This is a genomic window from Ruegeria sp. AG1 (genome assembly GCF_056541705.1).
Genome location: NZ_JBQFYU010000005.1, coordinates 1 through 56,454 on the forward strand (window position 1 = coordinate 1; position 56,454 = coordinate 56,454).

A 56,454-nucleotide genomic window follows, 5' to 3' on the forward strand; every position below is an offset into this window, starting at 1 on the left:
GGCCATCCCGCGTCAGATCGACTTTGCCCGCATGCGCGAGATCGCCGACATGGTCGGGGCCTACTTGCACGTGGACATGGCGCATTTCGCCGGTCTGGTGGCCGCAGGCGAACATCCCTCGCCTTTCCCGCACGCGCATGTGGCGACCACGACAACCCACAAGACCCTGCGTGGGCCTCGTGGGGGTATGATCCTGACCAATGATGAAGATATCGCTAAGAAAGTGAATTCGGCGATCTTCCCCGGCATTCAGGGTGGTCCGCTGATGCATGTCATCGCAGGCAAGGCGGTTGCCTTCGGCGAGGCTCTGCGCCCCGAGTTCAAGACCTATATCCAGCAGGTCATCACCAACGCGCAGGCGCTGTCGGATCAGCTGATCAAGGGCGGTCTGGACACGGTGACCCACGGCACCGACACCCATGTGGTGCTGGTTGACCTGCGCCCCAAAGGTGTGAAGGGCAACGCGACCGAGAAGGCCTTGGGCCGCGCGCATATCACCTGCAACAAGAACGGCGTGCCGTTTGATCCAGAGAAGCCGACCATCACTTCGGGCATCCGTCTCGGCAGCCCCGCCGGCACTACGCGCGGCTTCGGCGAGGTTGAGTTCCGCCAGATCGCGGATTGGATCATCGAAGTGGTCGACGGCCTCGCCGCCAATGGCGAAGACGGCAATGCCGAGGTCGAGGCCAAGGTCAAAGCCGAAGTCGCCGACCTCTGTGCCCGCTTCCCTATCTACCCGAACCTCTGATTCTTCTCGGATACAAAATAAGAAAACGGCGCCACACACGGTGCCGTTTTTCGTTGCAACAACGTTTGGGTCAGATGAACCCGCGCCAGCGCAGCACAATCATCGTCACTGCCGCCAAAGCGATAAGGCCCAACGCGACTGAGCCAAGAAAGCTCAGAAACCATCCCAATCGACGATCCGCCAAATTGATAGCATTCAGATGGTTCTGTACTTCATCCGAGGCTTTCTCAAGCTTCGGCCCGTCCAGAACCAGACGCAGTTTCGGATGTTCTGCCATCGGTTCGGCTTGCGCCAACACCATTGCCTGCTTGTAGACTTTGCGCGGCAAACGTCGCTTGGCGCGGCGAACCGAGGCGATCAGCGTCTTGTCCTTGACCCCCAGTTTCTTGCGCAGCAACTGAATGGTCTGTGCGATCTGGGTCTGGATGTCTGTTTCCTGCGTCATCTGCGCCTCCTGACGGGGCAACTTAACCGCACTGCGAAGGGGCGACAATGGGGCTGGTTGTTCGGTGCCGTCGCGCGTATCACAAGACTATGCTGAATAAGATCATCCATGGCGACCCGACGGACACCCCACCCCTGTTGATTGCGCACGGGCTCTATGGCTCGGCCCGCAACTGGGGCGTCATCGCGCGGCGTCTTTCCGACGAGCGGCAGGTGATTGCCGTCGACATGCGCAACCACTCGCAGAGCCTTTGGAGCGACCGGCACGACTATCCCGATCTCGCGTCCGATCTTGCGGAAGTGATCGAGAGCCTTGGCGGATCAGCCGATGTGGTGGGGCATTCGATGGGGGGCAAGGCCGCCATGATGCTGGCTTTGCAGCATGGAGGTCTGGTCCGCAAACTGGTTGTCGCCGATATTGCGCCGGTGACCTACGGCCATAGCCAGATCCAGTTCATCGAAGCGATGCGCGCGGTCGATTTCTCGCGGGTCACGCGCCGGTCGGACGCGGCGGAACAGCTGGCAGAACAAGGGGTTGATCAAGCTTTACAGAGCTTCTTTACCCAATCACTGGATATCGAGGGGAAACGCTGGCTTTTGAACCTTGATGCTCTGGCGTCCGAGATGCCCAAGATCATGGGGTTCCCCAAAGTAGACGGACATTGGGATGGCCCGGCGCTGTTTCTGGCCGGGGCCAATTCCGACTATGTTCTGCCCGAACACCGCGACAAGATCAAAGCCCTGTTTCCCGCCGCGCGTTTTGCCAAAATCCCCGGGGCCGGGCATTGGCTGCATGCCGAAAAGCCCCGTGAATTTGAGGCCGCCGTCAGGGCTTTCCTGAACGCATAACCTGCGCCTTTAGGCGGACACAGTCTCGCCGCCGCCATTGACCCAATCTGCCAGGCCGCCAAGGTTGTAGACCTCGTCATAGCCCATATCCTTGAGGAGCTTCCCTGCCAGCGCCGCACGCCCTCCGGCGGCGCAATAGAGGATAGTGGCCCGGTCCTTTTGCAGCTCGGGATCATGGGATTTCAGCGTGTCATCGGCGCGGAACTCAAGCATGCCGCGCGGGATGTGATGCGCGCCGGTTGCACGACCCGACTGCTGAAGCTCGACCACGTCACGGACATCAAGCAGCAACGCGCCGTCCCCGATCAGCGCGTTGGCCTGATCCACACCGATACGCGGGACTACGGCATTAGCCGCTTCCATCATATCCTTGACTGTTAGTGGCATTTGCACCGCCCCCTAATTGCCTACACATGCAAGGGTTAGCATGCGACGACGGGTTGGTGTAGCCAAATCGCCCTATTGCTCGCGAAATGCCCGAGACATGCTGTCTGAGACAGGTTTGGCGATATAGGCGGCAAAAGTGCGTTCTTCGGTCTGGATCATGATCTCGGCCGGCATACCCGGAGTGGGCACGAACCCCCGGACGCGTTTCAATTCCTCGGGTGTCAGTGAGATGCGCGCCAGATAGACCTCTTGCGGGACGCCTTGAGAATCCTCGACCAGCGCGTCGGCTGAGACATAGAAGACCTGACCGCTCAGAACCGGGGTTGTGCGCTGATTGAGCGCGATCAGGCGCACCGTCGCGTCCTGGCCGGTAACGACGCTGTCAATCTCGGTGCGGGGTATCTGCGCCTCGATAATCAGCGGGGCGTCGGCGGGCAGGATCTCGGCGATGGGCTCGCCGGTTTCGATCACGCCGCCGGGTGTGTGGTAGTGAAGGCGCACAACGGTTCCGGTGACGGGCGCGCGCACGACCGCGCGGGCCAGAACGCTGCGGGCTTGTCGGGATTTCTCGCGCACACTTTCAAGGTCGGCTTCGATCACACCCAACTCATCCAGCGCGGCCTCGCGATAGGCGGAACGGGTGCGTGAGATCTGTTCCTCGTATTTCAACAGCATCTGGTTGATCTCGGCGGCTTCGGCCTGCAGGCGGGCCTGCTGGCCATCGGCTTCGGCCTGAACGCGGCGGATCGTGTTGAGATCGCCTTTGCGCACCAATCCTTTTTCGAACAAGGCTTCCTTTGTTTCGAACTCTTCTTGCAGGATCTCCGAGCGTCTCTGCATGCTTTTCAACTGAGCCTCAAACCCGCTGGCGCGGATCCTTAAAGCCTCCATGTTGCGCGCCAGAAGCGCGACATCGTTCAGCAGCGTTTTACGCGAGACATCAAAGCTAAGCCTTTGGCCATCGAGGATCGTCATCACCTCGACATCATTTGATGCCTCAATCAGGTCGGGGGAGAAGTTGAGCTTTTCGCGCTCGCCATATTCTGCCAGCAACCGCTCGGTCATGGCTTGCAGGCGGATCTTGCGAATGAACAGCTCTCTCTCATTGGCCTCAGCTGAGGTCTGATCCAGCGTCATAAGTACCTGACCGGCCTGCACGGCCTCACCTTCCGAGACTTTGATATCCTCGATAATCCCACCCTCAAGGTGCTGGACGATCTTGTTCCGACCGGTGGCAACAAAGCTGCCTTGCGCGATGACGGCGGCCGCCAGTGGCGCGCTGAATGCCCAGACACCGAAGCCGCCGAAACACACGACCAGCATCACGAACCCCACCACGATCAGACGGTTGATCGAGCGCGGAACCTCGGCATACCAAACGGTCGGCTCGGACGGAGACGTGTTGACGGGTACGATATCGTTCATGATCAGCCCCCCTTCTGGCCTTCAATGCCGGGTTGTTTTCGTGGCGCATTCAGTTGCTGCAGCACCTGTTCACGCTGGCCGAACAAGGCGACGCGCCCGTCGGTCAGCAGCATGATCTTGTCCACCACATTCAGAAGCGTTGGCTTTTGCGTAATCACAACGACTGTAATCTTGCTGTCCTTGGCCTGCGCAATCGCCCGTGCCAGCGCCTGATCTCCCGCCACATCGAGGTTCGAGTTCGGCTCATCCAACACCACCAGACGCGGGTTGCCAAAGAAGGCGCGCGCCAGAGCAATGCGTTGTTTCTGCCCCCCCGACAGGGGCGATCCATCAGCGGCGACAGCGGTTTCATACCCTTGCGGTAGGGTTGCGATCATGTTGTGGACATCGGCCAGAACGGCCGCATCGTGGATTTGTTCGTCCGTTGCATCCTCTCGCATCCGGCCGATATTGTCCTTGATGGTGCCGGGGAACAGCTGCACGTCCTGCGGCAGGTAGCCGATGCTTTCACCAAACTGGCGCGGGTCCCAGTTGCGGATGTCCATCAGGTCCAGCCGCACACTGCCCGAGGTCGGCAGGATCGAGCCCACAAGCGTCTTGCCCAGCGTCGTCTTGCCCGCGCCGGAATTGCCGATGATCGCCAGCGTCTCACCGGGGTTGAGCGCGAAGGTGATCCCGTTCAGCACCACGCGTTTGGTCCCGCCCGGCACATAGAGCAGACGTTCGACATCCAACCGCCCTTCGGGACGCGGCAGGCGCAGTTTTTCGAACTGAAGCGCGGAATTGGACAGGAGCGCATTGATCCGCCCATAGGCTCCGCGAGTCAGCAGGAAGCCGTTCCAACCCTCAATCGAGCCTTCAATAGGAGCAAAGGCACGCCCAGCGATGATCGAGGCTGCGATGACCATGCCGCCGGTGATCTCACCCTGCAGGGCCAGAAATGCCCCCCACCCAAGGATCGCGATCTGGGTCAGCAGACGCACGGCCCGTGAAATGGCGGCGAAGATCACGTTGCGATCCTGCGCGCGCACCTGCCATGTCAGAGATTGCGCGGTATCACGGCCCCAGATCCGAACGGCCTCGGGGATCATCGCAAGCGCATTGATGATCTGGCTATTGCGCGACATCGAATCCAGATGTTGGTTCGCCATGGACTGGGCTTTGTTCGCCTCGGCAAACGGTTTCGCGGTCGTTTTCTGGTTGATCAGAGCAATCGTCATCAGCAACAGGGCCGTCACGACCACGATCATGCCAAGCTGCGGATGCACCAGGAAGATCATCAGGATGAAAAGCGGTGCAAAGGGCACATCCAGAAACGAGATCAACGTGCCTGAGACCAAAAACCCACGCACCTGCTGCAGATCCCCAAGGGTCTGATATTCGCGCCCGTTGCCGTGCAATGAGGCATGGGCCGCAGCACTCAGCACAGGGGCACCCAACCGCGCGGCCACTTCGACCGCCGTGCGCATCAGCATGAACCGACGGACCGCGTCAAAGGCCGCCTGAAAAATCACCGCACCGGCAACGATCGTGGTCAGCATGATCAGCGTATCCAGGGACCGGCTGGTCAGGACCCGGTCGCTGATCTGAAAAAGGTAGATCGGAATGGCGAGGATCAGAATATTGGTGGCGCAGGTCAGCACAAGAACGAACACCAGATTGCGGTAAATCGCGCGCATCGAGACCCGCAACGTGCGCCGGAAATCCTCGGGCGGGGTTCGCTTGTGAAAGGTGTGGGGTGGCCCATTGCCGTCACCACCGCCGGATTTGGTCGGCGGCAACGGCTCGTTTGCCTTGGCCTCAATCGTAGTGCCTATGCGATCCCCACCATCTGTGCGCGCAGAGGGGGTCTTGCGCGCTTTGGGTGTGTTGGTGTCAACAGGATCAGAGGCCTCGGCTTCGGCCACCCCAGCGCCGCCACCTTCATGGGTCGTATCTTGCGAAGGGTGCGGCTGTTCGCGCCGAAGGGGAGGATCGGCGCGGTGAGTGTTCTTCGGTTCTGCAGGAACAGGCTTAGCTGCCATTTGCTCTTTGCCCCGCGACGCGTCAGGCGTATCCACGCGCAGCGCTTCATGCAGCAGAAGCAGGGCTGACTCTTTGGGTTCTTGCGGCGCATTTGATCGCTTTTCGGTACGCGGCGCCTCGGACACGGCAACGCCGCCATTTCGATCCAAAGGGCTGGAACAGATGGTGCGGCGCGACGAAAACACAATCGACATAAACTAACCTTCCGGTCACTCGCTATAATTGCAGGAAATCAGGCCAGCATGGTCTGCAGGCCGTCGTCAGCGCCCGCCATCTCGGTCGGGGCTGTTTGTTTGGCGACGGTTTCGTGGATCTTGGCCAGCTCGCTGTTGGCCTCTTCCATCAACACCGCAATGGCGTCATTCGTCAGCTCAGAGATGCCCTCAGGATCCGGTACATCATACAGGCTGGCCTGATGCAGAAGCAGATCTGAATAGGTCTCCTCAGCCGCCATCACCACCGAGTCAATCCCGGCCTTGGCAACATTTGCCGCATTCAGCAGAGCATTGCTGCCAGCGATGATCTCTGTTTCGGCAGCCTTGGGTCCGGACACATGCACATCGTCCTGATCCAGCAGCATGGTGACCTGTTCCATGATGTTGACCTGCAGCAGATCGCCCTCGATTTTCAGGGCACGGATCTGCTCCATCCCAGCGAACATGGGATCGTTGAGCAGTGCGTCTTCAAGCGCGTCCATATCCGCTTCACCCAGCGCCATGGCGTTGGCCATATCCTGGTGCAGTTCCTGGTGGCTGTCCTCGCCCGTTTTCGACACGGAGGCCTCGTTCATGACAAGGTTTTCATCACCCTGCGCCGAGGTCGAGCCGCCGGTTACGATATCGTCATCCATCAACACGTTGGTCTGGAACAACATATCGACGGATATCATGTTGCCGCCGATCATGATTACATCATAGTAGCTGCCCAGCTGGATAATCTCGGTGACATTGACCATCTGGTTGTCACCCATCGCATAAAGCGTCGTGCTGGCCGAAATCTCAGTCTGGATGTGGTCGATATCCGTGGCGTCGATCTCTTGCTTGATGAAATTCGCAACGACCAGATCGCCACTGATCCAATCGACCGAGGCAAAGGCGGGTTGCCCTTCGGCTCCCTCGGCCTGGTTCAGCCAATAGGCGGCTTTCGCCTCAACGCCGACCGAGGCTGACTGCACCACTTTGGTTCCGCTGCTCCCGCCTTGTTCGATCTGGTCCCAGTCGGAAACTACGGCGACCTGGCTGATCACAGTCAGATCCATCGCCTTGCCGCCCACGGCTATATAGGGCGCATCAATCCAGGCAATCGTTGCCGCCACTTCGTTGACCGCAAGGTTGCCGCCCGCGATGACCATATGGCCGTCGGCAAAGTCTTCATCATCCGAACGGTCCCATTCTACGGGCAGCATATCCGGCGTTTCGGTTTCCTCATCTGGTTGGTGATAGGCCGGAAGCAGGTCGTCCCACTCCAGAGCCTCTTCAACCTTTTCGCCGTTTATGATCACACCAACGGCGTCTTCGCCGTGGAACTGGTGAACCGTGACACCTTCGATATTGGAGTTCATCGGGTTCACGATCTGCTCGGCAATCTCAGAGAGCAGTTCAAGCGACGCATAATCGGCCAACGCAAATGAGGGCGCTGCGACCGCATGGAAAGTCAGCGCGGCCTCAAGCATGTCCTGCCCTGCACTGATCAGGGCGTCGACATCGCGGAACTCCCCTTCTCCGACGACGTCATTGTCGCGCAGGAACAGAGTTTGGAACGTGTAGGTAACTGCTGACCCAATCAGTTCGTTCTGAACCTGGAACAGCATCAAAGGCGGTGCTTCCGACGGACCCAATGCCGCCTCGCGTACCGCCTCAGAAGGACCCTCTGGTGGATCGAGGAAAATGTTTGTCTCATAGTTTGGGCCGTTTGCCGGGGGTGGTGGCGGCAGCTCGGCCGGAGGTGTGTTGAATTTGAAAGGGATCGGGGCATAGTCGCCCGGATCGGCCTTCAACGTGGCCTTGACCTCAATTCTTGTGGGGTCTGACAGATCTTCAAGTTCGACTTTCCGCCGTAGCGCGGTGAACTCTTCATACTGGTCTCTCAAACGTCCTTGTTCGATTGTCAGCTCAAAAGTTCCAACAAAATGTGCAATCGTTTCAGTAATACTGTCGAGGGACATATTAAGGTTCCTTGTCACCCGCTACGGCCGAAAATTTCCGCTTTGGGTTTGCTAAGCCGGGGCCACGTGGCGCGCCCCCGGCGGTTTTGAAAAAAGCTCGGGCTCTGAAAATGGCAGAGCCCGAAACGGGTCTTAGACCTCGGTATCGTCGCTGGCGTAGGACGACGTCATCGAGCCGCCCACCATGGTCGTATCGACCGAGTTACCAAGGACGTTTGCGCCCATGACGATCGACTGGTTGAACGCCGCCGTATCGACAACGGCCGCAGCCGAAGCATAGGATTCGCCGTTCACGATGCCATCGCCACCGTTGTCGGAGCCCCAGGTACCGGCGTTTCCGCCTGCACCACCTGCGCCAGAATTGGCGCCCGAGGCTTCGCCACCGGTATTGGTTGCACCGTTTGTCATGCCGCCGGTCGAGCTTCCCATGACCGCGCCGCTGGTGCCGCCAGCCGCTGTGGCCGCTCCACCATAGCCGCCGTCACCGGACATTGCCGATCCCGTCGCGCTGCCGGTTCCAGTCGAGGTCGCATCGTTGTCAGCAGACCCCGCGCCGCCATACCCGGCAATCGCTTCGGCCAGACTGTCAGCGGTTCCATCGGTGTCAGCTTCTGCAAACACCTCATTGTCACCACCATCGCCAGCGGTATTGGTCGCATCCGCAGATCCAGCACCACTACCGGCCGAGCTCGACGTCGGCGAGGTCATCCCACCTGCACCGCCAGTACCTTCGGCGGTCGATTCACCGGTTCCGGTTGCTTCGGCCGTGCCATCGGTCGCATTGCTGCCGCCGCCGCCGCCCGATCCGTCCGGGGTTTGCAGGTTGTTGGTTGCACCTGTCACGTCACCCGGGCTTTGCGAGATGTCAGGACCTGTCGCAGACTGATCACCAACGCCTTGCGCGTCCGAACTTGTGTCAACGCGGCCACCGCCTGCACCACCAGCACCTGCACCGCCGGGACCATTCCCGCCCATGCCCATGCCACCGGTGCCTGCACCGCCCGGACCATTGCCGCCCGAACCCGCACCGCCAGGACCATTTCCGCCGGCACCTGTGCCGCCCGGACCGTTACCGCCAGAGCCTGCGCCACCGGGGCCATTGCCGCCAGAGCCTGCTCCGCCAGATCCGGCGCCACCGGTTCCAGTTGCATCTCCGGCTGTGCCGCCACCGCCCGTTGTCGGATCAGGATCGGCCAGATTCAGACCAAGACCAAGATTCTGCTGGTTCAGTGCAGAAAGTGCGCCCTCGGCTGTTCCAGAGGCTCCGCCAGAGCCTGTGCCACCTGGGCCAGCACCACCCGGACCATTACCACCGGAACCTGTGCCGCCCGGTCCGTTACCACCGGTGCCCGAACCGCCCGGTCCGTCGCCACCAGTGCCAGATCCGCCCGGCCCGTTACCGCCAGTCCCGTCACCGCCCGGACCGTTACCACCGGTCCCAGTACCACCGGAGCCGCTACCGCCCGGACCATTGCCGCCATCAGCGTCATTGGCCCCCATAGCGCCAGCACCCGCGATACCCGCAGCATTGTTGCTGCCTGCGGTCGCGCCGTTGGCCTGGTTGCTGCCAGAGCTTGTGTTGTCGGCACTACCGCTGGATTGTGCATTGCCGTCGCCAGCGTTCGAGCCTTGTGCAGACGCATCAGTGCCCGCCAGACCAAGGCCAGTTCCCATCGAATCGGAGGTATTGTCGCCGCCATCCGCATTGCCGCTCGCGTTCGAGCCGGACAGACCAAGACCAACACCAAGACCCAGAGATCCAGCCGCGCCGCCTTCTCCACCATCGCCAGAGCTGCTTGCACTGGACGTTCCGGAGTTCGTCGCGTTCGAGGTGCTGTTGGCGTTGCCGCCAGCGGCGCCAGTACCGTCACCATCCGACTGCGCCCCTGACAGGCCTAGACCGATGCTGCCGTTATTCGCTTCGCCCGAGCTTGCGCCCGCACCACCGGTTGCCGCGCCGTTTGCATCTCCGGAGTGGCCACCGAGGGCCATCGAAGTGCTGCCATGAGTATCACCCCACGCATCACCGCCATGGCTGGTGCCACCGCTGCCAGACGCTCCACCATCGGACGATGTGTCGATACCCTCTTCTGCAGTCGCGGTGCCGCCATTGGCATCACCACTCTGTTCGAACGTACCGGAGTTGGACACGGTCGCACCGTTCAGCGTGTCATTGTCTGTCAGGCTGGCATACTGGTTGTTGAACGAGGCCATATCATTGCCTTCGCCGTTCAACGAAATATCCAGATTCAGATCGTCACCGGGATCATAGTTCACGTCGTCTCCGGCCGTGATCACGTCACCGGTCGAGGCATCGTCGCCGATGTCCACGTCGACCTTGTCATCGTCGCGCGGAATCCACTCGCCTTCACCAAAGTCGATATCGACCCGGTTCACATTGTCATTGGTGCTGTTGCCATTGTCGCGAACGGTATTGCTGTCGTTACCACCATTGGTGTTACTGTCATTACCACCGTTCGTGTTGCTGTCGTTTCCGCCATTGGTGTTACTGTCGTTGCCACCATTGGTGTTGCTGTCGTCACCGCCGTTTGTGTTGTCGACAGACTGTTGTTGTTGCTGTTGCTGCTGTTGGGCGTTTTCAGCCATCTCCAATTCAGGATCTTCAGCACCCGGGTCTTCAACGACCGGGTCCATGTCTTCAACATCAATTTCTTCGACGGTTGTGACTGGGGATAGAATTCTACGGTCAGACATATTGCTTTCCACTCTATTGGCGCACCTGACCACCATTCATCTCAAAGGTGGTTACTCGTGCGGTTGAAACAAAAATCCGCACGGTATGCCTGAACGCATAGCCCTGCGGTCTGTTGGTTCCGAGCTTTCTGCACCTCCTTTCCCGGCTAAGCCGACGTCCCCGCTGAAAAGAGATTCGCGAAAATGCACGAAAAGCGGGCGTTAAAGGAAAAACCTTCGCAATCTGAAGTAGAGGAAGCGTCGCAGCCTTTGACAAAGCTGCCAAGCTATCGAAAAGCTCTAGAACGGCTAGCGTGTTGAAATTCGGGGATATTGCGGGAGCGGTCGGAGTTTTCGCTAAAAATTCCGACCTAAAACCCTACCGATTGGGCTTAGACGAAAGAAGCCGTTGAATTCCCTCTACTTACCCGAAATCACCGGAACACAACCCTAATCAATGGTTCTAGGACCAAGTATCAAATCCGAATATCCGGTTGCTGACCCCCTACATTTCATCTACAATAAGTCTATATTTTTAAGACTATTTCGGCTTTCGAACTGCCCGAATTACTTGTGTGAAAAACTGCGAATTGCAGTTCGGTTTTTTAGTGGGGGGGACAGTAATGATTGACTCGTCTGAGCGTGACTACGCCTACCAGAATACCAAGACCGAAGACCTTTCAATTCACTTTATTGGTCGAGAGCTTTTTCTCTCCAATCAAACCCTCAGAAGCGTCCAGAACGAGTTTGACGTTCGTGCATCTCGTTTCGATTCACTGGACGACCTAACATCTGCCAAAGCAAAGGCTAGCCGCGTTCTGGTCGTAGATCAGGTCATGCTGGAGGATCTGCTGGAAAGGCCAAGTAAATACGCGGCACAGGTTCCGGTTGGATGTCTTGCGTTTTCCTACCGCAAGGACGCTGCAGCCCGGCATCTGTTTGAACGCTGGGATCGCAGTCGGTACGGCGAGATCGGCTTTCTGCCTATGAACGTCGCCCCTGATGTGTGGCGGTCGATCCTGAGGCTGCTTATGCATGAGCAGCTGCACCTGCCCAGCTTCCTCGCGGATTGTGTCGCTGGCCCCCAAGCGAACCCCTGCAAGGCCCCAGCATCATCTGTAACGCCCAAGCCCGCCGACTCACAGCAGGTTGAACTCTTCGACAGGCTGACAAAACGGGAAAAGGAGGTCCTCAGGTTGGTGTCTCAAGGGCAGAGCAACAAAGTCATCGCCGCCGGGTTGGGGATCACGGAACATACCGTCAAGTTGCATATGCATAACGTGGTCGGCAAGATCGGGGTCAGCAACCGCACTGCGGCTGCTCATTTCTATTTCGAGGTTGCGCCGTTTGATGCGCAAAGCCCCCGTGTTGGCTGATCTCGTGGAAGAACGGTTTGACCGGCTTATCCTGTTGGTGGGGCGGTTAAACTATATGTGGACCAACACCGAAAGCCTGTTGATCCACCTGATTGCCGGTCTGGCTGGAACCAGCAAAGACTCTGCCGTTATCATCTTTCTGACCCTGAACACGACCCGCGCCCGGATTGATCTGGTTGAGCGGCTCGCGAAAATGGATGGCCGCCCCGAGGGTATTCGGGACCCGATCTTGGAGCACACCAAACGGCTTGGAAAACTGTCCGGCATCCGCAACCGGTTCAATCACTGCATCTATTCCTTTGATCCCGAAAGCGGCAACCCTAAGACCATTCTGATGCGCATTGCGGACCGGAAAACAGACATCAAAATGGGTCGCACGGATACTTTGGACGGTGAGGCCTTGCTCGAGATCGAACAGGTTGTCGAAGATTTGTCCACCCTGAACCGAGATATCTGGCAGCTGATTACAAGGCTCGACTATCCGGTCTAAGGAGCTGTGTGTGGTACCCGCGGCCGGACTCGAACCGGCACGGCCTTCCGGCCCAGAGATTTTAAGTCTCTTGTGTCTACCATTCCACCACGCGGGCAACCTGTGTCGACCCGTGGTCGGCACGCGTTGAGAACTACGCCCATAGCTTTGCGAATTCAATGCGCTTCGCACTGAAAAACGGTTGAAAAATTGCACAAGTATCGCTGTGCTATCGGAGTCAATTCGGCAAGCATGGCCACTCCGCGATCACCTGCCCCTCGCGCACCGCCAAAACCGGTCCTAACAGGTTCAGAACAGCCTCGCTCTGGCTCGGACGGATCAACGCGATGTCACCGGGTTTGACAGCATGGCCAGCGCGGCCGGTCCAAACCTCCTGATTGCTCGACCGCCCGAAGACCGAGGAATAGGTGAATCCGACGGGGTGAATGGGTTGGCCGGGGAAATACCCTCCGAAGATCGCGATATGGGTTTTGCGCTGGGGCAGGAATTCCAATCCGGGCAAAGGGTTTGAAGGCATGGTCTTGAGAACAGGGGTGGCCAGAAACGCAGCCGGTTGAAAGCAAGTGGTGGTCGCGTGGTCGAAATCGGATGGCTTCACGAGGATCGAGCCAAACGCAACCTCGGTGGCTGGGCCGAGTGTGTGATAGCTCTGAAAGGTCAGGCTGCCGCCGGTGTTCAGGCAATAACCCGCGCCTTCAGGCAGTGCAGCCACGGCATGTTCAAACGCTTTGGCGCTGGCCTTCGTTGCTCGCGACTTCAGGAGACCGGGCAGCTTCGCCAGATGCGCCTCATACCCCACAAGCCCGCTTAAACGAGCGTTTGGATGCGCAGAGATCACCCGTGCGAGTTCGGCAACCTGATCCACTTTCAACCCGCCACGGTGCAGACCAATATCCACCTCAAGCGAAAAACGCAGGGACGTTCGGCTTGTCTCCGCCAAAGCCAGATACTCGCGCAGGCGTTCGGGGGTGTCGATCAGCCATTGCACCCGATCTGTGGCGTCCGGGCTGGTCTGCAACACACGCGTCGCAGAAGTAACGGGCAGCGGTTTTCCGATCAGATGGTCCGTATCTTTTTCCGCTTGCAGTAGCTCCATTAGCATCGGTTCGGAGAAGCTCATCAAGCCTGAGTTGGGGATTAGCCCGCGGATATGATCCAGCAACGGCAGGCAAGGCATAGATTTTGCGACCAAGCGCCGGTCCAGTCCGGGGTCAGCTGCGGCCTGTGCTGCCCGGCAATTTGCCTCGACCCGATCCAGGTCTATTGCGACGACAGGCTGATCGACCCCGTGGGTGCGCAAAGCCTCGGACAACCGGGTGAGGTAGGGATCGCTCATGGCCGGAACAACCGAGCCAAGGCGGGCGTCATGAATTTGCCCTGTGGGTCCAATTCCTCACGCAGGGCGCAGAACCGGTCGAAATCCGGGTACAGTCCGGACAAGTCTTTGTAGGAAAGACTGTGCATCTTGCCCCAATGCGGGCGCCCTCCGGCCTCAAGAAACAGTGGTTCCAGCGCGTTGAAATAGCGGCTGTGATCTTCACCCGCATCCGTGTGCAGCGCGATCGAGATCCGTGGGCCACCCTGAAACGGTGACAGGCAGGCCGTGTCACCTGCCGTCTGGCGCACTTCGATCGGGAAATAGATGTCCTTGTGGTCACGCTCCAGACGGCGAAAGACCTCGGTCAGGACATCACCAGCGATATCGGCGGGCAGATGATACTCCATCTCCTTGAACCGGATATGTCTGTCGCTGCACAGCACCCGCCAGCTTTCGCCTACGTAGTCCTCGTCCGATTGGGCCAGCGTGAGCAAGTTTAGCAACAGCTTGCGCAGACCGGGGCTGAAGCGCCCCGCGTTTCGGGCGAGCTTCAGCACCTTGACCGCCAACATATCCAGATCCCGTGGTGCTTTACTTTCGAGGCCTTCGGTGACGGCGTGGCGTAGTTCGACCGCCTTGCCGGTGAAGGGGATGTAGAAGAACTCAAAATTTCGGTTCTCGGCCCAATTCTGATGCATGTTGGCCAAGACATCCGGCAGATCCGTCAACGTGACTTGACGGCGCAGATTGTATTTCGGCACGACATTAATCCGAGCCTCGGTCACAATGCCCAGCAAGCCCAGCGTCACCTGCGCCATCTCCAACGGGATTTGCGAGGTGGTCAGCATGTCACCGGTCGCCCCTATGAACTTGGCATCAGTGATCTCGGCCGCAAGGCAGGGCAGAGTGCGTCCGGTGCCGTGGGTAGCCGTGGACGCAGCCCCGGCCAGAGACTGCGTGTTGATGTCGCCCAGATTGCGAAATGCCACGCCCTGCTCGGCCAAAGCGGGCGAAAGATCACGCAAACGCGCATTGGCATTGACCCAGACCTGCCCATCTTCGACCGGTCCAACTGTAGGCAAATGCAACTCCGACAGATCCAATATCCGCTCGGCGCCGCCTACGATTGGGGTAAAGGAATGCCCTGCCCCGACGACCCGCAGGTTTTTAGGTTCCGCCACCGTCGCCCGCAACTGTTCCAATCCCACAGGACGCGCAATCGGAGCGGTGGCGGTTTCGTTCCCGGCCCAGTTTGACCACATGCTTATTGTCCTCCCAGAGAGAGGATTGCAGCCAAGGCACAACCAAACAAGTCAGGATATCAGCGCATTACGCTACGTGAGGCTGCCCTTATGCGGCATCCGCCCGCTGTGCTGAGACCTTTTCGAACCAGCTGACAATCGCTTCAATATCCGGCGTCAGCTGTTCTGCCGCCCCGCCCGTGAAGGCCTGAAACTTCTCATCATTCAACCCGTTGACGCCCAGCAAAACGGGGATGTCCTGTGCCAGAGCCTCGGCGATGACGGGGCGGAAACCGCGCCCGTCGGCCTCATGCTTGCCGAACTTGTTGATGATCATCAGCTGCGGGTCATTGGCAAGCGTTGCCATGACCTGTCCTACAGCCTGCTCGAGCGCTGCAGGGTCCAGACGGCAGCCGCGCGCATGCTCGCCCAGGGATTGCGAGATACGGATGGTCTCGCCATCGGGCAGAACCTGCACATCCATATCGCATTTGCTGCTATCGGTGCATTCCGTGTTGGTCTGCACGACCCCCGCCAGTTTGGCACCACGCGCCAGCAGGTGTGCGGCCACGGCGCTTAACAAGCGGTCAGTCGCGCCGCGATCAGTGGTGGTAACATAGGCCAGATGCATTTTTGGACCTCACAAGTCAGACTTCGGCATATCAGATAGCACGAGATATGCGGGTCGACCACTCCTTGCGTCAGGGAAGTGGCGAGACGCCGATCACAGCACCGTGCAAGGCGATCAGAACGGTAAAGACGGCAAGCGAAGCAAGCCAAACGCGCATGGGCGGCCAAGGTAAGGGCGCGCGTAGCGAAAACCGTGCGGTATTGCGCGACAGGCGAGGCCAGTCCTTGCCTAATGACCGGGCCGTCCGGCGGTCGATCAACGTCATGCCCAGCGCGGCAAAACCGGCGAACAGGCCAAACAGGATCACATGAGACAAACTGCCATTCGCCAGAAGATGCGCCCCGGCCCACAGCATCAGCGCCGCCAGAAGCGGATGACGGGTGGTGCGCAGAATACCGGGGCGGTCCGGATCAAAACCCGCCTTTCCCAGCCCACCAAAGGAAAACGGGTTACTGATGGTCAGTCCGGCCACCGCGAGCCAGCACACCACCGGCATCACGACCAATGGCACCCAGCGCAGCACCGGCCACGGAGGGATCACCTCGACATAGGGCGCGTTCGCTGCGGCCACGATCAGCCATGCAAGGACGATGACGGACAATAGGGAATACGCCAGCAGATACCCCTTGTGCCCCAGAACCGTCATCAATCTGGCCCGCACCGGAGCCCGCGCGGGAATGGCGTGGCTTAAGAAAAACGCAGTCAAAGCTGATATGAATGGCACCCAACTGGACATGGACTCTCCGATAGATCTTTCGACCCGTGTAAAGGTATCGTGCAGATTTGGTCTTGTGCTGGATCAAGTACCGGCGGCGGCCCGGCCACGTCTACGTGAAATCGTCTTGCGCAACGCAAGTGACGCACTAGGGTTGAATTCATGGCCTTGCGCATTCTGTTTATGCTCCTTTTGCTTCTGTCTTCCTGCGGGCGTCCTCTGACCGAGCAGGAACGCGGTTTTGCAAGCGCGGTGCAAGGCACGACCTTGGATCTGGATAGCGTCCGGCTGGTAAAAGGGGCCCCCGTCGTGCCAGTCACCTATTTCCGCGAAGCGCGCCCGCGTGAGGCCTGCCGGGAACGCATCCTGCCCCCTGTCGAGGCTGGGGTAGTCACCGGAAAACCGGCCGCCGTTGCCCTGTTCAACAAAGTCTATTTCGCGCGCGATTGGTATCTTGAGGACTATATGTCCGACTACCCCGAAGAGATGAACCTGATCGCCGCCATGCTGCTGGCGCACGAACTGACCCATATCTGGCAATGGCAGAATCGCGAGACCACAGGCTATCACCCGCTGCGGGCCGCAGCAGAACATGGCGGGCGCAAGGATCCGTATCTGTTCGATCTGGAAACCTCGCCCGATTTCCTGTCCTACGGGTTTGAACAGCAGGGCGCGATTGTCGAGGAATATGTCTGCTGTCGTGCACTGGACCCTCAGGCGCAGCGCACCAAAAGGTTGCACGATATGCTGGGGGAGCACTTCGATCTGTCCCCGCTGCCACAGACCGGCCGTGAGCGGGACATCGCAATCCCGTGGAGCGAGGCAAAGATCGAAGGCATCTGCAGCTGAGCGTTTAGCTGCCCTGCAGGGTTTTCAGATACTCCAACAGATCCACGATGGGCTGGCTGGTGAGGATCGGCTGCCCATCGGGCGTTTTGATCGCCGTGTCCTGCCCTTCGAAATACGGGCCATAAACTGGCATCGGACTGCCATGGCTCACCAACGGATCACGCCCGTCAATCCGCCCCACCACGCGGGCCGTAGGGAAAACTCCGTCCGCCTTTGCCAATGTCTTCAGGTTGGTCGGCTGAATGACAAGCACACCCGCCATCGGCCCATGGCCGGTCGCATCAATCCCATGGCAGGTGGCGCAATAGTGCTGGTAAAGCTCAGCGCCTTTCTCTGCATCCTGCGCCCACAGGGGGACAGACATGGCAATCAGAGCTGACACCGTTGCAAAACAAAGCTTTGTGATCATCGCATCCTCCTACCACAATTGCTGCCAACAGGCTTGCCCACTGCGCGGCTTGGCGCAATGATCCAGATCAACGAATACGGGTAAAGAGGGTTCGGGCCATGACACAATACGCAGCCATCATGTTGGCCGCCGGGATCGGAGTCCCCATCCTGGCCGCTTTAAACGCGGCGCTTGGCAAGCTCATCGGCTCGCCGACAACAGCGGCTGTGATCCTGTTTGCCATCGCCTTCGGGTCTTCTGCGCTGGTGATGGTGGTCTTTCCCGGTTTTGAGGCGCTATCAAAAGTGGCGCAGGCCCCTAAACACCTGTTGCTTGCGGGCGTTCTGATTGCTTTCTACGTCCTGTCGATCACCCATGTCGCGCCGCATTTCGGCGTTGGCAATGCCGTATTCTTTGTCCTTCTGGGGCAATTGATCAGCACGGCCGCCATCGACCATTTCGGCCTTTTCGGCGCGCAGGTCACACCACTTACCCTGATGCGCGCAGGAGGAATTGCGGTGATGGCGATTGGAGTGGCGATCACTCAACTGGCTTGAGCACTCCACCTTCCAACCTGACGATCCGGTCCATCCGTGCGGCCAGGTCCAGATTGTGCGTGGCGATCAGAGCAGACAGGCCCTGGTCGCGCACCAGGGTCATCAGGGCCTCGAACACCTGATCCGATGTATCCGGGTCAAGGTTGCCCGTCGGTTCATCCGCCAGCAGAACGCGCGGCGCGTTGGCCAGAGCGCGACAGAACGCAACCCGTTGCTGTTCGCCCCCGGACAGCGCCGCCGGACGGTGATCGGCGCGTTGGGCGACACCGACGCGGTCCAACAGGGCCATCGCCCTGTCCTGCGCGTCTCGCTCGGACACTCCGTTGGCGAGTTGGGGCAGGGTGATGTTCTCGAGCGCTGTGAACTCGGGCAGCAGGTGGTGGAACTGGTAGACGAACCCAACATCCTGACGCCGCACAGAGGTGCGCGTACGGTCGCCTTTTCCTGCAATATCCTGACCCGCAATCTCAACGTTGCCACTGTCCGGCGTGTCCAGCAGCCCGGCGATATGCAAAAGGGTCGACTTGCCCGCACCCGATGGCGCAACAAGCGCGACGGCCTCACCCGCCTGCAACTCCAGATCAATCCCGCGCAAAACCTGCACTTCTCCCGGGGTGCCCTTTAGGTAGGTTTTCGTCAGGCCGTTCAGCCGCAAGCTTACATCATTCATAGCGCAGCGCCTCAACAGGGTTCAGCCGCGCGGCACGGCGGGCGGGGAAATAGGTGACGAAGAAAGACAGGCCCAGAGACAGGCCAATCGCCTTGAGAACGTCACTGAGGTGAAGCTCGGCGGGCAAGGCGTAAATCCCTCGGATCGACGGATCCCAGACGCCGCCGCCCATGGCGTAGTTCACAAACGAAAAGATGGGGTCGATATAGAGCGCGAAGAGGCAACCCAGGATCACACCCATGACCGTGCCGATGATGCCCGTGAACGCACCGCAGATGAAAAACACCCGCAGGACCGAGCCCTCGCTGAGACCAATGGTGCGCAGGACGCCAATATCTCGGCCCTTGTTTTTGACCAGCATAATCAGGCCTGAGACGATGTTCATTGCCGCAATGAGGACAAGGATAGACAGGATGATGAACATTACGTTGTCCTCGACCTCCAGTGCCCTCAGGAACCCACCTGAGGCGTCCTGCCACGTCCAGATCTGGCTGCGCTCACCTGCGGCCTCAAGGATCGGGATCAGGATCGGATTGAGGTCTTCGGGGCGTTCGACCATGACCTCGATCTCGTCGGCGACGCCCTCACGGTTGAAGAAACTCTGGGCCTGCGAGAACGGCATATAGACCCGCGTGCGGTCGATATCGTAGCGCCCGGCCGAGAACACGTAGACAACGCGATAGGCGTTTACTCGCGGTGAGGTTCCAAAGGCGGTTTTAACCCCGTTGGGCGAAGTCAGTTTGACGGTATCGCCAACGGTGGCACCAATGCTACGGGCCACGCCTGAACCTATGGCGATAACGTCTTCGCCCGTCTGGAACTGGGACAGATCGCCAACCGCTTCTTCGCTTTCCGCAATCCCCGGCAAGTCGCGCAGATCGTCCGGTCGCATCCCGAAGACCTGAACCCCACTGCTGCGGTCGCGGTTGGTGATCAGCACCTGCCCTTTGACCAAGGGGGCGACCCGTTCAACGCCGGGAACCTGCGCCAAACGCGCAGTACGCTCCTCAAAATCTGCAATGGTCCGGTCAACCCGTCCCTGCGCGTCGATCTCACCGGAGGAATAGACCGTCACATGTGCGTTAGCCCCCAGAATGGTGCCAACGAATTCAGCCCGGAACCCCGAGCGCACCGCTAGGGTCGCAATAAGGGCAAAAACAGCCAGCGTGATCCCGATCAGCGAGATCCAGGTCATTACACTCACGCCACCCTCGGCCCGACGCGCGCGCAGGTAGCGCCAGGCGATCTTCCATTCAAAAGGGGCGAAAGGCGGGGGTGTTTTGGCCATGCCTGCTCCGGGTCATTTTCTGGTTTGGCGCGACCCTCTCGGCATTTCGCCCGAGGGTCAAGCCGCTTGTCCTTATGGGTCAGCTCGAAAGCGCGGAAGTTTGCTGCAGAACCTCTTCGGTCACCTGGCGATCGCATATGCCACGCGTTTCAAGGGCCGCATAGACTTGCCCGCGCAAATCCTCTGGCAAGTTTGCAACCGCCCTGTTGTGCAACCCGAGGGTCAGCGATCTGTCGTCCTGCAGCCGCGCGACCAGCTTGGCCAGCTCATCCGTGGAATAAGTCGGCCACATCCCAATATGCGCAGGGTCAGCGGGTTCGAACCACGGCGCATAGCCATCACGTGACTTCAGACAGAACGCGTTCATCAACATGAACTCCGATGGCCGCCGTTTAGACGCGAACAGCGCCTGAACCGAGCCGTAGCGTGTATTGATCTCATCAAGCAGCGAAAGGATCAGCGTCCGGCGTACCGGAAAGGGCGTTGAAAACGTCGTGGTACGCAGGTCGTCCGTCAGCGTTTGTTCAACACCCAAAGCTTCAAGGCTCTGGAGCAACCAATTGCGGTGATAGTCGCTTTGAACTGGCATGAACTGAATACGTGCTGGTCCTTGGGGTGAGAAGAACTCGCCTTCTTCAAACGACCGCAGGAACAGGTTCTTGGTATCAAGAATGACGATGTTCTCGGCCTCTGCCACCCGCGCCGCGCCCAGCTTCAGTACCTGTTGCATGCGGTAGCCATTGTTGCCCCTCCATCCGCCTTTGCGGATCAGGGGAAGGCGATAGCGGTCTTCGATAAGGATACGATCTTTCAGCGGCCGCCTGGCAGTGTGCCCCTCGCCCAGCAACGCCTCTTCGCCCTTCAGAATCCGCACCTTAGGGCGCAGCGGGCCATAGTGCTGAAGGATCGGTTCGATCTTGGCCGCCAATCCAGCCTCATCTACATCGTTCAGAACGATATGGATCGAGGCCACCTGATCCGGCGCAACCAACCGGGCCATAGACATCGCCTGAAGCCTGAGCAGCGGATAATCCTTGGAATAGACGATAGTGGCGAAACTCAGCACGAACCTGCGGCCTTTCTCTGGGGCGTGCCCTCGTCTATCAGCAAATCCGCCGAGGTCAAATTGCACTGCCTCCAGATCGAAACGAATCACTTGCCGGTCCTTTGGCAGGGTAAAAGTAGTCTTGCCCGCCAATTGGTTACACCAGAGGTTGTGACGACCTTCACAGACAGGCCGCTATTGTTTCAGCTATGAAGTCAATATCGGCATTGCGTGAGGCACTGAACTCAAAATGCCACAACAATTGAGCAATTTTATTTCGCTTTTTGCTTAATATCAGAAACTTTGTCACCCTGACTTTGGGGGAACACATTTGAAAGAGCGGGGGTCGCTCATGAATATTCAAAATACAAAACTTGGGACGGGCCCGATTTTGGCCCACAAACCTTCATCAGATTTGGATTGTGAGACTGCGGCACTGCTTCGTGCGGCGATCCGTCCGATCTTTGCAAGCGCAGTTAGCTGGAACAATTTGACCGAGGTCCTAAGGGACAAAGGCTATCGCCTTGCCTTTCGCAAGGGACGCCTGTGCGTAACCGACCGTGACACCGGCGCACGCATCTGCGGGATCCGGTTTCTGGGCTTTGAGCTTCGGGAGCTGGTACGCCGCATGGGGCGTCCGATCGTTGTGGCCCGCGGGAACGATGCAGACGGAGACATTCTGACTGCGCGTCCGATCGTACGGGCCTAGTAGCTGCGCCAGAATTGAACGGACCGGCGCAAAGTTTTTGCCAGACTGTGGCGCGCGGCGGTCTTGATCGGCTCGGGTGTGTCGGGTCGGCGTAACAGCTCCCAGATCAGACGAGCCGGCATGTGTCCACGTCGATAGAACCCGGCGAAATCGTCCAGACTGAGGGCTTTCGCGGATTTGAATCCCGCATAGTAGTTCATCCAGACCCGAGCGTAATCCTTTCCGGTCGCGTCCTGATCACTGGTCGCGCCACGATCCCAGAATAGTGAGATCGGCTCATCCATACGCTCACCCTGATAGCCCGAACCAATCAGGCGCAGCATCAGGTCATAGTCGGCAGCAATACTGAACTGGCTATCGTGCCCGCCCAGCGCCTGAAACACATCACGACGAATGAAGACCGAGTTATGGCAGAACGGCATGCGCTGCAGGATGGCTTTCAGCGACATGCGCTTTTCCATCGTCTCGCCACCATCCTCATAGCGGCGCAGCGTTGAGCCATATAGGAAGTCAGGCTTGGTCGCCTCCAGCCGCTCTGCGGCTTGGTTGAGAATATCATCCGAGGCCAGCGAGTCGTCTGAGTTCAGGAACAAAAGGTACTCACCCTTTGCGGCCTGTGCGCCCTTGTTCATCGCGTCATACAAACCGCCATCCGGTTCGCTGATCACACTCGTGCGCGGCATCCCTTCGGTCAACTCGTGCAACAGAGCGACAGTGCCGTCGGTTGAGGCACCGTCTTGAATTATATGCTCGGCCCGCGCGCAATTCTGGCGCTGCATGCAGTCGACAACGCCTTTGAAACTGTCCTGCCGCCCTTGGGATAGCAGGTTGTAGGTCGCGGTGATGACCGAGATGAGCGGATCAGGCGATCTTCTCATAAATCCCGGCAATTTTGGTGACAGCGGCTTCGGGGCTCAGTTCTTCGCTTTCGCCTGTGCGGCGGCAGGTCAGCTCGACCACACCGTTTTTCAAGCCACGCGGCCCGACGGTGATGCGCCATGGCAGACCGATCAGGTCCATGGTGGCGAACTTGCCCCCTGCCCGCTCGTTGCGGTCGTCGTAGAGGGGCTCAAGGCCCAGAGCGGTCAGAGCACCATAGAGCTTGTCACAGGCCGCATCCGCCTCTTCATCGCCCTGTTTCAGATTGACGATGCCGCAATGGAACGGCGTCACGCCCTCGGGCCAGATGATGCCTTTGTCATCGTGGCTGGCCTCGATGATCGCGCCGATCAGGCGGCTGACACCAATACCGTGGCTACCCATGTGAACCGGAACCGGCTTGCCATCGGGGCCTTGAACGGTCGCGCCCATGGCTTCCGAGTACTTGGTGCCGAAATAGAAGATCTGACCCACCTCGATCCCGCGCGCCACGCGGCGGCGCTCTTCAGGGATCTGGTTGAACAGCGCCTCATCATGGGTTTCGTCCGTGCGCGCGTATTTCGAGGTGAACTCTTCCAAAATCGCCTGACACTGCGCGTGGTCATCATAGTCGATCTGACGGTCGCCAAAGGTCAGGTCGGTGACGGCGCCGTCATAGAAGACCTCGGATTCGCCGGTTTCGGCCAGTACAAGAAATTCGTGGGTGTCATCGCCGCCAATCGGGCCGGAATCCGCACGCATCGGAATGGCCTGCAGGCCCATACGTTCGTAGGTGCGCAGGTAGCTCACCAGATGGCGGTTATAGGCATGCAGCGCGTCTTCTTTGGTCAGGTCGAAGTTGTAACCGTCCTTCATGTAGAACTCGCGCCCCCGCATCACGCCGAAACGCGGGCGGATTTCATCGCGGAATTTCCACTGGATTTGATAGAGGGTCAGCGGCAGGTCCTTGTAGCTGCTGACATGACCGCGGAAGATATCGGTCACCAGTTCCTCAGCCGTAGGCGTGTACAGCATGTCGCGACCATGACGGTCCTGCATCCGCAGCATCTCTTGACCGTAGTCATCATAGCGACCGGATTCGCGCCACAGGTCCGCCGATTGCAGGATTGGCATCTGGATCGCGATATGGCCTGCCCGCGCCTGTTCCTCATGCACAATGTTTTCAAGCTTGCGCAGGACTTTGAAGCCCAACGGCAGCCAGGAATAGATCCCGGCAGCGGCCTGCTTGATCATCCCGGCGCGCAGCATCAGCCGGTGGCTGACGATCTGGGCCTCGGAGGGGTTTTCCTTGAGAACGGGCAGAAAGTAACGGCTAAGGCGCATTGGGTGACCTTCAAAGGTGGATTTGAGCTTTTCAAGGTGATTATGCCAAACCCCCGCCGGGGGCAATCGGCCATTGGTGATTTTGCGACCTCAGGTCCGTCGCATTTTTTATTGACCAGCCAATCAGGAACCTAAAGTGTGACAGAAATGTAAAATCATGAGGCCCCGATGCAGACAATCTCGGAACCCGCCCGTCAAATCCCTGTTGTTCACCAGACAGATGTTCTGGTCGTCGGCTCCGGCCCCGCCGGGCTGGCGGCAGCCTTGGCTGCTGCACGAGCGGGGGCCGAGGTGTCGCTCGTTGATCGTTTCGGCTGCATGGGTGGTAATATCACCGCCGTGGGGGTCGAAGGATTCGCCTGGTACCGCCACGAACAAACGGTCGAGGCTGGTGGTATCGGCATGGAGTTCGAGACCCGCGCCAAAGACATGGGCGCCGCAGTGCCGGAAAGTCAGTCGCTCAGCTATGAGCTGGACAGCGAAGGGTTCAAGCTGGTGGCCGACAAGTTGGTCGAAGAAGCGGGTGTGCATCCGATGCTGCACCGTCAGTTCGTCGCCCCCATCATGGAGGGTGACCGGATCACCGGCATCATCACCGAATCCAAAGCCGGGCGCGAGGCGATTCTGGCCAAGGTCGTGATCGACGCGACCGGAGACGCCGACGTTGCCCACCGCGCCGGTGCCCCCACCCACAAAACCGCGCGCGAGGATATGATGGCCGCCTCGGTCATGTTCCATCTCGCCGGTGTCGACAAACGCGCCTTTATGGAAGGCGTCAAAGCCGACCCCCAGACCTATAAAGACTGGGGTGGCGGTGGCGAGTGGAACATTGAAACCTCGGGCAAAGAGGACGACATGTTCTCGCCTTTCGTTCACAAGCCTTTCCAGCAGGCAATTGATGAGGGGTTGATCCCGCCTCATCTGAACACGATCGCAGGCACCTGGGGTGCGATGCACGACACGGGTGAGCTTACCTATATGAACCTCATCCATCTGGCTGAAATCGACGGCACCGACCCCGACAGCCTCACAAAGGGTGAGATCGAAGGCCGGCGTCAATCCATGCTCGCCATCGAGGCGCTGCGTCGCTTCATGCCCGGTTGCGAAAACGCTCGGCTGCGGAATTTCGGGATGACCATCGGCATCCGCGACACGCGCAAGATCGACGCGGTCTACAACATGACCGAAGAGGACGCGCGCCATCAGGGCCGGTTCGAGGACACAATAGGCATTTATCCCGAGTTTATCGACGGCTACGGCATCCTGATCCTGCCGACCACCGGCCGCTATATGCAGGTACCCTATCGCTCGATTCTGCCCAAAGGTGTCAAAGGGCTTTTGGTTGCCGGACGTTCGCACGGAGCCGACAAGGTGGCCCATGCGGCTACGCGAAACATGGCGTGCTGCGCGGTCATGGGACAAGGGGCTGGCATTGCGGCGGCCTTGTCATTGAAAAGCAATCAAGAGCTGCACAGCATGAACCTTGCCCCGGTTCACGCTGAACTGGACCGACAAGGCGTCAGGATTCACTGATGGATTACATTCCGACTATCGACCTCAGCCCTTTGCGCGACGCCACGCATCCCGACCGGGACCAAACCGTGCAGCAGATCATGGAAGCCTGCACTGAGATCGGCTTTCTGTCCATCACAGGCGCTGGCATTTCTCAGGCAATTGTAGAAGAAGTGCGCGACACGGCGCGCGCGATCTTTGCGGTTGAAGAGGCCTCTAAATGGCAACAAGCCATCACCCGCGAGAACTATCGCGGATTTATCCCAATGGGGTTCTTCACGCCCAATGACGGCTCGGGCAAAGCCGATAAATACGAAGGCTACAAGCTGCATCACGAAGTCGACGCCGATGCTGCTATCCGTGAAGATTGCGGGCTGTATGGCCCAAACATCTGGCCAGTCGAAGTACCGGAGTCGCGCGATGTCATCCTGACCTACTGGTCGATGCTGGATGACGTGGCAGACCTTCTGCTCGCAGCGCTCGAAACCGGACTGGGTTTGCCGGAACGCCAATTGCGCGACGCGTTCCGAAACCCGATGACCAACATGACCCTGCTGCACTACCCTCCGCAGGCGCCGAATGAGGGCGGCTATGGCATTCACCCACACAAGGATACGGATGCACTGACCATCATCGCCCCTGATCCCGTCGGAGGGCTCGAGGTACAAACCCGCACCGGAGACTGGATCACGCCCGACTGCCCGCCCGGCGGCTTCGTCGTCAATATCGGCGACATGTTGGAACTGTGGTCGGGCGGTCGATTGAAATCCACGCCGCACCGCGTCGTCAACCGATCAGGGCGCGAGCGGTACTCGTTCCCCTATTTCGCTGTTCCACGGCACGATGTGGTTGTTGAGCCTCTGCTACCCGCCCTGCCCGGCTTTGACCGCCCGGCCGTGCATTGCGGCCATTGGTCCGCTGAAATCTGGCGCACCAACTGGCCGGACGAGACCGCGACGGGGGATACTCCGGAACTGGGCACGCTGACCGACTGACCCGCAGAAACCAAGGCCCATGAACCGCTTGCATCGCCGCGCGTCATGGGTCAAGAACATGGCAACGCTGTGCAACAAAGGGATGCGCCATGGCTTTGCCGGTTAAGGATCAGCTGAGATACTGGGGCATCGCCACGGTTGTCTTTGTCGTGATCCTGTGGGCCTTGGGCGATGTGCTTTTGCCCTTCGTGATCGGCGGCGCAATCGCCTACTTCCTCGACCCTGTCGCCGATCGGCTGGAAAAGCTGGGGCTGTCTCGGATGGCCGCCACCGGGATCATCACCGTGGTTGGCGTTCTTGGATTTGTGCTTGCGATTCTGATGGTTGTGCCGGCTTTGGTCACGCAGTTGATTGATCTGGTCGATATTGTGCCCAGCCTGTTCCAGGAACTGCGTGCTTTCATCGAGAAGCAATTCCCTTCTATTCTGGACCGCGAATCCAGCTCGCACCAATTCCTTGTCGGGCTGGGTGAGACGCTGAAATCCAAGACCGGGGATGTGTTGGAATCCGTTGTGGCCTCGCTTGGCTCGGCAATCAACGTGGTGGTGCTGCTTGTCATCGTGCCTGTGGTCTCGGTCTACCTGCTTCTGGATTGGGACCGCATGGTTGCCCGGATCGGAGAGCTGCTGCCCCGCGACCACGCCCCCACGATCAAACGTCTCGCGGGTGAGATTGACAATGTGCTGGCCTCTTTCGTGCGGGGCATGGGCACTGTCTGTCTTATCCTTGGCACTTACTATGCGGTCGCCCTGATGCTGGTCGGGCTGCAATTTGGCTTGATCGTCGGCTTCATTGCTGGGCTGGTGACTTTCATCCCCTATCTGGGCGCGCTGATCGGCGGTACTTTGGCCATCGGGCTGGCGCTGTTCCAGTTCTGGGGGGATTGGGCGCATATCGGGCTGGTCGCAGGCATCTTTGCATTGGGACAAGTGACCGAGGGCAACTTCCTTACGCCCAAGCTGGTCGGCGACTCGGTCGGCTTGCATCCGGTCTGGCTGTTGCTGGCCTTGTCGGTCTTTGGTGCACTTTTCGGCTTTGTCGGGATGCTTGTTGCCGTTCCGGTTGCTGCAGCTTTGGGTGTGCTGGCGCGGTTCGGCACGTCGGTTTATCTGGATAGCCGCCTCTATACCGGCCTCGAAAGCCAGGATCAGGACAACGCATAAATGGCCCGACAATTAAGCTTCGATTTGCCCGCCAAAACCGCGCTGGGGCGAGAGGATTTCTTTGTTTCTCCGGCGAATGCGCTTGCGGTCGCGATGATTTCGGCCACCTCGTGGCCCGGCAACAAACTTGTGCTGAGCGGCCCCGCGGGCGCAGGTAAGACCCACCTGGCCCATGTCTGGGCGGCTGAAACCGGCGGGCGCATCATCAAAGCCGAGGCGCTGCGGTATGAGGACGTGCCCGATCTAGCGCGCAGCCCGATTGCGGTTGAAGACGTTCCGATGATCGCAGGTGATATCGAGCAGCAGAAAGTGCTGTTTCACCTGCACAACCTCGTTCTGGCTGAGGGTCACGCCCTGCTGATGACCGGGCGTCTGGCGCCGAAATTTTGGCAATTGCCGCTGGCGGATCTGCAAAGCCGGGTCGAAGGCGCGCATCACGTTGCGCTTGATCCCCCAGATGACGCGTTACTCTGCGCAGTGCTTGCGAAACTGTTTGTCGACCGGCAGCTGAACCCCGGCCCCGAGGTGATTGCCTATCTAGTCAAGCACATGGATCGACGCTTTGAGACCGCCGCCGATGTGGTCGCGCAGCTGGACGATTTTGCATTGTCCGAGAAACGGGATATCACGCGCGCCCTGGCGATCCGGGTCTTGAAAATGGACCCGGAAGAAGGCGAACCGAATGATTGACCCAAGCGCGCCAATTGCGCATTCTGACAGCGAAATTTCTGGGTAAGACATGGACCAGACCGTCGAAACCGACATTCCTGATTGGGGGCCTTTCGGAAGACCTCTGTTCGACGACCCCGGCACAAGGGCGCTGTCACGTGTGGGCGTGGTCGATGTCGGATCGAACTCGGTCCGAATGGTGGTCTTTGATGGCGCGGCGCGGTCACCTGCCTATTTCTACAACGAAAAGGTTATGTGCGAGCTGGGCGCGGGGCTATCCGAGACCGGCCACCTGAATCCCCGAGGGCGTGAGAGGGCGATGGCCGCCCTGCAGCGCTTTCAGCGGATCGCAGAGGATCTCGGCCTGCCGGGGCTGCATGTCGTAGCCACCGCCGCCGTGCGTGAGGCGAAAGACGGCCCCGAATTCTGTCAGGACGTGAAGGCAAAAACTGGCCTGCACGTGGCTGTGATCGACGGTCAGGAAGAGGCGCGCCTATCAGCCCAGGGCGTTATGCTGGGCTGGCCCGGTGCCTACGGTTTGATCTGCGACATAGGCGGCTCGTCCATGGAACTGGCCGAGATCGGAGGCGGCGATGTGGGCCGCCGCGTGACCTCGGCCCTCGGTCCGCTGAAACTGCGCGACATCAAGGGCGGGCGTCGTGCGCGCAAGGTCCATATCAAATCCACCATGGAAGAGCTGCACAGTCAGATGGGCCAGCAGCGCGACCGGCTGTTTCTGGTGGGCGGTAGCTGGCGTGCTTTTGCACGGTTGGACATGCTGCGGCGGGGCTATCCGCTGAACGTCCTGCATGAATACCGCATGACCACCAAGCAAGTGCGCGAAACGATCAAATTTATCGACGCGAACGATCATGACAAATTGCGCAGTCAGGCCGGGGTCTCAAGCTCGCGTATGGCGCTGATCCCTTATGCGATGGACGTGCTTGCGCGGCTGATCCGCACGTTCAAACCCAAAGATATCGCGATCTCAAGCTATGGCATCCGCGAAGGCCTGCTGTATGAGCAGATGTCGCAGGAACAGCGCGACCGCGACCCTCTGATCGAGGCCAGTCGTTTTTCCGAAGCGAAAGACGCCCGCCTGCCCGGTATGGGCCGCACGCTGTTCGATTTTGTGATGCCTCTGTTCAAATCTGCACCTGCGACGCAGGTCCGTCTGATCAAGGCCGCCTGCCTGTTGCACGATGTTAGTTGGCGCGCGCATCCCGACTACCGGGCCGAGGTCTGTTTCGACTATGTCACCCGCGCCAATCTCGGAGGACTGAAACACTCCGAACGCGTATTCATCGGCCTTGCGTTGCAACATCGCTATCGCAACAAGCGCGAAGGCAACCGATTTGCGCCGCTTTACGAGCTGCTGGATGAAAAGGACCAAAAACAGGCCGAGATTTTGGGCAAAGCGATGCGGTTTGGGGCCATGTTGTGCATGGACAGCGACGCACATGTGGGCAAGCTGCGCTTCTATCCCAAAAAGCGTGAGCTTGATCTGGTACTGCCCGAATCCGTACGACCCCTGTTCAACGAAGTGGCCGAGTCCCGCCTGAATTCACTGGCAAATGCCCTGAAATCCGAAGTGCGTGTGGTCATCAAGGGCTGAGCTGCCCCTAGATGTCCGTGGCTCCGTCCGGGGCCTCCGGCAGAGCTTCGGGTGTTTCAGGCGCATCTTCGGTCTGTTTCTTGCGGATGATGATGTCGCCATTGGGTAGGATTTCGGGCATCTCGTAGACGCTCCAATCCTTTACCTCGGCGGCGAGTTCTGCCAGCGCGGGTCCCATCTCCTGCATGAAGGATTGCATTGCGGGGCCAAATTGATCTGCAAGGCCAAGCAATTCATCCAAAGCTGGCTCCATCTCGCGGCGCAGGCCCTCGAAAAACAACTCGGCCCCCTGCTCCATCAGCGTTGGGGCATCTTCTTCCTCGGCCGTTGCAGGCAGCGCAAAAGCGGCTACCATCGCGCCGATCATCAGAATATGTTTCATATGCTGAATGTAAGCCTTTCCGCGCCCAGTTGAAAGGTCACAGCTCAAAATCCAACGTGACCGGAAAGTGATCCGACGCGGTCAAAAGGGCCTCTCGTAGGTCAGGTTTGGCCCAGCAGGCCGCATCCCGAAACGGATGCCAGATGCGCCAGACAGGTCGCCGAGACTGCAAATCCTCGCTGATCATGATGTAGTCCAGCAACGCCTCAAGGAACGTGCCGTTCTCGGGTCGCGCAAACCGCGCCGTCGCGGGCACCGATCCGGGACGCGGCCCATATGCCGTAGCCGCATGGGGATCAAAGAGACCCGCCTGCAACAGAATCTCGACCGAGGAGCGCCCGAAGAGATGTTCGAACTCATCCAGACCGGGGCCGTCATTTAAGTCACCCAACAGGATCACTGGGTCATCCTCAGCCAAGTGATGCGCGACCCGACGGGACAACCAGATCGCCTGAGCCAATTGCTTGCGGCGGTTGGCGATCGAGATACGGATCGCCTCATCCCGTGACTCCGCCCCATGCGGAGCCTTGGATTTCAGATGCGCGCCGATCAGGCGAAACTCAAACCCCGCTTTGGTCTGGACCGACAGCTCCATTGGCGGCTTGGAGAACCGTACCACGTCCTGCGTCGCATCAACGTCCAGATCTATGCGAAACTCCGCGTCAAAGCGCGGGGCGTCATCTGCCGCCCTTGGGTCATGGCGAACCGACAGAACCTCCGGGTCGTAGAGAAGCGCCAGTTCCTGATGCGTATCATTGGGAAATCCCATGATCGCCTGCGAGATGCGGAGTTCAAAAACCTCGGCAAACGCCTGCAATGCGCGTACCGTGTTCTGCCGCTTGCCCGTATTCGGCGCTTCGACGACAAGAACCGCATCCGCGTCAATCGCGGTGAGAACCTTGGCGATCGCCTCGACCTGCTGGGCTTTGGTCACGTCATGACGACCGGACCAGCTGTCATCGACGATCAGTCTGTCATTGCGATCAAACAGGTTGGCAAACCATTCGATATTGTAGGTCGCCAGACGCATCGCCTAAACCGTCGCGCCGTTGATCTCGTCCCAGGCACGGTTGATGTCGATCATCTTCTTCTCGGCCAGGCGGATCGCCTCCTCCGGGACTCCGCGCGACATCATCGCATCGGGGTGGGTTTCCCGCACGAGCTTGCGCCAGACCTTGCGGATCTCAGCGATCGGCATATTGCGCGAGACGCCCAGAACCACATAAGGGTCGTTCGGCGCGTCCGGCACGAACCGCGCACGCAGGGCCAGAAACTGCGCATCCGTCTGTCCGAAAATACGGCTGACCTCTTCCAGAAACTCGTTCTCGTTCGGGTGATAGAACCCGTCGGCCATGGCGATATGGAACAGCCCCTCCATCAGGTCACACAGGGTGGTGCTGTCTTCCGAGAACATCCGAGCGATCTTGCGGGCATAGTCCTGATAGCCCGCCACATCGGTGCGAGCCATGTTGAAGACACGGGCCGCGCCCTCTTCATCCTCGCGCGCAATCTGGAACACGTCGCGGAAGGCCGTCACCTCATCCCGCGTCACCTGCCCATCGGCCTTGGCCATCTTGGCCCCCAGCGCAATCACCGCAATGGTGAACGCGACCGAGCGTTCGGGTGGCGAGCGCAGTTTCTCAAAAACAGCCGTCAGGCTCTCACCTTGGGCAAGAGCGCTCAGCGCATCGGATATGCGGGTCCAGATCGACATGGCCGTACACTAGCGTCCCATTGCAGGACTGTCAGGTGCGATAGATCATTCGGGCGAAAGAATTTTCTGCATCAGCACAAGGTCCAGATACTGACCCCATTTGTGCCCAACCTCGGGCATGTGCCCCACCTCAGAAAACCCCAGCGCCGAATGAAAGGCGATCGCCCCCGAGTTGGCCGAAGAAATCCCAGCGACCAGAACATGCACCCCTTCGCTGCGGGCCACTTGCTGCAACTGCTCCATAAGGGCGCGCCCGACGCCACGGCCCCGCGCATTGTCTGCCAGCTGAATCGAATGCTCACGGCACTTGGCATAGCCCGGCCCGGATCGGAACGGGGCATAGGTTGCGAAACCAATGACCTGCCTCTGATCCTCAGCCACGAGAAACGCCGCTCCGCGCGCCCGGATATCATCGGCAATCGACTCGGCGCTGCGTTCATCGGTAGTGAAGGTCACCAAAGTGTCGCGAATAATCGCGTTGGTGATCAAAGCGATCTCTGCTGCATCCGCTGGTTGGGCCTGACGGACCCTCATCGCAGAATACGTACCCCATGAGGCGTTTCGATCTCGGCCTGCATGGACGCTGGTCCTGTGTCAAAAACAACCGGATCAAGCGGACCCAGCTGCTCTGCCAAGAGCAACGCATCCGGGTGATAGACAATCAAACGTTTCAGGCGGCACCCATGATCCTCCAACATACGCGCGGGGTGAAGATCCCCCTGCCACTGGATCAGCGCCGGAAACAAATTGTCAAAGGGCAAACGCCCGTTTGGCGGAACCGCCATCCGCCACCGCAAAGCCCCTCGGGCCAAATCAATCGGCGTCCCGACACCATCGGGAAACACGGAAAGAGAAGCCTCTATGTCGGGTACGCGGCATATCCAATTCGTCAGACGTGGCGCACCCTCGAACCGGTCCAGATCGAACCACCGCGTCCTGTCCGGCCGAGGCGCATCCAGGTCGATGGCAATCGCCTCCAGATACAGTCCGTACTTCAGGCCAAGCAACCGATTATGCGTGCCAAATGCCTCATGCTTGCCACCAGCCTGAAGACGAACACCCAGCGCATCTTCTACATGCGCCGTGGCTTCTTCTAACGTGGCACCCGCCACCGCAATATGATCCAACTCCATCGCGCCCTCCACGATGACACCCTAAGCACACAACAAAAGGGCGCAAGCCAAACCCGCGCCCTTCTTCTATTTGAAAATACCTTCGGGGGTGAATTTGCCGACAGGCAAAGAGGGGGCAGACAGCCCCCTGCCTCGCCTCAGTCCCGTGCGTCGCGGATCAGGCGCAAAATGTCCTGTGCGGCATCGGGAATGTTCGTCCCCGGCCCAAAGATCGCCTTGACCCCATTGTCATACAGGAACTGATAATCCTGCTGAGGGATCACCCCACCGCAAATTACGATGATGTCCTCAGCCCCAGCTTTCTTGAGTTCCTCAACAAGTTGCGGTGCCAGCGTCTTGTGGCCTGCCGCCTGAGACGAGATGCCCACCACATGCACGTCATTGTCCACGGCGTCCTGCGCGGCCTCGGCCGGGGTCTGGAACAGCGGCCCCACATCCACGTCAAACCCGATATCGGCAAAGGCGGTTGCGATTACCTTGGCGCCCCGGTCATGACCGTCCTGCCCCATCTTGACCACCAACAGACGGGGGCGACGCCCCTCGACCTCGGCAAAGTCTTCGATGGATTTCTGGATGGCGGCAAAGCCCTCGTCACCCTCGTAGGCCGCGCCATAAACGCCCGCCAGGGTCTTCACCTCGGCGCGGTGGCGGCCGAACTCTTTCTCCATTGCCATACTGATCTCTCCTACCGATGCGCGGGCGCGGGCGGCCTCGACCGCAGCAGCCAGCAGGTTTCCGCCTTCCTGAGCGGCCTTGGTCAGCGCGTCCAACGCGGCCTGACAGGCGGCCTCGTCGCGGGCGGCGCGGATCTCTTCCAGCCGCGCCACCTGAGATTCGCGCACGGCCACGTTGTCGACGTCCAGAATGTCGATCGGGTCTTCCTGTTCCTTGCGGTATTTGTTGACGCCAACGATCACCTCATCGCCCCGGTCGATCATCGCCTGACGACGCGCGGCGCTTTCCTCGATCCGCAGCTTGGGCATGCCCGAGGCGACGGCTTTGGTCATGCCGCCCATTTCCTCGACCTCTTCCATCAGGGCCCAGGCTTTTTCGATCAGATCATTGGTCAGGCTTTCCACGTAGTAAGAGCCCGCCAGCGGATCGACCACATCAGTCACGCCGGTCTCTTCCTGCAAGACCAACTGCGTGTTCCGCGCAATGCGGGCCGAGAAATCGGTGGGCAGGGCAATCGCCTCGTCCAGAGCGTTGGTGTGCAGCGACTGTGTGCCGCCCAGAACCGCGCTCATCGCCTCATAAGCGGTGCGGATCACGTTGTTATAGGGGTCCTGCTCCTGCAGCGAGACACCTGAGGTCTGGCAGTGTGTCCGCAGCATCTTGGAGCGCTCGGACTTCGCCCCGAACTCGGTCATCACGCGATGCCACAGGGTCCGCGCGGCGCGCAGTTTCGCAATCTCCATGAAGAAATTCATACCGATGGCAAAGAAGAACGACAAACGGCCTGCGAACTTGTCCACATCCATGCCCGCATCCAGCGCGGCCCGCACATATTCGCGACCGTCTGCGATCGTATAGGCCAGCTCCTGCACAAGGTTCGCGCCGGCCTCTTGCATGTGATAGCCCGAGATCGAGATCGAGTTGAACTTGGGCATCTCGTTCGAGGTGTACTCGATAATGTCCGAGATGATCTTCATCGACGGTTCAGGTGGGTAGATATAGGTGTTGCGCACCATAAACTCTTTCAGAATGTCATTCTGAATGGTGCCGGACAGGACCGATTTGTCATGCCCCTGCTCTTCACCCGCAACGATGAAACTTGCCAGAACCGGGATCACCGCGCCATTCATGGTCATCGAGACCGAGACCTTGTCGAGCGGGATACCGTCGAACAGGATTTTCATATCCTCAACGCTGTCAATCGCCACACCGGCCTTACCGACATCGCCGACAACGCGCGGGTGGTCGCTGTCATAGCCGCGGTGCGTTGCCAGATCGAAGGCGACCGAGACACCCTGCTGACCCGCAGCCAGATTGCGCCGGTAGAAAGCGTTCGATTCCTCGGCGGTCGAGAAACCGGCATATTGGCGGATGGTCCAAGGCCGCCCGGCATACATCGTCGCCTTCACACCGCGCGTGAATGGGCCAAACCCCGGCAGAGTGCCCATATGCGGCAAATCGGCGGTGTCGTCCTGCGTATAAAGCGGTTTGACGCTGATGCCTTCCAGCGTTTCCTTGGTCAGATCGTCCAGTGGCCGTCCGCGCAGTTCTTTCTCGGCCAGCGCGCGCCAGTCATTCTTATCGGTCATCGAGGTGTCCTCTCGTCAGTTCGGCCTGCAGCAGTCTGCAATCCGTGCGTATCGTGGTTCAGCAGATGCCGGGCATGGCCCACGCGCGACAAATTGAGCGTCTTGTGCAAATCGCCGGTCGCATTCGCGCGCGCAGAGGCTATATTCAACGGGACAGGAGGCCCCATGAACAAAACGCTTGCCCTTGTTTTCTCGGCACTTATCCCGCTGGCTGCCATGGCCGCCGACGGAACAGCACCTGCTGATGATGAATATGTTCGCCCTGTCGGCGACAGTGAGTTGAGCGATTTCATGTGGACCCACCGGCCCATTGTCGTCTTCGCCGACACGCCCGCCGATCCCCGGTTCCAGCAGCAGATCGACATGTTGCTGGAAGGCGAGGACGCGATGCGGGATCGGGATGTCGTGGTGCTAACGGATACGGATCCGTCCGCACGATCCTCGATCCGGTCCAAGCTTCGCCCGCGCGGTTTCCAGATGGTCTTTGTCGACAAGGACGGCGTGGTCAAACTGCGCAAACCGTCCCCGTGGAGCGTGCGCGAGATCGGCCGCTCGATCGACAAAACCCCCTTGCGCGAACGCGAAATCCGCGAACGGCGCGAGGGCGGCTGAAGGCTTTTGCCACGCCTCAAACCACCGGCGCAGAACGCCGGTGAGACCTGAGGGTATGTCAAAAGCGCGGTCATGATCATTCGAACTCGATGATCACTTCGTCTACGGCGAGGCTATCGCCCGGGCCTGCGTTGATCTTGGCAACAGTGCCCTTCTTCTCGGCGCGCAGGATGTTTTCCATCTTCATCGCCTCAATGGTGCACAGCGCCTGACCCTCCTGGACCTCCTGACCGACTTCCACGTCGATCTTCACAACCAGACCCGGCATCGGGCAGAGCAGCATTTTAGACGTGTCCGGCGGCAGTTTTTCCGGCATCAGCTTGGCCAGCTCGGCCTGACGCGGACGGCGCACATGGACCTTCAAATCCGCACCCCGGTTTCGAATGCGGAATCCGCCCGAGACCTTGCCAACTTTCAGAACCAGAGGGCTTCCATCCACATTCAGCACTGCCAGCTGATCGCCCGGTGTCCAGTCAGATGCGACGCGGACGGTCGAGCCGTCCTCGAACTTGACGGTCGCGCCTTCCTTGTCTGCGTTGACCTGAACGGCAAAATCATGACCCTCCAGCGAAACGACCCAGCGCTTGCCGACCTTGCGTTCGTGGTTGTCCATCCGGCCCGAGACACGGGTCCGGCGAATCTCACCCACCCGGTGCATCGCCGCGCATGAGGCCGCGATACGGCGCAGGTCGCCTTCGGGCAGCGTCACGCCTTCGAACCCGTCCGGGTATTCTTCGGCGATAAAGGCGGTGGTCATGTCACCGCTGACGAATTTCGGGTGATCCATCACCGCCGACAGGAACGGCAGGTTGTGGCCAATCCCTTCAACCTCGAAACTGTCCAGCGCCACGCGCATCGCCTCAATCGCGGCTTCGCGGGTCGGGGCCCATGTGCAAAGCTTGGCGATCATCGGATCGTAGTACATGCTGATCTCGCCGCCCTCATAAACGCCGGTATCGTTGCGCACGGCAGCCTCACCCTCGGGCGCGTCGCCTTGCCATTTGCCATTGACCAGCATCGGACCGGCGGCGGTTTCCTGCGGCGGGCGATAGCGGGTCAGACGGCCGATCGAGGGCAGGAAGTTGCGATAGGGATCTTCGGCATACAAACGGTTCTCGATCGCCCAGCCTGTCAGCGTTACATCATCCTGCGTGATGGTCAGCTTTTCGCCATTCGCCACGCGGATCATCTGTTCCACCAGATCGACACCGGTGATTAGCTCCGTCACCGGGTGTTCCACTTGAAGACGGGTGTTCATCTCAAGAAAGTAGAAGTTCTTTTCGCCATCGACGATGAATTCCACCGTACCCGCGCTGGAATAGCCCACGGCCTTGGCCAGCGCGACGGCCTGTTCGCCCATTGCCTTGCGAGTGTCGGGATCCAGGAAGGGCGACGGGGCCTCTTCTACGACTTTCTGGTTCCGGCGCTGGATCGAGCATTCGCGTTCGCCCAGATAGATTCCGTTGCCATGGCTGTCACACAGAACCTGAATTTCGATGTGGCGCGGTTGGGTCACAAATTTCTCGATAAAGATCCGGTCGTCACCGAACGAGTTCGCGGCCTCGTTCTTGGACGATTGGAACCCCTCGCGGGCCTCTTCGTCATTCCAAGCGATCCGCATGCCCTTGCCACCGCCGCCGGCGCTGGCTTTGATCATGACGGGGTAACCGATGTCGTTCGAGATCTTGACCGCCTCATCGGCGTCTTCGATCAGGCCCATATAGCCGGGTACGGTGGAAACACCGGCCTCCTGCGCGATCTTTTTCGAGGTGATCTTGTCACCCATGCTTTCAATCGCACCAACCGGGGGGCCGACGAATGCCACGCCTTCGGCGTCGAGCGCCTCGGCGAATTTGGCGTTCTCCGACAAGAAGCCATAGCCGGGATGGACGGCCTGTGCGCCGCTCTGGCGGATGGCATCCATGACCTTGTCGATTACGATATAGGACTGGTTGGCAGGCGGCGGACCGATATGGACAGCCTCATCCGCCATCGACACGTGCAGAGCGTTCTTGTCCGCGTCCGAATAGATGGCGACGGTGCCGATACCCATTTTGCGGGCGGTCTTGATAACCCGGCAGGCGATCTCGCCCCGGTTGGCGATCAGGATCTTATTGAACATGGAACGTCCTTTGGCTTGGTGTTCTGGAAACGCAAAAAGCCGCCGCAGGGAGGACATCCCCACGTCGGCGCAATGCGTGACGACGGACGGAGCGGCTTGCGCCCCGAAAATTCGCGTTAGTTACAGGTGTTCTGCGTCTTACAGTACAGCACGTTGCCTGCGGCCCCGACGGCCGCACCGACCAACGGATCGGCACTGAGAACGGCTGCCCCGACAGCACCCGCGCCGCCGCCCAGGATGGCCTGTTCGCCGAGAGTATCGCCGCAGGCCGCGAGGCCCGCACAGGTTGCCAGTGCAAGGAACACTTTTGAGATACGCATGATGTCTGCCTCGTAGTTTTTTGTATTGCTCTTAAAGGCAGATGCAGGAACTCGGTACCGTTATTCAATAACAACGAGGTAAAATCTGCGTTTTGCGCAGGTTTATGCCCATTCAGGCCAGTTTTTTGTGCAAAGAAAAACGCGGACAGGACAATGTGGGGAACACAAGCCTGCCCGCGCAAGGAAGGGGTACGGAATAGTAGGTGCATGTGCGACGCAGGCAAAGTAGTGTCGCACGGCTGGATCAAAATGCACTGCACAATCTTGTCTGCAAACAAGTTATTGTTTCCACCTAAGATTCCGGCCAGAATCTGCCCAACAGGCGAAACTCCGCGCAAATTCATGCCGACCAGAGTTGTGCGATTTTGCTGCGTCGACCCCGCCCAAACCGTCACAGTTTCGTTACACTTCCCTGCCGCTGGCCTGATTTCTGCACCCGCAATATCACGGGCGATCACTCCCGTTCGCAGATTATTTTTGCGCATATGCTGTGGGTTAACCGATCTGTTCACCTTGCCGTGAATCACGACCTTATTTTCAGCACAAATACTTGAGCAAAAACGCGTTTTCAGTCCCTCTTTCGTGATTTCCCTGATCGCTGGGCGCGTGGAACTTTGGCCACGCACACTCGCAAACAAGGAAACACCCACATGTTTACAAAGAGAAAAAAGGCAATCCTGCTCGCTGCCACTGCGTTTAGTGTGACCAGCACGCTTGCCTTTGCTCAGGACGCTCAAACCCAGGCCGAGCTTGATGCTCTGCGGGCTCGGGTCGAAGCGCTCGAGGCTTCTAGCGCCGGTCCGGCGAATGGCGATTTCCGCCTTGGGAACACCAGCCTGGACCTTTACGGCTACATCAAAGCCGACTTCTTTTATGATTTCGACTTCGACCAGGGCGACACCGCGTTCGTGAACGTCATCGGCGAGCCTTCGACCGCAACCAGCGGAACCTTCGGCAGCACCGTACGCCAGTCGCGCATCGGCCTGCGCACCAGCACGCCCAGTGCCCTGGGTGACATCGGCGGTCAGTTGGAGCTCGACCTTTTTGCCTCCAACGGCACGGCCGAACTGCGCCTGCGTCACGCCAACATTACCATTGGTGACAATTGGCTGATCGGTCAGTACTGGACCAACTTCCAGCCGCTGGACACCTACCCTACGTCGGTTGAATTCAACGGCCCGGTCGGCATCGCCTTCGCCCGTCAGCCGCAAATCCGCTATACCAACAGCTTCGGCACGAACACTGAGTTCAGCGTATCGCTCGAGGAAAACGTCAGCGGCTCGAACTCGAACGACCCGGTTTTGACCGCGGCGGCTGAATACAATGATGGTACTTACGTCGCGCGTATCTCGGGCCTCTACGGTAAAGCCGAAACCAGCGATGGTGCCACCGAAGTGGACCAGTGGGGCGTGACCCTGTCGGGATCGGTTCGCCCATGGGAAGGCGGTCTGTTCCAGGTCAACTACGTGACTGGTCAGGCGATCGGCCCCTACCTGATCGGCCTTGGCAATGCCATCGTCAACGGTGAGGCCAATGACGTCGACGGCTACACGATCGAGCTCCGTCAGGATCTGGGTGAGAAATGGAATGTCGGCATCGCCTATGGTCGGGAAGACTATGACCTGGCGACCAACAGCTTCTCGGATGGCAGCGGATCCCTCAACTTCACCGAGTTGGAGACAATCCACGTCAACGCCTTCTATCAGGCGACCGACAGTCTGACGCTGAGCGCCGAGTATATCTATGGTGAGCGCAACGACGCAACAACCGGTGACACCTTCGACGGCAGCCGGGTTCAGGTCGCCGCGCAGCTGAACTTCTGACGCCACATACCCGCCCTGCCCGACTTCGGGCAGGGTTTTACCCAAGCAGGCAAGGATATGAGACGCAGCGTGGATCACCGCTCAGCCCGCTCCAAAGACTTCGGGAAAAGACGCACGTGCCGCGTCCAGATCAATTACCAACAACGCATCATAGCTTGCCGGGTCGAACGGATCTTCGGCTGGCACGACTTCACGCTCAAATAGCCAGCTTAGACGTCCTGCATCCAGATTGCCGCGCTCAAAGGGCTGATCCTCGAAGTTCTGCCAAAGCGCCTCCATAAAGGCGACATCTGCGCGACGGTCCGCAGGTTTTCGGTCGCGGAACCGCTCTCGCCGGGTGATCGGCGTCACGCCCTTTGGGTTGGCACGGCGGATGGTGAATTGAAAATCCGTACCCGGCAGACGGCCCGGAAAGCCCCGATGTTTCAACATCCTGGCACCTCGTTGACTGCTGTAATCGGGAACAACAATTCGCACCCGTAAGGGGTAAAAGTCATAGCGCGCACCTCCAAAGCCGCATCCGTTGTCTGAAGCACCCTGAATTCATGACGACAGATCATGGTCAGAGCCCCTCCCAGATACACCGGGACTGCTCCAGCCGGTAGGCTTCGAAAAACTGAGTTGCATCTGGGGCGGCATCGCCGAATTGGATCGGACGGTCGGACAGTGAAATCACCACCAGGGCCGGGTCCAAATCATGTTGGGCGACATAGGCAACCGCCAGCGTCTGGCACAGATGCTCCATATCGTTCGAGGCCACGTCATAGCCGATCCGCCCAACCGTCGCGCCGATCTTCGGGGCGATGAACCGGAACCGCACCCACAGCTCACCAGGATTGTTGTCCAACAGAACGTCGCTCAGATGCACGGGTTGGCCTGAAGGCACGGGCAGAGAGATTTCGGCCACTGAAATGTTTGGCAGAGACAGGATGCTGAACATCAGACCCAAGGCGCGACCCCGGACCCGCCGATGGCAGGCTCCTCCTTCCGGGATCGCGCGCGCAGTGCTATGTGCCCGCGCGGTTCTATGTCTGATGGACCGGATCATTCGACGATTTTTCGTTCGTTGTCAATTCTGCCTTGATTTCGGGCAAATTGCGGAGGAGTACCGCAATTTTCGGCGGATTTGGGTGGGTCGCCCCACCCCGCACGCTCAGAGAGGGATGTTGTCGTGCTTTTTCCACGGGTTTTTCAACTGCTTGCCGCGCAAGCTGGCAAAAGCCCGCGAGACACGACGGCGCGTTGATTGCGGCATGATCACCTCGTCCACAAAGCCGCGTTCAGCCGCCACAAATGGGTTGGCGAAACGGTCTTCGTAGTCGGAGACATGCTGCGCGGTCTTTTCAGCGTCGCCGAGGTCAGCGCGGTGGATGATCTCGGTCGCGCCTTTCGCACCCATCACCGCGATCTCGGCCGTGGGCCACGCATAGTTGAAATCGCCACGCAGATGTTTCGAGGCCATCACAACATAAGCACCACCGTAGGCTTTACGGGTGATCACAGTCACTTTCGGCACGGTCGCTTCACCGTACGCATAAAGCAGCTTGGCACCATGCTTGATCACGCCGCTATATTCCTGTTGCGTTCCGGGCAGGAAGCCGGGCACGTCCACCAGCGTCAGAATCGGGATCTCGAAACAGTCACAGAAGCGCACGAACCGCGCCGCCTTGCGCGAGCTGTCGATATCCAGACATCCGGCCAGAACCATGGGCTGGTTGGCCACAACACCGACGGTTTGCCCTTCCAGGCGGATGAAGCCAGTGACGATGTTCTTGGCGAAGTCTTCCTGAATCTCGTAAAAATCGCCTTCATCCGCGATCTTCGTGATCAGTTCCTTCATGTCGTACGGTGTGTTCGGATTGTCCGGAACCAAAGTATCCAACGAGGTTTCGACACGGTTGGGATCGTCAAAGAAAGGCCGAACCGGAGGTTTTTCCTGGTTGTTGAGCGGCAGAAAGTCGACCAGTCGGCGCACCTCGGCCAAAGCTTCGACATCGTTTTCAAACGCCCCATCCGCGACCGAGGACTTCTTGGTATGCGTAGAAGCTCCACCCAGTTCCTCAGCTGTGACGACCTCATTCGTGACGGTCTTCACCACGTCTGGGCCGGTGACGAACATGTAGGACGAGTCTTTCACCATGAAGATAAAGTCCGTCATCGCCGGGCTGTATACCGCGCCACCCGCACAGGGGCCCATGATCACGCTGATCTGAGGTACCACGCCGGACGCGGTGATGTTGCGCTGGAACACTTCGGCATAACCCGCGAGCGAGGCGACGCCTTCCTGGATTCGCGCACCACCCGAGTCGTTGATCCCGATGATCGGCGCGCCGTTCTGCACGGCCATATCCATGATCTTACAGATCTTCTGCGCATGCGTTTCCGACAGCGAACCACCAAACACGGTGAAATCCTGGCTGAACACGTAGACCATACGGCCATTGATCGTGCCCCAGCCGGTGACCACACCATCCCCGGCAGGCTTTTGTTTTTCCATCCCGAATTCGGTGCAACGGTGGCTGACAAACATGTCAAATTCTTCAAAACTGCCTTCGTCCAGTAGCAGCTCGATCCGTTCGCGCGCGGTCAGCTTGCCCCGCCCATGCTGCGCGTCGATCCGCTTTTGCCCACCACCCAGACGGGCCGCGTTGCGGCGTTCTTCAAGCTCGGAAAGGATGTCTTTCATGGCGATAGTCCCCTGTGAAATCTGACCGGACCCTACAGTGAGCAACCCTTCAGCCAAAGATATTTTCGGCAAATTTGCAAAGTTTTGAAAATCTCGTTTGCTCAAACTGTAAATTTGCGAATTTTTACCAACAGCATCAAGCGTCTGGCCTTTGCCTACTCAACAGCTATACAAGCGAACCATGCAGTTCAGAACGTCGTCGGCTTATCGCACACCACCCACAATCGGCACTTTGGTTCTTCTCTCGGGACTGTCGGCGCTGAGCATGAATCTATTCCTGCCAAGCCTGCCGAACATGGCCCTGCATTTCGACACGCATTACAAGGTCATGCAACTGTCGATCGCCCTTTATCTGCTGGTAAACGCGGTCCTGCAGATCATCATCGGGCCAATTGCAGACAAGGCGGGACGACGCCCGGTTTTGCTTTGGGGACTCGCACTCTTTCTGCTGGCGACACTTGGCTGCATCTACGCACCAACAGCCGAGGTGTTCCTACTTTTCCGCATGTGTCAGGCAGTCGTGGTGGTCGGGATGGTCCTCAGCCGGGCCGCGGTGCGGGACATGTATGATCAGGATCAGGCCGCCTCTATGATCGGATATGTCACCATGGGAATGGCCGTTGTCCCGATGATTGGCCCGGCCATAGGCGGGTTGCTGGAAGAGAGCTTTGGCTGGAAAGCGAATTTCTGGCTGCCCTTCGCTTTGGGCGCCCTAACCCTTGCCCTTACCTATTTCGATTTCGGGGAAACCTCAGCCAAAAGCGGCAAAACCCTGCTACAGCAATTTCGGGAATACCCCGAGCTGCTGATGTCTCCCCGGTTCTGGGGCTATTCGCTCTCCTCGGCCTGCTCATCAGGCGCGTTCTTTGCCTATCTGGGCGGAGCGCCCTTCATCGGAACCGAAGTCTTCGGGATGAGCGCCGCCGAAGTCGGGATCTATTTTGGCGCGCCTGCATTGGGCTATTTTCTGGGCAACTTCTTCAGCGGGCGGTATTCGGTCAGGTTCGGTATCAACCGCATGGTACTTTGGGGAACCTGGCTGAACGCCGCCGGCGTCGCCCTGTCTGCCGCTTTGTTCCTGACGGGCTTCGGAACAGCGCTCAGCTTTTTCGGTTTCATGACGTTCGTCGGACTGGGCAATGGCATGACGATTCCAAATGCAACATCTGGCGCCTTGTCTGTGCGGCCACATCTGGCCGCCACCGCCTCAGGCCTCAGCGGAGCAATCATGCTGGGTGGAGGGGCAGGCCTGAGCGCATTGGCAGGAGCCCTGCTAACCGTTGAAACGGGCGCAATGCCCCTGCTCTGGCTTATGTTGGTCACGGCGATCCTTGCTATCGCCGCCATTGCTTCAGTTATTTGGCGCGAACGACAATTGGGCCTCTAAGCCGCCTTGCCCCCGGGGGTTTGCAAAGTTAACGTGTCAAAATAGAAAATTTGCAAAGGCACGCCCATGGCCACCCAAAAACTCTATGCCGGCGCTAAATTGCGCGAAATGCGCACGCGCCTAACACTGACCCAGAAGGAATTTGCCACAAAACTGGGTGTTTCCCTGCCCTACCTGAACCAGATGGAGAACAACAACCGGCCGATTTCGACCACGGTTGTTTTGGCTTTGGCGCAGGAGTTCGGCATGGACGTGACCGAACTGAGTACGGGCGATAGCGAACGACTGGTCTCGGATATGCGTGAGGCGCTGGCCGATCCGGTCTTTGCCGACGATATCCCCCCACTAGCTGATCTGCGCCTAACCGCGTCGAACGCCCCTGCCCTTGCCCGTGCTTTTATCGAGTTGCACCGAAGCTATCGCCAAACCCACGAACGCCTCGCCTCACTAGACGAAGCGCTAGGCCGCGAAGACTCCCGCACCCAAGCCAGCCCATGGGAGGAAGTTCGCGACTTCTTCCACTATTGCGACAACTATATCGACGCGGTTGACCGCGCAGCCGAACTGTTCGCCAAACGCGCCGACGGCCCGGGCGGTATCCGTCAGGCCGCCCTGCAAAGCCTGGAAGAACGCGGCATTCAAGTGATCTTCTCAGACATCAACCCATTGCGCAGCTACGACAAGGAAAGCAGAACCCTGCGCCTGTCCTCGCGCGCTGCGCCGCAAACGCAGGTCTTTCAGCTGCTGCTTCAGGTTGCCCTGATCAGTCAGGATAAACTATTAGAGGCCACGCTCGATTTCGCAAAATTCCAGAGCGAAGAGGCCCGCGCCATCGCCAAAATCGGCCTTGCCAACTACTTTGCCGGCGCGTCCCTGATGCCCTACAGCGCGTTTCTTGCCGCCGCGCAAGAGGATCGTCATGATCTGGAGATGCTGAGCAACCGCTTTGGAGCCTCAATCGAACAAGTCGCGCACCGCTTGTCCACGTTGCAGCGGCCCGGCGCAAAAGGCATCCCGTTCTTCTTCGTCCGCGTGGATCAAGCCGGAACGATAACTAAACGCCACTCGGCCACTCGGCTGCAATTTGCCCGCTTTGGCGGTGCCTGCCCACTGTGGAACGTCCACCGCGCGTTTGAAACACCCGGGCATTTCCTGCGGCAACTGGCGGAAACACCTGACGGTGTCCGCTATATCTCGCTAGCAAGGGATGTTTCAAAACCCGGCGGCTCATTCGGTGCGCCGGTGCGCCGCTATGCCATCGCATTGGGCTGCGAAACCCGCCATGCCGAAGCACTGGTTTACGCTGACAATCTGGATATCAACAACGCCAGCGCCTATGAACCGATCGGCATTTCCTGCCGCATCTGCGAGCGTGCAAATTGCCACCAACGCTCGGTTCCGCCTCTGGAACGGCGCTTGGCCATCGACACTCATACCCGAGGCACACTGCCCTATGAGGTCACTTGATCTTCATCTGGCCAAAATATCCCGGGGGTGCGGGGGCAGAGCCCCCGCTGTTGGCGTTAAGCCTTGGACACGATCGCCCAGATTTCATCCTTAAGCGCGGCGCGTTTCTTTCGCATCTCGCCCTCGGCCAGTTCTTCTACCGGCTCGATATTGGTTTCGGCGCGGTGAACGCGGCGGTTAATTTCGTGATACTCTTCAGCCAGCCGCGCAAAATGAGCGTCCGTCTGCTTGAGCTGGCTCATCACCTCAACTTTGTCCGGAAACTCTTCAGCCAGTTCATGCGGGGTGTGGGACATTCCTGTTCGCTCCTGAATAAATGTCGTTGCGATTCAGGTTTATCGGATGTCGCCCCACCCCACTTTGACGCGGATCAAATCAGCGCTGTGCGACCTCCCATTGCGGGTGAATCCATGGGCGGTCATTGGCCTTCGGCAGTGCATCCTTGCCCAGCAGGTGATCCGACATCTTCTCACCAACCATGATCGACGGCGCGTTGAGGTTGCCATTGGTGATCTGCGGGAAGATTGAACTGTCAGCCACGCGCAAGCCATCCACACCGATAACACGGCCTTCGGGGTCGACCACGGCGTTCTTGTCATCCGCGCGCCCCATCCGGCAGGTGCCACAGGGATGATAAGCGCTTTCGGCATGCTCTGCGATGAAGGCATTCAGTTCCTCATCCGTCTGCACTGAGGCGCCGGGCTGAATCTCTTTGCCCGCATAGGGTTTGAAGGCGTCCTGACCAAAGATCTCACGGGTGAGGCGGATACATTTGCGGAAGTCTTCCCAGTCTTTTTCATGGCTCATGTAGTTGAACCGGATCACCGGCGCGTCTTCAGCCTTGTTCGACCGCAAAGTCACAGCCCCACGCGACGGAGACCGCATCGGCCCCACATGCGCCTGGAACCCATGCCCCTCGGCTGCGGCCTGACCGTCGTAGCGCACTGCAATCGGCAGAAAGTGGTACTGGATGTCGGGGTATTCCACACCCGGGTTCGACCGGATGAACGCCGCGCTCTCGAACTGGTTCGAGGCGCCAAGACCGGTTTTGGTGAACAGCCACTGTGCCCCAATCAGACCTTTGCTAAACAGGTTCCAGTGCTTGTAAAGCGTGATCGGCTGCAACGAGGCTTGCTGGATATACAGCTCCAGATGGTCCTGCAGGTTCGCACCCACGCCGGGGCGATCAGCGATCACGTCGATGCCATGCTCAGCCAGATGCGACGCCGACCCGATCCCCGAGAGCATCAGTAGTTTTGGCGAGTTGATCGATGAGGCCGCCAGAATAACCTCACGCCGGGCACGAATGACCTCTTTCTTGCCGCCACGCACTAGTTCGACACCAACTGCGCGACCTTCTTCCATCACAACGCGCGACGCCAAACCTTTGACGAGGTCGCAGTTGGGACGTTTCAGAGCAGGTCGCAGATAGGCATTAGCCGCCGACCAGCGCCGTCCTTTCCAGACGGTCTGTTCCATCGGGCCGAAGCCTTCCTGCTTTTCGCCGTTATAGTCGCCCGTGACTTCATAGCCCGCTTGCTGACCGGCATCGACGAAGGCCTGGAACAGAGGGTTTTTTCGCGGACCGCGTGACACATGCAGCGGACCATCCTTGCCGCGCCATTCCGGGTCACCGCCATGGCCACCATCATGCCAGTTTTCCATGCGTTTGTAGTAAGGAAGCACATCCGCATAGGACCAGCCATCCGCCCCCATATCCGCCCAAGTGTCAAAATCCCGGGCATGGCCACGCACATAGACCATCCCATTGATCGAGGACGATCCACCGATCACCTTGCCGCGCGGACAGGCCATCCGGCGGTTGTTCATGTTGGGTTCGGGTTCCGAGCTGAATCCCCAGTCATAAAGCGACATGTTCATCGGGTAACTCAGCGCCGCGGGCATCTGAATGAAGGGCCCGGCATCCGTGCCCCCATGTTCAATCACCAGAACCGAGGCCCCGGCCTCGCTCAGGCGATAGGCCATCGCACAGCCGGCAGAGCCAGCACCCACAATGACAAAATCTGCTTCCATTTCACGTCTCCATAGATCCGCCGTGAGAGGTTTCGAAACCTGCTCTGCCTCCGGCGGGCGTATTTTCAATAATAAGAAGAGGTCACTCGCCGCGCGGGAACCGCTGGCTTTCCTCGACAATATTCAGGTCCATGTGGTTGCGCATGTAGCGCTCGGATGCCTTTTGCAGCGGCTGGTAGTCCCAGGGGTAGTACCCACCCTGCCGCAACGCCTCATAGACAACCCAGCGGCGCGCCTGACTGGCACGGACATCCGCATCAAACCGGTCCAGATCCCAGCGCGCCTCGGACTTGGCGCGCAGGGTTTGCAAGGTTCCGGCATGCACGGGATCATCGGCGAGGTTGTTCTGTTCATGCGGGTCGGCCTCAAGATCAAACAGCTGATCGGGGTCCAGAGCGCAACGATTGTATTTCCACTTGCCGTAGCGCAACGAGACCAGTGGCGCATAGGAGGCCTCGGCCGCGTATTCCATCGCCACAGGGGCTGTCCGCTCCTGCCCTTTGGCCAGAGGCACGAGGTCTTCGCCATCCGTCCATGGGGCAATCTCGGCCATATCAACACCGGCTAGCGCGCCCAGAGTCGGGGTCACGTCGATGGTGGACACAGGCGTTTCAATCAGTCCGGCAGGTAAATCCGGTGCCGAGATCATCAGTGGCACTCGCGACGAGCCCTCGAAGAACGTCATCTTGAACCACAACCCGCGTTCGCCCAGCATGTCGCCATGGTCCGAGACAAACATGATGATCGCCTCTTGGCGTGTCGTCTCCAGCACTTCGAGGATCTCGCCGATCTTGTCGTCCAGGTACGAGATATTGGAGAAATACGCGCGGCGGGACTTGCGGATATCTTCCTCGGTGATGTCGAAGCTGCGCCAGTCATTCGCGTCGAAAATCCGCTTGGAATGCGGGTCCTGGTTGTCATAGCCAAGGTCAGAGATCTCGGGTAGCAGATGCTCGCAATCCTCATAGAGATCCCAGTATTTGCGACGCGCAACATAGGGATCATGCGGATGGGTAAAGCTGACGGTCATAGCCCAGGGACGGTCGTCCTTGCCGCGCGCCAGATCATAGAGCTTGGCCTTGGCGTGGTAAGCGACCTCGTCGTCATATTCCATCTGGTTCGAGATTTCGGCCACACCCGCGCCGGTGACGGAACCCATGTTGTGATACCACCAGTCGATCCGCTCACCCGGTTTACGGTAATCCGGAGTCCAGCCGAAATCAGCGGGGTAGATATCGGTAGTCAGGCGGTCTTCGAACCCGTGCAACTGGTCTGGCCCGACAAAATGCATCTTGCCCGACAGACAGGTGTAGTACCCCGCGCGGCGCAGATGGTGGGCATAGGTCGGGATATCGCTGCGGAACTCGGCTGCGTTGTCATAAACCCCCGTGCGTGAGGGCAACTGACCCGACATGAAGCTCGCCCGTCCGGGCGCGCAAAGCGGTGAGGCCGTGTAAGCATTGGCAAAACGGGTCGAGCGCTCGGCCAGTTTCTTCAGGTTCGGCGCGTGCAACCAGTCGGCCGGACCATCGGGAAACAAGGTGCCGTTCAGCTGATCCACCATCAGGATCAGAATGTTAGGTTTTGTCATTTTTCGCCCTCGAGCAGAGTATTCAGGACGCGCAAGGCGTGATTGGCAGCCAGCTGAGGCTCTTCCGGGGCGCTCAGCGCCGAGTGGATATACAGCCCGTCGATCAAGGCAATCATGGTCTCGGCCGCGTTGACCGGTTCGGCAATTTGCGGGCGCAGCGCATGGATCAGGTTCGAGCGGATGCGCGCCTGATAGACCTTCCACAACCGCAGAGCATCATCATTGGTTTGCGCAAGGACATAGAATGTCATCCAGGCCGCAATCACGTCCGGGGTAAAACACGAATGGGCAAAACAGGCACGGATGATGGCCTGCGCCCGTTGGTCGGGGGCCGCGGCGGCCAACTCGGTCCGGGCTTCCTTACCGAAATCCGTCAGGATTTGCCGCATGGCGGCCAGAAAGATCTGATCCTTACCGCCGAAATAATGATGCGCCAGTGCGCTGGACATGCCTGCGCGTTTGGCGATCTGGCTGACGGTCACATCCAGAGATTTCTGTACGCCCAATTCGGCAATCGTCGCACGAACGATCGCATCACGGCGTATAGGCTCCATTCCGACTTTTGGCATCGCGTCCCCCTGGGCAACAGGATTTCCCGACGACGCTAGGCGCTTTTTATTGACTCGTCAATCAATCTCGTTTTCGGACGGATGTTTTCATGCTTTGGGTGCAAAAGCCGATGGTGTCACATCGCGTTTGTTCAGCATCGCTTCGCGCCAGGAAATGAAGCTGACGGCGGTCAGGATCAGCGTACCGCCAGCCACGACCCAGATGTCAACGCTTTCGTGGAACACCATGGCTCCGACAATCGTCGCCCAGATAAGCTGCAGGAAGGTGACCGGCTGAGTCACCGCAACCGGCGCGGCCTGCAGCGCCAATGTCATGAAATAGTGCCCTGCCGTTGCAAAGCTTGCGACCAGAAACAGCACCCCGATGTCCCGCAGAGTGGGCGGCGACCAGACCGCGATTGCAAAGGGGATCAAGGCCAGCGTCACCCAGATCGACAGATGGGCCACCACGACCGAGGGCGGGATATCCCGCACCAACAGTTTGGCCAGCAGGTAGGACCCACCCAGCGTCAGCGCTGCTCCCAGCATGGCGAGATGCCCGCTGGAGACCTCACGAAAGCCGGGGCGCAGAATGATCAACACGCCAATCAGGGCGACCAAAATGGCAGCCAATCGGCGAAAGGCCAACTTCTCACCCAGAAACAGGGCCGCGCCAAGTGTGACATAGACCGGGGTCATGTAGTTCATGGCCGTCACCTCGGCCAAAGGAATGCGAGTCATCGCGAAAAACCACAGCATGACCGCCACCCCGTGGATGACCCCTCTTAGCCCGAATAATGAAAGTTCGCGCTTCGTCAGCCGCGTTGCCAGGATCGATCGCAGAGCAGGCAACAGAAACACCAACCCAAGGACGTAGCGCAAAAACGCAGCCTGAATCGGGTCCATGGTCGAGCCGAGTGATTTCACCAGCGCCGTCATGACTACAAAGGCCAGACCCGCAGCGAACATCCAGAACATTCCCACTACGGGGCGCGAAGGGGCGGAAGCTGTTGTCATGTTCCCGGTTGAACACCGAATTCACCGGCAGAACAACCCTTCACATGACAAGTAACTTCCACGCAATTCCCAGCATCACTATCCCTATCAACGCGTCCAGCACCTGCCATGCGCGTGGGCGTGCGAAAAACGGCGATAGTATCCTGGCCCCGTAGCCCAGCGTGAAGAAGAAAACAAAGCTTGAGGTCACGGCCCCAATGGCAAAGCTGAACCGGTCGTCATACTGGGCCGAGATCGAGCCGATCAGCACCACGGTATCCAGATAGACATGCGGATTCAGCCAGGTGAAGGCCAGCACGGTCAGCATCGCCGACCGCAGGCTTGTGCGTTGGTTCTCGCCCAGTTCCATCGCCGCCCCGCCCTGCCAGGCCGACCACAGGCTGCGCAGCCCGTACCATGTCAGAAACGCGGCGCCGCCAAAGCGCATCACCGTCTCAAACCACGGCGCGGCCTGTGCCAACGTGCCAAACCCGGCGATTCCGGCGGTAATCAGGATCGCGTCTGATACGGCACAGGTCAGGCACAGGATAAACACATGCTCGCGCCGCAGACCCTGCCTGAGGATGAACGCATTCTGCGCACCAATGGCCAGAATCAGGCTGAAGCTAAGAACAAAACCAGCGATGAGGGGGGCGGACATGAAACCTCCTGTCGTTTGAAGGTTTGACTAGCGGCTCCACCTCGGCCTATCAAATTAAAGATACTGAACAGGATTAAGTCTGACTAATGCTGATCGATCCACATCACCTGAACGCGCTGGCCGCGATTCTGCGGCACGGGAGCTTTGACGCGGCGGCCTCCGAGCTGTCCGTCACGCCCTCGGCAATATCCCAACGGATCAAAGCGTTGGAGGATCGCATCGGCACCAGCCTGATCAATCGCGGCTCTCCCTGCACCGCCACGCCTGCCGGGCTGCGGATTTCCAAACATGCCGAGGATATCGGGCTGCTGGAGTCCCAACTTGCACGCGACCTGACCCTAGAGAGCGGCCCCGGTCCGGCGCGGGTGCGCATCGCCCTTCCGGCCGATGTTTTGGCCGCGTGGTTCATCGATTTGATGACGCAGGTGCCGGACCTGTTGTTCGATCTGGTGATCGACGATCAGGAGCATTCGGCAGACTGGCTGCGCCGGGGCGAGGTTAGCGCCTCAATCACCGTCGGAGGGCAACCGGTCACTGGATGTGATACACATGCCCTTGGCGCGATGCGGTATCTCGCGACGGCAAGCCCGGAATTTACCAAGCGCTGGTTCAGTGAGGGATTGTCCGCGCGGTCGCTGGCACAAGCGCCCTGCCTAGTATTCAATCGCAAGGACAGCCTTCAAAGGGTCTGGATTTCGGCCCAAACCGGGCAGCGACTGTCGCCGCCTTCGCATTTCATCCCTTCCTCCCATGGGTTTGTCGATGCCGCTATTGCAGGATTGGGTTGGGGCATGAACCCCGAGCCCCTGGTGCGAGACGCTTTGCAGGATGGCAGGCTTTGCGAAGTCGCGCCCGATGCGCCTTTGGACGTGCCCCTCAATTGGCAGATTGGGCGCGTGTTGTCATCTGCCCTGACCCCCTTGACCAAAGCTGTAAAACAAGCCGCTGCAAAGGCCTTGATCCCGGATGCCGACCGCCAGATAAACAGCAAAAATCCGGAGTAAGACAATGTTCTCACGCGATGCGCTCAGCTATGATCCGATCCCTCTGCCCGACCGATGCGAGATGAGCGATGCCGAGATGCAGCAAGCCGCCCAGGCATTCTACGACAAGATGCGCCAGCGCCATACCGTTCGAGATTTCATCGACCGCCCCGTTGATCGCGAAGTAGTTCAGACCTGCTTGCGGACCGCAGGCACCGCGCCATCCGGGGCCAACCATCAGCCATGGCATTTTGCCGCCATCGCTGACCCGCATTTGAAACAGCGCATCCGGGAAGAGGCCGAAGAAGAAGAACGTCGCTTCTATGCCGGCGGCGCAGGGGATGAGTGGATCAAAGCGCTTGAACCCATCGGGACCAACGCGGTCAAAGAACACCTGACCATTGCCCCCTGGCTGATCGTGGTTTTCGCCCAGCGCTGGGGTGAGTTCGAGGATGGCACGCGGTACAAAAACTACTACGTCCCGGAAAGCGTCAATATCGCAACGGGCTTTCTGTTGGCTGCCCTTCATCACGCCGGGCTTTCGACACTGACGCACACGCCGAACCCGATGAAATTCCTGAATGACGCGCTGGGGCGACCGGCATCGGAAAAGCCGACGATGATCATCGCTGTTGGCCACCCTTCAGAGGCCGCGACTGTCCCCTCCGTTGCCAAGCTGAAGAAACCTCTGGACGAGATTTCGTCGTTCTTCTGATTGGACCTATAACGACTTCATCCGCCCTGCAAATCAGGTGTGGCAGGCTTGGGCAACACGACCAGATAACAGGCGGCGGCTGCGACTAGACTGCACAGCACAATGAACGCAACCGCCAGCGAAACCTCATGCATATGCGCGACCGCTGCCAATGCGGCTGACATGGCAACAGCGGTCAGGCGTGCAATGCTCTTGATCGCGGCAGAGGCCTGAACCCGCTGCTCTTTCGGGGCGACGTCCAGAAAGTAGAGCTTGCGCGCGCTGCTGATCCCCGTGACGGCAACCGTTGCGATGAACAGGGCAATCGCATGCAGATGAACTTCGTGGTCGATGCCCAGATAGTGAAACGCCAAAAGGACGATCCCCGTGATCGTCACCATCAAAGTCCCTGCGACCATGACGGTACGATGGGATTTCATGTTTAACAGCTGCCAAAGCGGGGCCGAGACCAGATAGCCAGACGCCGAAGACACGATCATCGCGGTCAGCCCCTTGGCTGAGCTGTGATGCGCCTCGGCCGCGATAAGGGCAAAGAACGGCACCGACAAGGACACCACGACAAGCGGCATGCGCATGACCAGGTAGCGGCGAAACCAAGCATGTTCGAACATACTTAAAATGGACTTGATATTGGCCTTCAAAGACAGGCCCAAATGTTTGGCTTCATTGGCTTCTGAACTGTTGGCCTTGCGGATCTCAAACATCGCAAGTATCGACAGTGCAGACAGCAAAAAGAACGTGGCGGATACGGCGATGACCGCCGAATGGCGCGAAAACGGCGGATTGTCCTTGGTCAGTTCATGCAGCAAAAGCGCCAAACCTATGGCGCCCAGTCCACCGGCCCCCAATTGCAAATACTGCATCATCATTCGGGATTTCGAATGCACATGATCGCCCAGTAGATCGGTTAACATGAGGTTCTGCACCTCATCGATAAGCCCGATCAGGAAAAAGACTGCGATGAAGGCAATGGCGATCAGCGGCACGATGCCTGTGGCGGCTACCCCCATGGCGACCAAAAGGCAGGTTCCGATTGCGATTTCGGTCATCGCGATCCCGCGTTTCTTCTCGGGCCGCGCGGCAATCGAACGCGCCAGAAAGAAATCCGCGATCATACTACCGACCATACGAACCGAGACCAACGCCCCCGCGATGAACATCGGCAACTCGAATGAGACTGCCAGAAACGGCAAAACCACCGACGGGCTGCCTAAGGTCCACGCGACCTGAGACAGAATGCTCTGCCCGGCCAGGACCGGGACATTGCGTTTTGCCAGATCTGACGGGTCACGCGCCATGTATCACTCTGGCATCAAAGCCAGCCTTTTTGTTTTCTCGCCCACATTTCAAAGAGTAATCGCTTGAGTCGGATCAGCCAAGCTACACTTCAGAAGCTGAAATAACAAAAGCCCGACCAAACGGGCCGGGCTTTCAGGTACCAGATGTCTGGTGTGATCAGAGCTGCGCCATGACTTCGTCAGTGGCTTCGAAATTGGTTGTCACGCGCTGAACGTCGTCGTCATCTTCCAGCGCATCGACCAGCTTCATCAGCTTCTGCATGTCTTCAAGACCCAGCTCAGTGGTCGTGGTGGGTTTCCAGACCAGCTTGGTGGATTCGGATTCGCCCAACGCCTCTTCTAGCGCATTCGACACGTCGTTCAGATCGGTATCGGCGCACCAGATGATGTGACCATCTTCCGAGCTTTCGACATCCTCGGCACCCGCCTCGATCGCTGCTTCAAAGATGGTGTCTGCGTCACCTGCATCCGACTGATAGACCACTTCACCCTTGCGGTCGAACATGAACCCGACCGAGCCGGTTTCGCCCAGGTTTCCACCGTTCTTGGAAAAGGTCGAGCGCACGGTCGAGGCCGTCCGGTTGCGGTTATCCGTCATGGTCTCGACGATCACGGCCACACCGTTGGGGCCGTAACCCTCGTACCGGATTTCTTCGTATTCATCACCTTCGCCCGCAACCGATTTCTTGATTGCGCGGTCGATCACGTCCTTGGGGACCGAGTTTGACTTGGCCTCTTTCACCGCCAGACGCAGGCGCGGGTTCTTGTCGGGATCGGGGTCGCCCATCTTGGCGGCCACGGTGATCTCTTTCGACAGTTTGGAAAACAGTTTGGACCGCGCGGCGTCCTGACGTCCCTTGCGGTGCTGGATATTGGCCCATTTGGAGTGGCCTGCCATGGTGCGTCCTCGTCATCATGTTAGCGTATTCGGCGCTCATATAGACGTTTGCGGGGCAAAGGATCAAGAGAGCGGCTTGCGAGACGCCCATCTGAGGGTAAGGTGGCCGCATGACGACCGATCAAATCATTCTGTTTGCGCTTTTCATTACAGTCTTTGGAATGCTCCTTTGGGGCCGTTTCCGGTATGACCTTGTGGCCTTCACCGCCCTGATGATCGGGGTCACGCTGGGTGTTGTGCCAGTCGACAACGCCTTTGCCGGGTTCGGGCATCCTGCAACAATCATCGTTGCCTTGGTGCTGGTAGTTTCGGCTGGGCTGGTCCGATCCGGGGCCGTATTCCTGATCACGCGCACTCTTGTGGATGCCTCGCGTGGACTTGGCGCCCATATCGCACTGATGGGCGGAATCGGCGCGGTTCTGTCGGCGTTTATGAACAACGTCGCTGCACTAGCCCTCCTGATGCCGGTCGACATACAGACCGCGCGCAAAGCGGGGCGCGCGGTGGGGCTGACGCTCATGCCGCTCAGCTTTGCGACGATCCTGGGTGGCATGGCGACCCTGATCGGGACACCGCCAAACATCATCATCGCCTCGATCCGGGCCGAGACCTTGGGCGAGCCGTTCAAGATGTTCGACTTTGCCCCCGTCG

General features: G+C 59.1%; 54 protein-coding genes and 1 tRNA gene (1 of these 55 only partly in view). 19 read left to right on the forward strand and 36 right to left on the reverse strand.

Features of this window, described 5'->3' with window-relative positions; translation table 11 throughout:
• Positions 1-748 (forward strand): serine hydroxymethyltransferase (locus tag ACR0B5_RS08330; RefSeq protein WP_480539858.1); only part of this gene is annotated, 748 nt, incomplete at its 5' end.
• A gap of 70 nt (positions 749-818) precedes the next feature.
• On the opposite strand, the gene ACR0B5_RS08335 is transcribed toward ACR0B5_RS08330, so the two are convergent.
• On the reverse strand, positions 819-1,193 hold the full coding sequence (locus tag ACR0B5_RS08335; RefSeq protein ID WP_480539860.1) for a hypothetical protein: 375 nt from the start codon (positions 1,191-1,193) through the stop codon (positions 819-821).
• Positions 1,194-1,282: 89 nt separating this feature from the next.
• Here ACR0B5_RS08335 and ACR0B5_RS08340 point away from each other — a divergent pair, with 89 nt between their 5' ends.
• Positions 1,283-2,041: an alpha/beta fold hydrolase gene (locus tag ACR0B5_RS08340; RefSeq protein ID WP_480539862.1), complete on the forward strand. Its 759-nt coding sequence runs from the start codon at positions 1,283-1,285 to the stop codon at positions 2,039-2,041.
• Between the two features lie 9 nt (positions 2,042-2,050).
• On the opposite strand, the gene ACR0B5_RS08345 is transcribed toward ACR0B5_RS08340, so the two are convergent.
• The 5 genes from ACR0B5_RS08345 to ACR0B5_RS08365 form a co-directional block, all read right to left on the reverse strand.
• Positions 2,051-2,428 (reverse strand): rhodanese-like domain-containing protein, encoded by a 378-nt coding sequence (locus ACR0B5_RS08345; protein WP_170640219.1) that lies wholly within the window; start codon positions 2,426-2,428, stop codon positions 2,051-2,053.
• Between the two features lie 72 nt (positions 2,429-2,500).
• Complete coding sequence (locus ACR0B5_RS08350) at positions 2,501-3,853, reverse strand: HlyD family type I secretion periplasmic adaptor subunit (protein WP_170665526.1); 1,353 nt, start codon at positions 3,851-3,853, stop codon at positions 2,501-2,503.
• Between the two features lie 2 nt (positions 3,854-3,855).
• Positions 3,856-6,072 (reverse strand): type I secretion system permease/ATPase, encoded by a 2,217-nt coding sequence (locus tag ACR0B5_RS08355; protein WP_480539864.1) that lies wholly within the window; start codon positions 6,070-6,072, stop codon positions 3,856-3,858.
• Between the two features lie 38 nt (positions 6,073-6,110).
• Positions 6,111-8,042 (reverse strand): type I secretion protein, encoded by a 1,932-nt coding sequence (locus tag ACR0B5_RS08360; RefSeq protein WP_480539866.1) that lies wholly within the window; start codon positions 8,040-8,042, stop codon positions 6,111-6,113.
• A 132-nt stretch (positions 8,043-8,174) separates the two neighbouring features.
• A complete protein-coding gene (locus ACR0B5_RS08365; RefSeq protein ID WP_480539868.1) occupies positions 8,175-10,757 on the reverse strand; it encodes a beta strand repeat-containing protein in 2,583 nt (860 codons plus the stop codon).
• 602 nt (positions 10,758-11,359) lie between these two features.
• Between ACR0B5_RS08365 and ACR0B5_RS08370 the strand changes: the two genes are divergently transcribed.
• Entirely contained in the window at positions 11,360-12,112 is a 753-nt protein-coding gene (locus ACR0B5_RS08370) for a helix-turn-helix domain-containing protein (RefSeq protein WP_480539870.1), read from the forward strand.
• Positions 12,087-12,602 (forward strand): hypothetical protein, encoded by a 516-nt coding sequence (locus tag ACR0B5_RS08375; protein ID WP_480539872.1) that lies wholly within the window; start codon positions 12,087-12,089, stop codon positions 12,600-12,602. Before ACR0B5_RS08370 ends, ACR0B5_RS08375 begins: the two co-directional genes overlap by 26 nt.
• An 11-nt stretch (positions 12,603-12,613) precedes the next feature.
• On the opposite strand, the gene ACR0B5_RS08380 is transcribed toward ACR0B5_RS08375, so the two are convergent.
• From ACR0B5_RS08380 to ACR0B5_RS08400, 5 genes are all read right to left on the reverse strand, one after another.
• Positions 12,614-12,699 (reverse strand) — tRNA-Leu (locus ACR0B5_RS08380).
• A gap of 120 nt (positions 12,700-12,819) precedes the next feature.
• Entirely contained in the window at positions 12,820-13,938 is a 1,119-nt protein-coding gene (locus ACR0B5_RS08385) for an alanine racemase (RefSeq protein WP_480539874.1), read from the reverse strand.
• Positions 13,935-15,182 (reverse strand): D-arabinono-1,4-lactone oxidase, encoded by a 1,248-nt coding sequence (locus ACR0B5_RS08390; RefSeq protein WP_480539876.1) that lies wholly within the window; start codon positions 15,180-15,182, stop codon positions 13,935-13,937. Before ACR0B5_RS08390 ends, ACR0B5_RS08385 begins: the two co-directional genes overlap by 4 nt.
• A gap of 88 nt (positions 15,183-15,270) precedes the next feature.
• The gene (locus tag ACR0B5_RS08395) at positions 15,271-15,792 is read right to left on the reverse strand and encodes a DUF2478 domain-containing protein (RefSeq protein ID WP_170677255.1); all 522 of its coding nucleotides are present in this window, start codon (positions 15,790-15,792) and stop codon (positions 15,271-15,273) included.
• Positions 15,793-15,862: 70 nt separating this feature from the next.
• The gene (locus tag ACR0B5_RS08400; RefSeq protein ID WP_170640229.1) at positions 15,863-16,528 is read right to left on the reverse strand and encodes an NnrU family protein; all 666 of its coding nucleotides are present in this window, start codon (positions 16,526-16,528) and stop codon (positions 15,863-15,865) included.
• 141 nt (positions 16,529-16,669) lie between these two features.
• Between ACR0B5_RS08400 and ACR0B5_RS08405 the strand changes: the two genes are divergently transcribed.
• The gene (locus ACR0B5_RS08405) at positions 16,670-17,356 is read left to right on the forward strand and encodes a hypothetical protein (RefSeq protein WP_170477161.1); all 687 of its coding nucleotides are present in this window, start codon (positions 16,670-16,672) and stop codon (positions 17,354-17,356) included.
• 4 nt (positions 17,357-17,360) lie between these two features.
• On the opposite strand, the gene ACR0B5_RS08410 is transcribed toward ACR0B5_RS08405, so the two are convergent.
• Positions 17,361-17,765 (reverse strand): c-type cytochrome, encoded by a 405-nt coding sequence (locus ACR0B5_RS08410; RefSeq protein WP_480539878.1) that lies wholly within the window; start codon positions 17,763-17,765, stop codon positions 17,361-17,363.
• A 98-nt stretch (positions 17,766-17,863) separates the two neighbouring features.
• Here ACR0B5_RS08410 and ACR0B5_RS08415 point away from each other — a divergent pair, with 98 nt between their 5' ends.
• Positions 17,864-18,301 (forward strand): DMT family transporter, encoded by a 438-nt coding sequence (locus tag ACR0B5_RS08415; RefSeq protein ID WP_170461979.1) that lies wholly within the window; start codon positions 17,864-17,866, stop codon positions 18,299-18,301.
• Here the strand turns inward: ACR0B5_RS08415 and ACR0B5_RS08420 are convergent.
• The 3 genes from ACR0B5_RS08420 to ACR0B5_RS08430 form a co-directional block, all read right to left on the reverse strand.
• Positions 18,285-18,971, reverse strand: coding sequence for an ABC transporter ATP-binding protein (locus ACR0B5_RS08420; RefSeq protein ID WP_480539880.1), 687 nt, complete (start codon positions 18,969-18,971; stop codon positions 18,285-18,287). The genes ACR0B5_RS08415 and ACR0B5_RS08420 overlap by 17 nt on opposite strands.
• On the reverse strand, positions 18,964-20,259 hold the full coding sequence (locus ACR0B5_RS08425) for a lipoprotein-releasing ABC transporter permease subunit (protein WP_480539882.1): 1,296 nt from the start codon (positions 20,257-20,259) through the stop codon (positions 18,964-18,966). Before ACR0B5_RS08425 ends, ACR0B5_RS08420 begins: the two co-directional genes overlap by 8 nt.
• Positions 20,260-20,338: 79 nt before the next feature.
• Positions 20,339-21,415, reverse strand: coding sequence for a DUF6492 family protein (locus ACR0B5_RS08430; RefSeq protein ID WP_480539884.1), 1,077 nt, complete (start codon positions 21,413-21,415; stop codon positions 20,339-20,341).
• A gap of 241 nt (positions 21,416-21,656) precedes the next feature.
• On the opposite strand from ACR0B5_RS08430, the gene ACR0B5_RS08435 reads away from it, so the two are divergent.
• The gene (locus ACR0B5_RS08435) at positions 21,657-22,013 is read left to right on the forward strand and encodes a hypothetical protein (RefSeq protein ID WP_480539886.1); all 357 of its coding nucleotides are present in this window, start codon (positions 21,657-21,659) and stop codon (positions 22,011-22,013) included.
• Here the strand turns inward: ACR0B5_RS08435 and ACR0B5_RS08440 are convergent.
• Both ACR0B5_RS08440 and proS read right to left on the reverse strand, forming a co-directional pair.
• Complete coding sequence (locus tag ACR0B5_RS08440; protein ID WP_480539888.1) at positions 22,010-22,891, reverse strand: glycosyltransferase family 2 protein; 882 nt, start codon at positions 22,889-22,891, stop codon at positions 22,010-22,012. The genes ACR0B5_RS08435 and ACR0B5_RS08440 overlap by 4 nt on opposite strands.
• Positions 22,875-24,215: a proline--tRNA ligase gene (proS, locus tag ACR0B5_RS08445; protein ID WP_480539890.1), complete on the reverse strand. Its 1,341-nt coding sequence runs from the start codon at positions 24,213-24,215 to the stop codon at positions 22,875-22,877. Before proS ends, ACR0B5_RS08440 begins: the two co-directional genes overlap by 17 nt.
• Before the next feature lie 168 nt (positions 24,216-24,383).
• Between proS and ACR0B5_RS08450 the strand changes: the two genes are divergently transcribed.
• The 5 genes from ACR0B5_RS08450 (at position 24,384) to ACR0B5_RS08470 (ending at position 30,169) form a co-directional block, all read left to right on the forward strand.
• Entirely contained in the window at positions 24,384-25,748 is a 1,365-nt protein-coding gene (locus ACR0B5_RS08450; protein ID WP_480539892.1) for an FAD-dependent oxidoreductase, read from the forward strand.
• The gene (locus tag ACR0B5_RS08455) at positions 25,748-26,722 is read left to right on the forward strand and encodes an isopenicillin N synthase family dioxygenase (protein WP_480539894.1); all 975 of its coding nucleotides are present in this window, start codon (positions 25,748-25,750) and stop codon (positions 26,720-26,722) included. Before ACR0B5_RS08450 ends, ACR0B5_RS08455 begins: the two co-directional genes overlap by 1 nt.
• Before the next feature lie 89 nt (positions 26,723-26,811).
• Positions 26,812-27,885, forward strand: coding sequence for an AI-2E family transporter (locus ACR0B5_RS08460; RefSeq protein ID WP_170378059.1), 1,074 nt, complete (start codon positions 26,812-26,814; stop codon positions 27,883-27,885).
• Positions 27,886-28,575 (forward strand): P-loop NTPase family protein, encoded by a 690-nt coding sequence (locus ACR0B5_RS08465; RefSeq protein ID WP_480539896.1) that lies wholly within the window; start codon positions 27,886-27,888, stop codon positions 28,573-28,575.
• A 49-nt stretch (positions 28,576-28,624) separates the two neighbouring features.
• Entirely contained in the window at positions 28,625-30,169 is a 1,545-nt protein-coding gene (locus ACR0B5_RS08470; RefSeq protein WP_480539898.1) for a Ppx/GppA family phosphatase, read from the forward strand.
• A gap of 7 nt (positions 30,170-30,176) precedes the next feature.
• Here ACR0B5_RS08470 and ACR0B5_RS08475 read toward each other — a convergent pair whose 3' ends face one another.
• From ACR0B5_RS08475 to scpA, 6 genes are all read right to left on the reverse strand, one after another.
• Positions 30,177-30,551 carry a hypothetical protein gene (locus tag ACR0B5_RS08475; RefSeq protein ID WP_480539900.1) on the reverse strand — a complete coding sequence of 125 codons (375 nt, stop codon included), beginning with the start codon at positions 30,549-30,551 and terminating at the stop codon, positions 30,177-30,179.
• Between the two features lie 37 nt (positions 30,552-30,588).
• Positions 30,589-31,581, reverse strand: coding sequence for an endonuclease/exonuclease/phosphatase family protein (locus ACR0B5_RS08480; protein WP_480539902.1), 993 nt, complete (start codon positions 31,579-31,581; stop codon positions 30,589-30,591).
• A gap of 3 nt (positions 31,582-31,584) precedes the next feature.
• Positions 31,585-32,265, reverse strand: coding sequence for a TerB family tellurite resistance protein (locus ACR0B5_RS08485; RefSeq protein ID WP_480539904.1), 681 nt, complete (start codon positions 32,263-32,265; stop codon positions 31,585-31,587).
• A gap of 45 nt (positions 32,266-32,310) precedes the next feature.
• Positions 32,311-32,799: an N-acetyltransferase family protein gene (locus tag ACR0B5_RS08490; protein ID WP_480539906.1), complete on the reverse strand. Its 489-nt coding sequence runs from the start codon at positions 32,797-32,799 to the stop codon at positions 32,311-32,313.
• Complete coding sequence (locus tag ACR0B5_RS08495; RefSeq protein ID WP_480539908.1) at positions 32,796-33,398, reverse strand: VOC family protein; 603 nt, start codon at positions 33,396-33,398, stop codon at positions 32,796-32,798. The genes ACR0B5_RS08490 and ACR0B5_RS08495 overlap by 4 nt, the downstream gene beginning before the upstream one ends.
• Positions 33,399-33,535: 137 nt before the next feature.
• A complete protein-coding gene (gene scpA, locus ACR0B5_RS08500; RefSeq protein WP_480539910.1) occupies positions 33,536-35,662 on the reverse strand; it encodes a methylmalonyl-CoA mutase in 2,127 nt (708 codons plus the stop codon).
• 165 nt (positions 35,663-35,827) lie between these two features.
• Between scpA and ACR0B5_RS08505 the strand changes: the two genes are divergently transcribed.
• On the forward strand, positions 35,828-36,274 hold the full coding sequence (locus tag ACR0B5_RS08505; protein WP_480539912.1) for a DUF4174 domain-containing protein: 447 nt from the start codon (positions 35,828-35,830) through the stop codon (positions 36,272-36,274).
• Between the two features lie 76 nt (positions 36,275-36,350).
• On the opposite strand, the gene ACR0B5_RS08510 is transcribed toward ACR0B5_RS08505, so the two are convergent.
• On the reverse strand, positions 36,351-38,396 hold the full coding sequence (locus ACR0B5_RS08510) for an acetyl-CoA carboxylase biotin carboxylase subunit (protein ID WP_480539914.1): 2,046 nt from the start codon (positions 38,394-38,396) through the stop codon (positions 36,351-36,353).
• Positions 38,397-38,512: 116 nt separating this feature from the next.
• Entirely contained in the window at positions 38,513-38,716 is a 204-nt protein-coding gene (locus tag ACR0B5_RS08515; protein ID WP_170462027.1) for a hypothetical protein, read from the reverse strand.
• A 650-nt stretch (positions 38,717-39,366) separates the two neighbouring features.
• Here ACR0B5_RS08515 and ACR0B5_RS08520 point away from each other — a divergent pair.
• Positions 39,367-40,539, forward strand: a complete 1,173-nt coding sequence (locus ACR0B5_RS08520) for a DcaP family trimeric outer membrane transporter (protein ID WP_480539916.1) — start codon at positions 39,367-39,369, stop codon at positions 40,537-40,539.
• Between the two features lie 81 nt (positions 40,540-40,620).
• Here ACR0B5_RS08520 and ACR0B5_RS08525 read toward each other — a convergent pair whose 3' ends face one another.
• The 3 genes from ACR0B5_RS08525 to ACR0B5_RS08535 all read right to left on the reverse strand — a co-directional run bounded on the left by ACR0B5_RS08525 (position 40,621) and on the right by ACR0B5_RS08535 (position 43,225).
• On the reverse strand, positions 40,621-40,971 hold the full coding sequence (locus tag ACR0B5_RS08525; protein WP_480539918.1) for a hypothetical protein: 351 nt from the start codon (positions 40,969-40,971) through the stop codon (positions 40,621-40,623).
• A gap of 130 nt (positions 40,972-41,101) precedes the next feature.
• On the reverse strand, positions 41,102-41,587 hold the full coding sequence (locus ACR0B5_RS08530) for a DUF6497 family protein (protein WP_480539920.1): 486 nt from the start codon (positions 41,585-41,587) through the stop codon (positions 41,102-41,104).
• 105 nt (positions 41,588-41,692) lie between these two features.
• Positions 41,693-43,225, reverse strand: coding sequence for an acyl-CoA carboxylase subunit beta (locus ACR0B5_RS08535; protein ID WP_170471793.1), 1,533 nt, complete (start codon positions 43,223-43,225; stop codon positions 41,693-41,695).
• Between the two features lie 181 nt (positions 43,226-43,406).
• Between ACR0B5_RS08535 and ACR0B5_RS08540 the strand changes: the two genes are divergently transcribed.
• Positions 43,407-44,612 (forward strand): multidrug effflux MFS transporter, encoded by a 1,206-nt coding sequence (locus ACR0B5_RS08540; protein ID WP_480539922.1) that lies wholly within the window; start codon positions 43,407-43,409, stop codon positions 44,610-44,612.
• Between the two features lie 66 nt (positions 44,613-44,678).
• Complete coding sequence (locus tag ACR0B5_RS08545) at positions 44,679-46,079, forward strand: helix-turn-helix domain-containing protein (RefSeq protein ID WP_170378023.1); 1,401 nt, start codon at positions 44,679-44,681, stop codon at positions 46,077-46,079.
• A gap of 56 nt (positions 46,080-46,135) precedes the next feature.
• On the opposite strand, the gene ACR0B5_RS08550 is transcribed toward ACR0B5_RS08545, so the two are convergent.
• The 6 genes from ACR0B5_RS08550 to ACR0B5_RS08575 form a co-directional block, all read right to left on the reverse strand.
• Complete coding sequence (locus tag ACR0B5_RS08550) at positions 46,136-46,375, reverse strand: HP1242/YdcH family protein (RefSeq protein WP_170471799.1); 240 nt, start codon at positions 46,373-46,375, stop codon at positions 46,136-46,138.
• A gap of 79 nt (positions 46,376-46,454) precedes the next feature.
• Positions 46,455-48,113, reverse strand: a complete 1,659-nt coding sequence (betA, locus tag ACR0B5_RS08555; protein WP_170660034.1) for a choline dehydrogenase — start codon at positions 48,111-48,113, stop codon at positions 46,455-46,457.
• Positions 48,114-48,195: 82 nt separating this feature from the next.
• Entirely contained in the window at positions 48,196-49,704 is a 1,509-nt protein-coding gene (betC, locus tag ACR0B5_RS08560) for a choline-sulfatase (protein ID WP_480539925.1), read from the reverse strand.
• Positions 49,701-50,273 carry a choline-binding transcriptional repressor BetI gene (gene betI, locus ACR0B5_RS08565; protein ID WP_170462042.1) on the reverse strand — a complete coding sequence of 191 codons (573 nt, stop codon included), beginning with the start codon at positions 50,271-50,273 and terminating at the stop codon, positions 49,701-49,703. The genes betC and betI overlap by 4 nt, the downstream gene beginning before the upstream one ends.
• 87 nt (positions 50,274-50,360) lie before the next feature.
• Entirely contained in the window at positions 50,361-51,230 is an 870-nt protein-coding gene (locus tag ACR0B5_RS08570; RefSeq protein ID WP_480539927.1) for a DMT family transporter, read from the reverse strand.
• A gap of 79 nt (positions 51,231-51,309) precedes the next feature.
• Positions 51,310-51,909, reverse strand: coding sequence for a LysE/ArgO family amino acid transporter (locus ACR0B5_RS08575; protein WP_480539929.1), 600 nt, complete (start codon positions 51,907-51,909; stop codon positions 51,310-51,312).
• Positions 51,910-51,995: 86 nt separating this feature from the next.
• On the opposite strand from ACR0B5_RS08575, the gene ACR0B5_RS08580 reads away from it, so the two are divergent.
• Both ACR0B5_RS08580 and ACR0B5_RS08585 read left to right on the forward strand, forming a co-directional pair.
• A complete protein-coding gene (locus ACR0B5_RS08580; protein ID WP_480539931.1) occupies positions 51,996-52,913 on the forward strand; it encodes an ArgP/LysG family DNA-binding transcriptional regulator in 918 nt (305 codons plus the stop codon).
• A gap of 4 nt (positions 52,914-52,917) precedes the next feature.
• The gene (locus tag ACR0B5_RS08585; protein WP_480539933.1) at positions 52,918-53,607 is read left to right on the forward strand and encodes a nitroreductase family protein; all 690 of its coding nucleotides are present in this window, start codon (positions 52,918-52,920) and stop codon (positions 53,605-53,607) included.
• 17 nt (positions 53,608-53,624) lie between these two features.
• On the opposite strand, the gene ACR0B5_RS08590 is transcribed toward ACR0B5_RS08585, so the two are convergent.
• Positions 53,625-54,905, reverse strand: a complete 1,281-nt coding sequence (locus ACR0B5_RS08590) for an MFS transporter (RefSeq protein WP_170665590.1) — start codon at positions 54,903-54,905, stop codon at positions 53,625-53,627.
• A gap of 157 nt (positions 54,906-55,062) precedes the next feature.
• A complete protein-coding gene (locus tag ACR0B5_RS08595) occupies positions 55,063-55,803 on the reverse strand; it encodes a YebC/PmpR family DNA-binding transcriptional regulator (protein ID WP_480539935.1) in 741 nt (246 codons plus the stop codon).
• A gap of 110 nt (positions 55,804-55,913) precedes the next feature.
• Here ACR0B5_RS08595 and ACR0B5_RS08600 point away from each other — a divergent pair, with 110 nt between their 5' ends.
• A protein-coding gene (locus ACR0B5_RS08600) for an SLC13 family permease (RefSeq protein ID WP_480539937.1) crosses the window boundary here: on the forward strand, positions 55,914-56,454 show its start. Its footprint extends 1,232 nt past the window's final position; only the first 541 of its 1,773 coding nucleotides appear in the window; the start codon lies at positions 55,914-55,916; its stop codon lies beyond the right edge, outside the window.

Excerpts from the sequence above, each read along its gene's own strand:
- ACR0B5_RS08335 (WP_480539860.1), bottom strand. The coding sequence starts at position 1,193 with ATGACGCAGGAAACAGACATCCAGACCCAGATCGCACAGACCATTCAG.
- ACR0B5_RS08340 (WP_480539862.1), top strand. The coding sequence starts at position 1,283 with ATGCTGAATAAGATCATCCATGGCGACCCGACGGACACCCCACCCCTG.
- ACR0B5_RS08345 (WP_170640219.1), bottom strand. The coding sequence starts at position 2,428 with ATGCCACTAACAGTCAAGGATATGATGGAAGCGGCTAATGCCGTAGTC.
- ACR0B5_RS08350 (WP_170665526.1), bottom strand. The coding sequence starts at position 3,853 with ATGAACGATATCGTACCCGTCAACACGTCTCCGTCCGAGCCGACCGTT.
- ACR0B5_RS08355 (WP_480539864.1), bottom strand. The coding sequence starts at position 6,072 with ATGTCGATTGTGTTTTCGTCGCGCCGCACCATCTGTTCCAGCCCTTTG.
- ACR0B5_RS08360 (WP_480539866.1), bottom strand. The coding sequence starts at position 8,042 with ATGTCCCTCGACAGTATTACTGAAACGATTGCACATTTTGTTGGAACT.
- ACR0B5_RS08365 (WP_480539868.1), bottom strand. The coding sequence starts at position 10,757 with ATGTCTGACCGTAGAATTCTATCCCCAGTCACAACCGTCGAAGAAATT.
- ACR0B5_RS08370 (WP_480539870.1), top strand. The coding sequence starts at position 11,360 with ATGATTGACTCGTCTGAGCGTGACTACGCCTACCAGAATACCAAGACC.
- ACR0B5_RS08375 (WP_480539872.1), top strand. The coding sequence starts at position 12,087 with ATGCGCAAAGCCCCCGTGTTGGCTGATCTCGTGGAAGAACGGTTTGAC.
- ACR0B5_RS08385 (WP_480539874.1), bottom strand. The coding sequence starts at position 13,938 with ATGAGCGATCCCTACCTCACCCGGTTGTCCGAGGCTTTGCGCACCCAC.
- ACR0B5_RS08390 (WP_480539876.1), bottom strand. The coding sequence starts at position 15,182 with ATGTGGTCAAACTGGGCCGGGAACGAAACCGCCACCGCTCCGATTGCG.
- ACR0B5_RS08395 (WP_170677255.1), bottom strand. The coding sequence starts at position 15,792 with ATGCATCTGGCCTATGTTACCACCACTGATCGCGGCGCGACTGACCGC.
- ACR0B5_RS08400 (WP_170640229.1), bottom strand. The coding sequence starts at position 16,528 with ATGTCCAGTTGGGTGCCATTCATATCAGCTTTGACTGCGTTTTTCTTA.
- ACR0B5_RS08405 (WP_170477161.1), top strand. The coding sequence starts at position 16,670 with ATGGCCTTGCGCATTCTGTTTATGCTCCTTTTGCTTCTGTCTTCCTGC.
- ACR0B5_RS08410 (WP_480539878.1), bottom strand. The coding sequence starts at position 17,765 with ATGATCACAAAGCTTTGTTTTGCAACGGTGTCAGCTCTGATTGCCATG.
- ACR0B5_RS08415 (WP_170461979.1), top strand. The coding sequence starts at position 17,864 with ATGACACAATACGCAGCCATCATGTTGGCCGCCGGGATCGGAGTCCCC.
- ACR0B5_RS08420 (WP_480539880.1), bottom strand. The coding sequence starts at position 18,971 with ATGAATGATGTAAGCTTGCGGCTGAACGGCCTGACGAAAACCTACCTA.
- ACR0B5_RS08425 (WP_480539882.1), bottom strand. The coding sequence starts at position 20,259 with ATGGCCAAAACACCCCCGCCTTTCGCCCCTTTTGAATGGAAGATCGCC.
- ACR0B5_RS08435 (WP_480539886.1), top strand. The coding sequence starts at position 21,657 with ATGAATATTCAAAATACAAAACTTGGGACGGGCCCGATTTTGGCCCAC.
- ACR0B5_RS08440 (WP_480539888.1), bottom strand. The coding sequence starts at position 22,891 with ATGAGAAGATCGCCTGATCCGCTCATCTCGGTCATCACCGCGACCTAC.
- proS (WP_480539890.1), bottom strand. The coding sequence starts at position 24,215 with ATGCGCCTTAGCCGTTACTTTCTGCCCGTTCTCAAGGAAAACCCCTCC.
- ACR0B5_RS08450 (WP_480539892.1), top strand. The coding sequence starts at position 24,384 with ATGCAGACAATCTCGGAACCCGCCCGTCAAATCCCTGTTGTTCACCAG.
- ACR0B5_RS08455 (WP_480539894.1), top strand. The coding sequence starts at position 25,748 with ATGGATTACATTCCGACTATCGACCTCAGCCCTTTGCGCGACGCCACG.
- ACR0B5_RS08460 (WP_170378059.1), top strand. The coding sequence starts at position 26,812 with ATGGCTTTGCCGGTTAAGGATCAGCTGAGATACTGGGGCATCGCCACG.
- ACR0B5_RS08465 (WP_480539896.1), top strand. The coding sequence starts at position 27,886 with ATGGCCCGACAATTAAGCTTCGATTTGCCCGCCAAAACCGCGCTGGGG.
- ACR0B5_RS08470 (WP_480539898.1), top strand. The coding sequence starts at position 28,625 with ATGGACCAGACCGTCGAAACCGACATTCCTGATTGGGGGCCTTTCGGA.
- ACR0B5_RS08475 (WP_480539900.1), bottom strand. The coding sequence starts at position 30,551 with ATGAAACATATTCTGATGATCGGCGCGATGGTAGCCGCTTTTGCGCTG.
- ACR0B5_RS08480 (WP_480539902.1), bottom strand. The coding sequence starts at position 31,581 with ATGCGTCTGGCGACCTACAATATCGAATGGTTTGCCAACCTGTTTGAT.
- ACR0B5_RS08485 (WP_480539904.1), bottom strand. The coding sequence starts at position 32,265 with ATGTCGATCTGGACCCGCATATCCGATGCGCTGAGCGCTCTTGCCCAA.
- ACR0B5_RS08490 (WP_480539906.1), bottom strand. The coding sequence starts at position 32,799 with ATGAGGGTCCGTCAGGCCCAACCAGCGGATGCAGCAGAGATCGCTTTG.
- ACR0B5_RS08495 (WP_480539908.1), bottom strand. The coding sequence starts at position 33,398 with ATGGAGTTGGATCATATTGCGGTGGCGGGTGCCACGTTAGAAGAAGCC.
- scpA (WP_480539910.1), bottom strand. The coding sequence starts at position 35,662 with ATGACCGATAAGAATGACTGGCGCGCGCTGGCCGAGAAAGAACTGCGC.
- ACR0B5_RS08505 (WP_480539912.1), top strand. The coding sequence starts at position 35,828 with ATGAACAAAACGCTTGCCCTTGTTTTCTCGGCACTTATCCCGCTGGCT.
- ACR0B5_RS08510 (WP_480539914.1), bottom strand. The coding sequence starts at position 38,396 with ATGTTCAATAAGATCCTGATCGCCAACCGGGGCGAGATCGCCTGCCGG.
- ACR0B5_RS08515 (WP_170462027.1), bottom strand. The coding sequence starts at position 38,716 with ATGCGTATCTCAAAAGTGTTCCTTGCACTGGCAACCTGTGCGGGCCTC.
- ACR0B5_RS08520 (WP_480539916.1), top strand. The coding sequence starts at position 39,367 with ATGTTTACAAAGAGAAAAAAGGCAATCCTGCTCGCTGCCACTGCGTTT.
- ACR0B5_RS08525 (WP_480539918.1), bottom strand. The coding sequence starts at position 40,971 with ATGTTGAAACATCGGGGCTTTCCGGGCCGTCTGCCGGGTACGGATTTT.
- ACR0B5_RS08530 (WP_480539920.1), bottom strand. The coding sequence starts at position 41,587 with ATGATCCGGTCCATCAGACATAGAACCGCGCGGGCACATAGCACTGCG.
- ACR0B5_RS08535 (WP_170471793.1), bottom strand. The coding sequence starts at position 43,225 with ATGAAAGACATCCTTTCCGAGCTTGAAGAACGCCGCAACGCGGCCCGT.
- ACR0B5_RS08540 (WP_480539922.1), top strand. The coding sequence starts at position 43,407 with ATGCAGTTCAGAACGTCGTCGGCTTATCGCACACCACCCACAATCGGC.
- ACR0B5_RS08545 (WP_170378023.1), top strand. The coding sequence starts at position 44,679 with ATGGCCACCCAAAAACTCTATGCCGGCGCTAAATTGCGCGAAATGCGC.
- ACR0B5_RS08550 (WP_170471799.1), bottom strand. The coding sequence starts at position 46,375 with ATGTCCCACACCCCGCATGAACTGGCTGAAGAGTTTCCGGACAAAGTT.
- betA (WP_170660034.1), bottom strand. The coding sequence starts at position 48,113 with ATGGAAGCAGATTTTGTCATTGTGGGTGCTGGCTCTGCCGGCTGTGCG.
- betC (WP_480539925.1), bottom strand. The coding sequence starts at position 49,704 with ATGACAAAACCTAACATTCTGATCCTGATGGTGGATCAGCTGAACGGC.
- betI (WP_170462042.1), bottom strand. The coding sequence starts at position 50,273 with ATGCCAAAAGTCGGAATGGAGCCTATACGCCGTGATGCGATCGTTCGT.
- ACR0B5_RS08570 (WP_480539927.1), bottom strand. The coding sequence starts at position 51,230 with ATGTTCTGGATGTTCGCTGCGGGTCTGGCCTTTGTAGTCATGACGGCG.
- ACR0B5_RS08575 (WP_480539929.1), bottom strand. The coding sequence starts at position 51,909 with ATGTCCGCCCCCCTCATCGCTGGTTTTGTTCTTAGCTTCAGCCTGATT.
- ACR0B5_RS08580 (WP_480539931.1), top strand. The coding sequence starts at position 51,996 with ATGCTGATCGATCCACATCACCTGAACGCGCTGGCCGCGATTCTGCGG.
- ACR0B5_RS08585 (WP_480539933.1), top strand. The coding sequence starts at position 52,918 with ATGTTCTCACGCGATGCGCTCAGCTATGATCCGATCCCTCTGCCCGAC.
- ACR0B5_RS08590 (WP_170665590.1), bottom strand. The coding sequence starts at position 54,905 with ATGGCGCGTGACCCGTCAGATCTGGCAAAACGCAATGTCCCGGTCCTG.
- ACR0B5_RS08595 (WP_480539935.1), bottom strand. The coding sequence starts at position 55,803 with ATGGCAGGCCACTCCAAATGGGCCAATATCCAGCACCGCAAGGGACGT.